The organism is Formosa algae (genome assembly GCF_001439665.1).
In the GTDB taxonomy this organism is placed as follows: domain Bacteria; phylum Bacteroidota; class Bacteroidia; order Flavobacteriales; family Flavobacteriaceae; genus Formosa; species Formosa algae.
The window spans coordinates 1-57,671 of sequence record NZ_LMAK01000019.1; the positions used below are offsets into that span (position 1 = coordinate 1).

51 protein-coding genes and 2 riboswitches are annotated in these 57,671 nt (G+C 34.3%); of the genes, 44 read left to right on the plus strand and 7 right to left on the minus strand.

The annotated features are described in order from the left end of the window. The 10 genes from AST99_RS07480 to argH all read left to right on the plus strand — a co-directional run. On the plus strand, positions 1–429 hold a 429-nt coding region (locus AST99_RS07480; protein ID WP_157486323.1), incomplete at its 5' end, for an aldehyde dehydrogenase family protein. A 361-nt stretch (positions 430–790) separates the two neighbouring features. Beyond that, a complete protein-coding gene (locus AST99_RS07485; RefSeq protein WP_057780938.1) occupies positions 791–1,399 on the plus strand; it encodes a GNAT family N-acetyltransferase in 609 nt (202 codons plus the stop codon). Positions 1,400–1,405: 6 nt separating this feature from the next. After that, positions 1,406–2,587, plus strand: coding sequence for an argininosuccinate synthase (locus tag AST99_RS07490; protein ID WP_057780941.1), 1,182 nt, complete (start codon positions 1,406–1,408; stop codon positions 2,585–2,587). Continuing rightward, positions 2,584–3,561, plus strand: coding sequence for an N-acetyl-gamma-glutamyl-phosphate reductase (gene argC / locus AST99_RS07495; RefSeq protein WP_057780944.1), 978 nt, complete (start codon positions 2,584–2,586; stop codon positions 3,559–3,561). Before AST99_RS07490 ends, argC begins: the two co-directional genes overlap by 4 nt. A gap of 12 nt (positions 3,562–3,573) precedes the next feature. Beyond that, positions 3,574–4,374 carry a pyrroline-5-carboxylate reductase gene (gene proC, locus AST99_RS07500; RefSeq protein ID WP_057780947.1) on the plus strand — a complete coding sequence of 267 codons (801 nt, stop codon included), beginning with the start codon at positions 3,574–3,576 and terminating at the stop codon, positions 4,372–4,374. Next, a complete protein-coding gene (locus AST99_RS07505) occupies positions 4,371–5,498 on the plus strand; it encodes an aspartate aminotransferase family protein (RefSeq protein ID WP_057780950.1) in 1,128 nt (375 codons plus the stop codon). The genes proC and AST99_RS07505 overlap by 4 nt, the downstream gene beginning before the upstream one ends. A gap of 1 nt (position 5,499) precedes the next feature. Then, positions 5,500–6,435, plus strand: coding sequence for an N-acetylornithine carbamoyltransferase (locus tag AST99_RS07510; RefSeq protein WP_057780954.1), 936 nt, complete (start codon positions 5,500–5,502; stop codon positions 6,433–6,435). Position 6,436: 1 nt separating this feature from the next. Continuing rightward, positions 6,437–7,213 (plus strand): acetylglutamate kinase, encoded by a 777-nt coding sequence (gene argB / locus AST99_RS07515; protein WP_057780957.1) that lies wholly within the window; start codon positions 6,437–6,439, stop codon positions 7,211–7,213. Continuing rightward, positions 7,213–8,277: a M20 family metallo-hydrolase gene (locus tag AST99_RS07520; protein WP_057780964.1), complete on the plus strand. Its 1,065-nt coding sequence runs from the start codon at positions 7,213–7,215 to the stop codon at positions 8,275–8,277. The genes argB and AST99_RS07520 overlap by 1 nt, the downstream gene beginning before the upstream one ends. Before the next feature lie 46 nt (positions 8,278–8,323). Then, entirely contained in the window at positions 8,324–9,601 is a 1,278-nt protein-coding gene (gene argH / locus AST99_RS07525) for an argininosuccinate lyase (RefSeq protein WP_057780966.1), read from the plus strand. Between the two features lie 74 nt (positions 9,602–9,675). Here the strand turns inward: argH and leuB are convergent, their stop codons facing one another. From leuB to AST99_RS07545, 4 genes are read right to left on the minus strand one after another with little or no spacing between them, the layout of a single operon-like run. Then, positions 9,676–10,794, minus strand: a complete 1,119-nt coding sequence (gene leuB / locus AST99_RS07530; RefSeq protein ID WP_057780968.1) for a 3-isopropylmalate dehydrogenase — start codon at positions 10,792–10,794, stop codon at positions 9,676–9,678. Between the two features lie 59 nt (positions 10,795–10,853). Further along, positions 10,854–11,447, minus strand: a complete 594-nt coding sequence (gene leuD, locus AST99_RS07535; protein WP_057780971.1) for a 3-isopropylmalate dehydratase small subunit — start codon at positions 11,445–11,447, stop codon at positions 10,854–10,856. Further along, positions 11,448–12,830, minus strand: coding sequence for a 3-isopropylmalate dehydratase large subunit (leuC, locus tag AST99_RS07540; protein WP_057780973.1), 1,383 nt, complete (start codon positions 12,828–12,830; stop codon positions 11,448–11,450). A gap of 55 nt (positions 12,831–12,885) precedes the next feature. After that, positions 12,886–14,061: a 2-isopropylmalate synthase gene (locus tag AST99_RS07545; protein WP_083495628.1), complete on the minus strand. Its 1,176-nt coding sequence runs from the start codon at positions 14,059–14,061 to the stop codon at positions 12,886–12,888. Between the two features lie 148 nt (positions 14,062–14,209). Between AST99_RS07545 and AST99_RS07550 the strand changes: the two genes are divergently transcribed. From AST99_RS07550 to AST99_RS07630, 17 genes are all read left to right on the plus strand, one after another. Next, a complete protein-coding gene (locus AST99_RS07550; RefSeq protein WP_057780976.1) occupies positions 14,210–15,760 on the plus strand; it encodes a hypothetical protein in 1,551 nt (516 codons plus the stop codon). A gap of 91 nt (positions 15,761–15,851) precedes the next feature. After that, a riboswitch (SAM riboswitch) is annotated at positions 15,852–15,975 on the plus strand. A gap of 122 nt (positions 15,976–16,097) precedes the next feature. Beyond that, a complete protein-coding gene (locus AST99_RS07555; RefSeq protein ID WP_057781263.1) occupies positions 16,098–17,381 on the plus strand; it encodes an O-acetylhomoserine aminocarboxypropyltransferase/cysteine synthase family protein in 1,284 nt (427 codons plus the stop codon). 52 nt (positions 17,382–17,433) lie between these two features. Continuing rightward, entirely contained in the window at positions 17,434–20,835 is a 3,402-nt protein-coding gene (gene thrA, locus AST99_RS07560) for a bifunctional aspartate kinase/homoserine dehydrogenase I (RefSeq protein ID WP_057780978.1), read from the plus strand. 4 nt (positions 20,836–20,839) lie between these two features. After that, positions 20,840–22,006 (plus strand): trans-sulfuration enzyme family protein, encoded by a 1,167-nt coding sequence (locus tag AST99_RS07565; protein WP_057780982.1) that lies wholly within the window; start codon positions 20,840–20,842, stop codon positions 22,004–22,006. A 25-nt stretch (positions 22,007–22,031) separates the two neighbouring features. Next, on the plus strand, positions 22,032–22,439 hold the full coding sequence (locus tag AST99_RS07570; RefSeq protein ID WP_057780986.1) for an RrF2 family transcriptional regulator: 408 nt from the start codon (positions 22,032–22,034) through the stop codon (positions 22,437–22,439). A gap of 107 nt (positions 22,440–22,546) precedes the next feature. Continuing rightward, entirely contained in the window at positions 22,547–23,173 is a 627-nt protein-coding gene (locus AST99_RS07575) for a phosphoadenosine phosphosulfate reductase domain-containing protein (protein WP_057780989.1), read from the plus strand. Positions 23,174–23,187: 14 nt separating this feature from the next. Continuing rightward, positions 23,188–25,296 carry a HEPN domain-containing protein gene (locus AST99_RS07580; protein ID WP_057780991.1) on the plus strand — a complete coding sequence of 703 codons (2,109 nt, stop codon included), beginning with the start codon at positions 23,188–23,190 and terminating at the stop codon, positions 25,294–25,296. Beyond that, positions 25,283–26,062 carry a uroporphyrinogen-III C-methyltransferase gene (gene cobA / locus AST99_RS07585; RefSeq protein ID WP_057780994.1) on the plus strand — a complete coding sequence of 260 codons (780 nt, stop codon included), beginning with the start codon at positions 25,283–25,285 and terminating at the stop codon, positions 26,060–26,062. The genes AST99_RS07580 and cobA overlap by 14 nt, the downstream gene beginning before the upstream one ends. 40 nt (positions 26,063–26,102) lie before the next feature. After that, complete coding sequence (locus tag AST99_RS07590) at positions 26,103–27,155, plus strand: NAD(P)/FAD-dependent oxidoreductase (RefSeq protein WP_057780997.1); 1,053 nt, start codon at positions 26,103–26,105, stop codon at positions 27,153–27,155. 91 nt (positions 27,156–27,246) lie between these two features. Beyond that, positions 27,247–28,014 (plus strand): serine O-acetyltransferase EpsC, encoded by a 768-nt coding sequence (gene epsC, locus AST99_RS07595; RefSeq protein WP_057781000.1) that lies wholly within the window; start codon positions 27,247–27,249, stop codon positions 28,012–28,014. Next, positions 28,007–28,900 carry a cysteine synthase CysM gene (gene cysM / locus AST99_RS07600; RefSeq protein ID WP_083495629.1) on the plus strand — a complete coding sequence of 298 codons (894 nt, stop codon included), beginning with the start codon at positions 28,007–28,009 and terminating at the stop codon, positions 28,898–28,900. Before epsC ends, cysM begins: the two co-directional genes overlap by 8 nt. A 77-nt stretch (positions 28,901–28,977) precedes the next feature. Next, a riboswitch (SAM riboswitch) is annotated at positions 28,978–29,095 on the plus strand. 50 nt (positions 29,096–29,145) lie between these two features. Further along, positions 29,146–30,147, plus strand: a complete 1,002-nt coding sequence (locus tag AST99_RS07605) for a homocysteine S-methyltransferase family protein (protein ID WP_057781003.1) — start codon at positions 29,146–29,148, stop codon at positions 30,145–30,147. 25 nt (positions 30,148–30,172) lie between these two features. Continuing rightward, positions 30,173–32,854, plus strand: coding sequence for a methionine synthase (gene metH, locus AST99_RS07610; RefSeq protein ID WP_057781008.1), 2,682 nt, complete (start codon positions 30,173–30,175; stop codon positions 32,852–32,854). An 11-nt stretch (positions 32,855–32,865) separates the two neighbouring features. Beyond that, positions 32,866–33,108, plus strand: coding sequence for a hypothetical protein (locus AST99_RS07615; protein ID WP_057781011.1), 243 nt, complete (start codon positions 32,866–32,868; stop codon positions 33,106–33,108). Then, entirely contained in the window at positions 33,108–34,064 is a 957-nt protein-coding gene (gene metF, locus AST99_RS07620; RefSeq protein WP_057781015.1) for a methylenetetrahydrofolate reductase [NAD(P)H], read from the plus strand. Before AST99_RS07615 ends, metF begins: the two co-directional genes overlap by 1 nt. Before the next feature lie 33 nt (positions 34,065–34,097). Continuing rightward, positions 34,098–35,189 (plus strand): acyloxyacyl hydrolase, encoded by a 1,092-nt coding sequence (locus AST99_RS07625; RefSeq protein WP_057781018.1) that lies wholly within the window; start codon positions 34,098–34,100, stop codon positions 35,187–35,189. Between the two features lie 3 nt (positions 35,190–35,192). After that, positions 35,193–35,942, plus strand: a complete 750-nt coding sequence (locus AST99_RS07630; RefSeq protein WP_057781021.1) for a head GIN domain-containing protein — start codon at positions 35,193–35,195, stop codon at positions 35,940–35,942. On the opposite strand, the gene gldA is transcribed toward AST99_RS07630, so the two are convergent. Beyond that, positions 35,943–36,839: a gliding motility-associated ABC transporter ATP-binding subunit GldA gene (gldA, locus tag AST99_RS07635; protein WP_057781024.1), complete on the minus strand. Its 897-nt coding sequence runs from the start codon at positions 36,837–36,839 to the stop codon at positions 35,943–35,945. It lies immediately after the preceding gene. A 287-nt stretch (positions 36,840–37,126) separates the two neighbouring features. Here gldA and AST99_RS07640 point away from each other — a divergent pair, with 287 nt between their 5' ends. The 4 genes from AST99_RS07640 to AST99_RS07655 are packed head-to-tail and all read left to right on the plus strand — an operon-like array spanning position 37,127 to position 41,055. Further along, positions 37,127–37,954 (plus strand): prephenate dehydratase, encoded by an 828-nt coding sequence (locus tag AST99_RS07640; RefSeq protein WP_057781026.1) that lies wholly within the window; start codon positions 37,127–37,129, stop codon positions 37,952–37,954. Further along, positions 37,951–39,099 (plus strand): pyridoxal phosphate-dependent aminotransferase, encoded by a 1,149-nt coding sequence (locus tag AST99_RS07645; RefSeq protein ID WP_198151426.1) that lies wholly within the window; start codon positions 37,951–37,953, stop codon positions 39,097–39,099. Before AST99_RS07640 ends, AST99_RS07645 begins: the two co-directional genes overlap by 4 nt. Positions 39,100–39,105: 6 nt before the next feature. Beyond that, positions 39,106–39,957, plus strand: a complete 852-nt coding sequence (locus AST99_RS07650) for a prephenate dehydrogenase (protein ID WP_057781032.1) — start codon at positions 39,106–39,108, stop codon at positions 39,955–39,957. Between the two features lie 15 nt (positions 39,958–39,972). After that, the gene (locus AST99_RS07655; protein ID WP_057781035.1) at positions 39,973–41,055 is read left to right on the plus strand and encodes a bifunctional 3-deoxy-7-phosphoheptulonate synthase/chorismate mutase type II; all 1,083 of its coding nucleotides are present in this window, start codon (positions 39,973–39,975) and stop codon (positions 41,053–41,055) included. Between the two features lie 52 nt (positions 41,056–41,107). Here AST99_RS07655 and AST99_RS07660 read toward each other — a convergent pair whose 3' ends face one another. Next, positions 41,108–41,554: a hypothetical protein gene (locus AST99_RS07660; protein WP_057781269.1), complete on the minus strand. Its 447-nt coding sequence runs from the start codon at positions 41,552–41,554 to the stop codon at positions 41,108–41,110. A 90-nt stretch (positions 41,555–41,644) separates the two neighbouring features. Between AST99_RS07660 and rsgA the strand changes: the two genes are divergently transcribed. The 13 genes from rsgA to AST99_RS07725 all read left to right on the plus strand — a co-directional run bounded on the left by rsgA (position 41,645) and on the right by AST99_RS07725 (position 55,685). Continuing rightward, positions 41,645–42,607, plus strand: a complete 963-nt coding sequence (gene rsgA / locus AST99_RS07665; protein ID WP_057781038.1) for a ribosome small subunit-dependent GTPase A — start codon at positions 41,645–41,647, stop codon at positions 42,605–42,607. Next, positions 42,607–43,059 carry a D-aminoacyl-tRNA deacylase gene (gene dtd / locus AST99_RS07670; RefSeq protein ID WP_057781041.1) on the plus strand — a complete coding sequence of 151 codons (453 nt, stop codon included), beginning with the start codon at positions 42,607–42,609 and terminating at the stop codon, positions 43,057–43,059. The genes rsgA and dtd overlap by 1 nt, the downstream gene beginning before the upstream one ends. A gap of 112 nt (positions 43,060–43,171) precedes the next feature. Continuing rightward, on the plus strand, positions 43,172–45,034 hold the full coding sequence (locus AST99_RS07675) for a DUF3857 domain-containing protein (RefSeq protein WP_232301599.1): 1,863 nt from the start codon (positions 43,172–43,174) through the stop codon (positions 45,032–45,034). Then, positions 45,034–47,073 carry a DUF3857 domain-containing protein gene (locus tag AST99_RS07680; protein ID WP_057781043.1) on the plus strand — a complete coding sequence of 680 codons (2,040 nt, stop codon included), beginning with the start codon at positions 45,034–45,036 and terminating at the stop codon, positions 47,071–47,073. The genes AST99_RS07675 and AST99_RS07680 overlap by 1 nt, the downstream gene beginning before the upstream one ends. Positions 47,074–47,199: 126 nt before the next feature. Beyond that, positions 47,200–47,526 (plus strand): nucleotide pyrophosphohydrolase, encoded by a 327-nt coding sequence (locus AST99_RS07685; RefSeq protein ID WP_057781046.1) that lies wholly within the window; start codon positions 47,200–47,202, stop codon positions 47,524–47,526. Positions 47,527–47,532: 6 nt separating this feature from the next. Beyond that, a complete protein-coding gene (locus AST99_RS07690) occupies positions 47,533–48,768 on the plus strand; it encodes a 3-phosphoshikimate 1-carboxyvinyltransferase (RefSeq protein WP_057781049.1) in 1,236 nt (411 codons plus the stop codon). Positions 48,769–48,944: 176 nt separating this feature from the next. After that, a complete protein-coding gene (gene queA / locus AST99_RS07695; RefSeq protein WP_057781052.1) occupies positions 48,945–49,994 on the plus strand; it encodes a tRNA preQ1(34) S-adenosylmethionine ribosyltransferase-isomerase QueA in 1,050 nt (349 codons plus the stop codon). Positions 49,995–50,110: 116 nt separating this feature from the next. Next, positions 50,111–51,151, plus strand: coding sequence for a dual-specificity RNA methyltransferase RlmN (gene rlmN, locus AST99_RS07700; RefSeq protein ID WP_057781054.1), 1,041 nt, complete (start codon positions 50,111–50,113; stop codon positions 51,149–51,151). A 48-nt stretch (positions 51,152–51,199) separates the two neighbouring features. After that, entirely contained in the window at positions 51,200–52,138 is a 939-nt protein-coding gene (gene mnmL, locus AST99_RS07705; protein WP_057781057.1) for a tRNA modification radical SAM protein MnmL/YtqA, read from the plus strand. A 104-nt stretch (positions 52,139–52,242) separates the two neighbouring features. Beyond that, entirely contained in the window at positions 52,243–53,220 is a 978-nt protein-coding gene (locus tag AST99_RS07710) for a polyprenyl synthetase family protein (protein ID WP_057781060.1), read from the plus strand. A 66-nt stretch (positions 53,221–53,286) separates the two neighbouring features. Continuing rightward, positions 53,287–53,850: an RNA polymerase sigma factor gene (locus AST99_RS07715; protein ID WP_057781276.1), complete on the plus strand. Its 564-nt coding sequence runs from the start codon at positions 53,287–53,289 to the stop codon at positions 53,848–53,850. Then, complete coding sequence (locus AST99_RS07720) at positions 53,816–54,535, plus strand: hypothetical protein (protein ID WP_157486325.1); 720 nt, start codon at positions 53,816–53,818, stop codon at positions 54,533–54,535. Before AST99_RS07715 ends, AST99_RS07720 begins: the two co-directional genes overlap by 35 nt. A 49-nt stretch (positions 54,536–54,584) precedes the next feature. Next, positions 54,585–55,685, plus strand: coding sequence for a porin family protein (locus AST99_RS07725; protein ID WP_057781066.1), 1,101 nt, complete (start codon positions 54,585–54,587; stop codon positions 55,683–55,685). A gap of 43 nt (positions 55,686–55,728) precedes the next feature. On the opposite strand, the gene AST99_RS07730 is transcribed toward AST99_RS07725, so the two are convergent. After that, the gene (locus AST99_RS07730; RefSeq protein ID WP_057781069.1) at positions 55,729–57,561 is read right to left on the minus strand and encodes a Xaa-Pro dipeptidyl-peptidase; all 1,833 of its coding nucleotides are present in this window, start codon (positions 57,559–57,561) and stop codon (positions 55,729–55,731) included. Positions 57,562–57,671: the final 110 nt, after the last annotated feature.

Genomic DNA, 57,671 nt, shown 5'->3' on the forward strand with positions numbered 1-57,671 from the left:
CCCGCCGTATTATATCCAGTAAATAAAGACATGCGAGTGTTTAAAGAAGAGCAGTTTGGTCCAGTAATACCAGTGTTACCATTTAAAGATATTCAAGAGCCATTGCATGATATGGCCGAGTCTAATTACGGGCAACAAGTGAGTGTGTTTGGGCAAAATGTAAAAACTTTAGCACCTTTAATAGACACTTTAGTCAATTTAGTATGTCGAGTTAATTTAAATAGTTCTTGTCAGCGTGGACCAGATGTATACCCTTTTACAGGTAGAAAAGATTCTGCTGTGGGTACGTTAAGTGTTCATGATGCGTTAAGATCCTTTTCGATTAGAACTTTTGTAGCCTCAAAGGATAATGATTATAACAATGCGATATTAAATGAATTGCTTGATACCAAGGCATCTAATTTTATAAGCACAGATTATATTTTATAAAAATTTAATAAAAAGTTAATTGATATATTGAATTAATTTGTACATTTGATTTATGATTCTAATTAAAAATAATATACGTCCATCTAGTCCCGCAATTGCATTGCGCCGACGCCGCAGTGCACACTAATCTTCTAGAGTTGTTCACCTAAATTTCACGTATTTATTTTTTTATTTTGATTACATCACTTTATACATTTTACACACAACATATAGTTATTTTAAACAATAACCATACTATGTTACGCCCTATTTTATTGCGCCGCCCGTTAGGGTGTTTTATATTTTAGGAACTTTTAGGTGTGTCCAGTTCTACTTCTAGAAATCAATACTTTTTAACTTTTTAATTTTTAAAATCAAAACAATGGAAATTGTTATTGCAGACAAGTCGCATACAGTTTATGCAGAAATTATTTGTGATACTATAGCAGATTCTGCTAGAGTAAGAGGTACCGGGATCGCTAAAAGAACACCCGAGTATGTCATTGCAAGAATAGTAAATGGAAACGCAGTTATCGCTTTAGAAGACGGTAAATTTGCTGGCTTCTGCTATATAGAAGCTTGGGGGCACGGTAAATTTGTTGCTAACTCAGGCTTAATTGTACATCCAGATTTTAGAAATAGAGGGTTAGCAAAGCAAATCAAACATAAAATTTTCAATCATTCGATTACAAAGTATCCTAAAGCTAAGGTTTTTAGTATTACAACTGGGCTACCTGTAATGAAAATGAATTCAGATTTAGGATATAAACCTGTAACATTTTCAGAGTTAACAGACGATCAAACGTTTTGGAAAGGCTGCCAAACCTGTAAGAATTATGACGTTTTACAACGTACAGAACAAAAAATGTGTTTATGTACTGGGATGTTATACGATCCAGATAAGCAACCTCCAAAAGATCAAAAACCTGTAAAATCAAAAGTATTTAATCGATTAAAAAGCATCAAGGAACATTTGTTTCTAAAAAAATAATTTAAAATGAAAAAATTAGTCATAGCATATAGCGGTGGGTTGGACACGTCTTATTGTGCAGTAAGTTTATCAAAAGAATACGACGTTCATGCAGTAAGTGTAAACACTGGAGGATTTACAAAAGAAGAAATTAAAAATATAGAATCTAATGCCTATAAAATGGGCGTGTCTACATATGTAAATATAGATGCTGTAGCCACATTTTATAATAAAGTGGTGAAATATTTAATTTTTGGTAACGTATTAAAAAATAACACATATCCGCTTTCTGTAAGTGCAGAGCGTATTATTCAGGCTATTGAAATTGTAGAATATGCAAAAAGTATAGGCGCAAAATATATTGCACACGGAAGTACAGGAGCAGGAAACGATCAAGTGCGTTTCGATATGATTTTTCAAACCCTTGCTCCAGAAATTGAAATTATTACCCCTATTAGAGATCAAAAATTAGCAAGACAAACAGAAATCGATTACTTAAAAGAAAATGGTATCGATATGTCTTGGGAAAAATCAAGATATTCTGTGAATAAAGGATTATGGGGAACAAGTGTTGGCGGTGAAGAGACATTAACTTCAGAAAAACCATTACCTAGTGAAGCGTATCCATCTCAGTTAGAAAAAACAGACGAGCAAAAAGTAACCTTAACATTTAATAAAGGTGAATTTGTTGCTCTTAATGGAACAGAAGCTGCCCCAGAAAAAAATATTGAAGCCTTAAATGAAATAGCTTCAAAATATGCCATTGGAAGAGATATTCATGTTGGAGATACTATTGTTGGAATTAAAGGGCGTGTTGGTTTTGAAGCTGCAGCGGCTTTAATCATCGTAAAAGCACACCATTTATTAGAAAAACATACGCTTACAAAATGGCAAATGCAACACAAAGATTACTTATCTAGTTTTTATGGTATGCATTTACACGAAGGTCAGTTTTTAGATCCTGTAATGCGCGACATGGAAGCCTTTTTATCAAGTAGTCAAGAAAACGTAACAGGAGATGTTGTGGTGAGTTTAAAACCATATCACTTCTCTCTAGATGGCATTGTGTCTAAACACGATTTAATGAGTTCTACGTTTGCTAGCTATGGTGAAGAGAATAAAGGATGGACTGCAGATGACGCCAAAGGATTCATAAAAATACTTGGGAATCAAAACAAGATTTACCAACTCGTAAATAACAAGTCATGATACAAGCAGGAATTGTAGGAGGAGCAGGATATACTGCAGGAGAACTGATTAGAATACTAATGTATCATCCACAAGTACAAATCGATTTTATCTTTAGTACTTCTAATGCCGGAAATCCGGTGAGTAAAGTGCACCAAGATTTAATTGGATCTACAGATTTACAATTTACAGATACTATTAATTCAGATGTAGATGTTTTGTTTTTATGTTTAGGACATGGAAATTCTACAGCATTTTTAGAGAAAAATAGTTTTTCTGATACCACTAAAATCATCGACTTAAGTAATGATTTTAGATTAGAAGCCGATGCTAATTTTAATGGTATGGAATTCATTTACGGACTTCCAGAACTTAATAAAGACGCTATTGTAAAAGCTAATTATTTAGCAAATCCTGGATGTTTTGCTACGGCCATTCAATTAGCATTATTACCATTAGCTTCAGACGGAAAATTTAATAACGATATTCATATCAACGCGGTAACTGGAGCTACAGGAGCAGGAACCTCATTATCTGCTACCACACATTTTACATGGAGAGATAATAATTTTTCATATTACAAGCCATTTACGCATCAGCATTTAGGAGAAATTAATCAATCGGTAAAGCAATTACAAAACGATTTTAATTCAGAAATTATTTTTATGCCGAATCGCGGCGATTTTTCACGAGGTATATTTGCCACGGCTTATACTAAATATGAAGGCACTTTAGAAGACGCCAAAGCACTATATAAATCCTTTTACAAGGATGCTAAATTTACGGTGGTTTCAGATGAAGATATTCATTTAAAACAAGTGGTAAATACTAATAAATGCATACTTCATTTACATAAACACAACGATAAATTATTAGTCACTAGTGTTATCGATAATTTATTAAAAGGCGCTTCAGGTCAAGCGGTTCAAAACATGAATTTAATGTTTGGATTTGAAGAAACTGAAGGTGTACAACTAAAAGCTACTTACTTTTAATCCATTCGACTTATGAAAATTGCTATCATTGGAACAGGAAATTTAGGATATTCTATCGCAAAAGGTTTAATTATCGATAATGCGTTTACTACTCTATATTTAACCAAAAGAAATTTAGAATCATTAGAAGAGTTTAATGGTTATAAAAATGTAACTATAACAAGTGATAATATTGAAGCGGTTCAGAAATCTGATATTTTAATTTTTGCAGTACAACCTGCTCATTTTGAAAAGGTATTGGAAGAAATTGCATCGCATTTAACAGAGAAACACGTTTTAATATCTACCATTACCGGATTTTTAATTCCTAGAATAGAAAGTCTTGTAGGTGATAATCAATTCATTATTCGTGCAATGCCTAATACGGCTATAGCTGTGGGTAAATCAATGACTTGTATTTGTAGTAATACACAAGGTACTAAACGAGTAAAAATAGCAGAAGCCATATTTAATCGTTTGGGGCATACTTTAATTATTCCTGAAAGTCAGATGCAAGCCGCAACTGTAGTTTGTGCAAGTGGTGTTGCGTTCTGGATGCGATTAATTCGTGCCACAACTCAAGCTGCTATTCAATTAGGTTTTGATGCCGAAGAAGCACAAGAATTATCTATGCATACCTGCGAAGGTGCAGCAAGTTTACTAATACAGACAGGCAATCATCCCGAAGAAGAAATAGATAAAGTAACCACTCCAAAAGGATGTACTATAGAAGGATTAAACGAAATGGAACACAAAGGTTTGAGTTCGTCTTTAATACAAGGTATGGTCGCGTCTTACAATAAAATTAGCAACATTAAAAAAGAGCAAATATGAGTTTGTTTCCTGTATATCCGCTTTACGATATTACTCCCGTAAAAGCGAAAGATGTTTTTGTTTACGATAACAAAGATGTAAAGTATTTAGATCTTTATGGTGGACATGCTGTAATTTCAATTGGACATGCGCATCCTACTTATGTAGATCGTATTACCAGTCAATTACATCAAATTGCTTTTTATAGTAACGCCATTCAGAATCCGTTACAAGAACAATTGGCGACAGATTTAGCAGAATTTTCTGGTTGTAAAGACTACCAATTATTTTTATGTAATTCTGGGGCAGAAGCGAACGAAAACGCATTAAAATTAGCGTCTTTCCATAACGGAAAATCTAAAATTATAGCCTTTAAAAATAGTTTTCACGGACGTACTTCTGCGGCTGTAGCAGCTACCGATAACCCTAAAATAGTGGCGCCTTTAAACGCACAACAAGAGGTAGAATTTTTTGAACTTGGCGATTTAGAAGGGGTAGAACAAGCGTTAAAAAATAACGATGTTTGTGCTGTAATTATCGAGTTTATACAAGGTGTTGGCGGTTTAGATGAAAGTACAACCGAATTTTACCAAGGTCTTGAAAAATTATGTAAAGCAAACAATACCTGTTTCATTGCAGACGAGGTGCAGTCTGGTTTTGGAAGAACAGGAGATTTCTTTGCATTCCAAAAACATAATATTACACCAGATGTTATTTCTTTAGCAAAAGGAATGGGGAATGGTTTTCCAATTGGTGGAATTTTAATTCATCCAGATATTAAAGGATCGTTTGGATTATTAGGAACCACGTTTGGCGGAAACCATTTAGCTTGTGCAGCATCTTTAGCTGTTTTAGATGTCCTTAAAACAGAAAATTTATTAGCACACACTAAAGAAATTTCAGCTTATTTTATTGAAAAAGCAGAACAATTTCCACAAATTAAAACCATTAAAGGTCGAGGTTTAATGCTAGGTTTAGAATTCGATTTTCCGATTTCAGACCTTAGAAAAAAACTTATTTTCGACCATCACATATTTACAGGAAGTGCCAAAAATCCAAATTTATTAAGAATACTTCCGCCATTAACGATTCAAAAAGCACATTTAGATATCTTTTTTGAAGCCTTAAAATCAGAATTAACATAGCATGAAAAAATACACGCAAATTTCAGATATTTCAAATCTTTCAGAAACCATTAAAGAAGCGATTCTTTTAAAAATGAATCCTTACGAACATCAACATTTAGGTAAAAATAAAACCTTAGTGATGTTGTTCTTTAATTCGAGTTTACGGACCCGGTTAAGCACAGAAAAGGCTGCGAAAAATTTAGGAATGGACGTTATGAGTTTAAACGTTAACGATGCGTGGAATTTAGAGTTTGAAGATGGTACCGTTATGGATGCTAGTACTTCAGAGCATGTAAAAGAAGCTGCTAAAGTAATTTCTCAATATGCAGATATTATTGCTGTACGTGCTTTTCCGAGTTTAAAAGACAGGGAAAAAGATGCTACAGAAATGGTAATTAAAAGTTTTGAAAAGTACGCAACGGTGCCTATTGTAAATATGGAAAGTGCCACGGCACACCCTTTACAAGCCTTGGCAGATGCTATTACAATTTCAGAATTATCTGAGAAATCACGACCAAAGGTGGTAATGTCTTGGGCGCCACATCCTAGAGCTTTGCCTCAGGCTGTGCCTAATTCTTTTGTTGAGATGATGCAGAAAATGGATGTCGATTTAACCATTACACACCCAGAAGGGTATGAGCTTAATCCGGAAATCACAAAAGATACTCCTATTAATTATAATCAGGACGAGGCCTTAAAAGATGCCGATTTTGTATATGCCAAAAACTGGAGTAGTTATACCGATTATGGAAATGTTATAAGTCGTGATAGAACGTGGATGATTACCAAAGAAAAACTTGGTCACGCTAAATTTATGCACTGTTTACCTGTAAGACGAAATGTTATTGTAGAAGATGCCGTATTAGATAGCGATCAATCTATCGTGATGCAAGAAGCGAATAACAGAACGTATGCCGCACAGATAGTTATGAAAGGAATACTAGAAAACTTGTAATATGGAAACATTAAAAGTTATAAAAATTGGGGGAAATATTATTGATGATGATAGTGCGTTATCCCATTTTCTAGAACAATTCGCAACCATTCAAGGTCCTAAATTATTAGTGCACGGCGGCGGGAAATTAGCTACTAAAATGGCTAAATCCATGAATATTGAAGTACAAATGGTAGATGGAAGACGCATTACAGATGCCGATACTCTTGATATTATTACTATGGTTTATGGCGGAAAAATCAATAAAAATATAATTGCGCAATTACAAGCTAATCATTGTAATAGTGTTGGATTTACCGGTGCAGATGGAAACGTAATTGTTTCAGAAAAACGTCCTGTAAAAACGATAGATTACGGATTTGTTGGCGATGTAAAACAAGTAAATACTAAAGTGCCTAAAGTACTATTAGAAAACGGTATTACGCCCGTGTTTTGCGCGATAACTCATGATGAAAATGGACAGTTATTAAATACAAATGCAGATACGGTAACTTCTGAACTGGCTATAGGCTTTGCAGATTTGTATCAAGTCGAGTTGTATTACTGTTTCGAAAAAGACGGGGTATTATTAGATGTGGACGATCCGAATTCTGTAATCGAAGATATCAATACCAAAAATTATGAGACTTTAAAAGCAGACGGCGTCATTACAGACGGCATGCTTCCCAAGTTAGATAACTGTTTTCATGCCATTTCTAATCATGTTTATAAAGTGTGTTTAGGGAAACCAGACATGCTATTTAATCAGAATTCAAAACATACAACCATTCAAGCCTAATGACAACACAACAATTAACTGAAGAGGCCATATTATTACTTAAGAATTTGATTGAAACCCAATCATTTTCTTCAGAAGAAGATAAAACAGCACAGCTTATAGAAGCTTGGTTTATACAGAAAAATATTCCATATACTAGAACCAAAAATAACGTTTGGGCTACAAATGCCGATTTTACAGAAGGCAAACCAACACTACTCCTAAACTCACATCACGATACTGTAAAACCCAATAATGGATATACAAAAGATCCGTTAAAAGCAATCGTAGAAGATGGTAAATTATATGGTTTAGGAAGTAATGATGCTGGAGGTTGTTTGGTGTCTTTAATAGCAACGTTTACTTATTTTTATAATAAACCAAACTTAAAATACAACTTGGTTTTAGTTGCATCTGCAGAAGAAGAAAGCAGTGGACCAAATGGTTTAAACAGTATGTTGTCTATAATTCCAAAAATTGATGTCGCTATTGTTGGCGAACCTACATTAATGAATTTGGCCATTGCAGAAAAAGGATTGGTTGTGTTTGATGCTAAAGTAAAAGGAACACCGAGCCATGCGGCACATCCAAACAATGATAATGCGATTTATAATACCATTGAAGTTCTAAATTGGTTTAAAGATTATAAGTTTGACAGACCATCAGAATCTTTAGGAGATGTTAAAATGACGGTCTCTCAGATTTCTGCAGGAAAACAACATAATGCCATTCCAGCGGAAGTCGAATTAGTCATTGATGTACGTGTAAACGATAAATATACCAATGCAGAAATTAACGATATTTTAGTGAAGGAAGCGCCGTGTACAGAAATTGTGGCACGTAGTTTACGTTTAAATTCATCGTCTATTCCTAAAGACCACGAATTGGTTAAAGCTGGTATTGAAATTGGACGTACCACTTATGGGTCGCCAACCTTATCAGATCAATCTGTTTTAAGCTGCTCGTCTCTTAAATTAGGACCAGGAGATAGTACACGATCACATTCTGCAGATGAGTTTATTTATTTAAATGAAATAGAAGAAGGGATTAAAATTTACATCCAATTATTAGAAAAAATACTATAATTATTTAAGCTGATAACTTTCAGTTTAAACTATAAAAATCTTACTTATGAAACTTTGGGACAAAGGGCTTTCAATAGATAAAAAAATTGAGCAATTTACTGTGGGAAACGACAGAGAAATTGATATTCATATTGCGAAGTATGATGTGATTGCTTCTAAAGCACACGCTAAAATGTTAGAGAGCATTAATATTATTACTGCTGAAGAATTGAAACAATTATTAGGTGGTTTAGATGTATTAGAATCTCAGATAGAAGAGGGTACGTTTGTTATTGAAGAAGATTTTGAAGATGTGCATTCAAAAATAGAATTCGAATTAACGAAAACTTTAGGCGATGTTGGAAAGAAAATACATACTGCACGTTCTAGAAATGATCAAGTTTTAGTGGCGCTTCAATTGTATTTTAAAGCAGAGTTAAAAACAATTCAGGAAAAAACTAAAACGTTTTTCGATACACTAATTGGTTTAGCAGACACGCATAAAGATTCTTTATTACCTGGCTATACGCATTTACAAGTCGCTATGCCGTCGTCTTTTGGGGTTTGGTTTTCTGCCTATGCAGAATTATTAATTGATGATGTGTATATGCTACAAGCGGCTCAAAAGGTAGCCGATCAAAATCCTTTAGGTTCTGCTGCAGGTTATGGAAGTTCATTTCCGATAGATCGTGAATTAACCACAAAAGAAATGGGGTTTTCAACCTTAAAATATAACGTGGTTGCTGCACAAATGAGTCGAGGTAAAAGTGAACGTACTATTGCTGCTTCACTAGGAAGCTTGGCAAATACACTATCGCGTTTTGCTATGGATATTTGCTTGTATAACAGTCAGAATTTTGGTTTTATAGCCTTTCCAGATGAGTTAACTACAGGAAGTAGTATTATGCCACACAAGAAGAATCCGGATGTATTTGAATTGATTCGAGGAAAATGTAATAAAATCCAAGCGCTACAAACAGAGATGGTTTTAATTACGAATAATTTACCTAGCGGATACCATCGCGACTATCAACTATTAAAAGAGAATATGATTCAGGCTCTTGAAGACACGAAAGATATTCTAGATATTTTTAATTTTTCTATCGCGCAAGTAAAAGTGAAAGATATCGATTTACACGACGATAAATATAAGTTCTTATTTACTGTAGATAATATAAATACTTTAGTGGTAGAAGGCATGTCGTTTAGAGATGCGTATAAAAAGATTGGTGGCGAAGTAGAAGCAGGTACATATGTACCAGACGATTCTAAAAAACATACCCATTTAGGAAGTATTCACAATTTAGGATTAGATAAAATAAGTGAAAAGTTTCCGAAAATTTAGAGAAGCATATCGCAACAAAAAAGCGTCTTAGTTTAATTACTAAGACGCTTTTTTATTTTATACTATATTGAAATTTAGATAATAGTAGATTGGCCTAAGTGAATGTTCGAAAAGTTATGATTCGAATCTTTAGGATTACTAATAAAATCTGCAATAAAATCACCAACCTTAGTGGTCGTAATATTATCGTATTTCGTGTTTAAATCTGGTGTTGTAATATGAAGCGCTAAAGATTTGTCTACAGCTGTTCTAATTAAATCTGCTTCATCGTTTAAATCAAAATGTTCTAATAACATAGCTGCAGATAAAATGGAAGCAATTGGATTTGCAATACCTTTGTTTGTTGCTTGTGGATATGATCCGTGAATAGGTTCAAACATAGCATATTTGTCTCCTACAGAAGCCGAAGCTAATAAACCTATAGATCCTCCAATAACACTAGCTTCGTCGCTTATAATGTCTCCAAACATGTTTTCTGTTAAAATAACGTCAAACTGTTTTGGGTTTAAAATCATTTGCATTGCAGCGTTATCAATAAATAAGAAATCTAATTCTACATCTTTATAACTTTTAGAAATCTCGGTAACCACTTTACGCCATAAACGCGATGTTTCTAAGACGTTTGCTTTATCAATTAAAGTCAGTTTTTTTCGTCTAGCTTGAGCAGCTTTAAAGGCCAAATGTGCTAAACGTTCAATCTCTACACGAGAATACTCACATAAATCTGAAGCAGAATTACCATCAGCACTTGTTTCTTTTTTTCCAAAGTAAATACCTCCAGTAAGCTCGCGGTAAATACTAATATCTGTCCCTTTAATAATATCCTTTTTTAAAGGCGATTTACTTAAAAGTGCATCGTATGCTTTTACTGGTCTTATGTTAGCAAATAACCCTAGGGCTTTTCTTAGCGCAAGTAATCCTTGTTCAGGACGTACTTTTGCAGAAGGATCATTATCATATTTAGGGTCTCCGATAGCACCAAATAGTAAAGCATCACTATTTTGACAAAGCTCTAGCGTAGCATCTGGTAAAGGGTTTCCTGTTTCATCTATGGCAATAGCACCAACAGGAGCGTATTTAAAATTAAATGAATGGTTATATTCTAAAGCTATCGCTTTAAGTACTTTTATGGATTGTGCAGTGACTTCTGGTCCGATTCCGTCTCCTGCTAATACTGCTATATTTAGTTTCATAAGAATTATGTTTTAGTAGCCCTTATAATTAGCGCCACTAATTTATAATGGTTATAGGGCTATATGTTTTCGTTCTTAGTTTCAAAAGCTAAGATCTCTTCTTTTTTGCTTAATAAATAATCAATGTCATCATAACCATTTATTAGACACGTTTTCTTGTACGGATCGATGTCGAATTGTTCAGAAAAATCAGTGCCTTGAATAGAAATGATTTGAGTCTCTAAATTTACACTAATTATTGTTTCTGGGTCACTTGTAATGTTATTAAATAATACTTTTAAGAATTCTGGTGACACCTGTATTGGTAAAATTCCATTATTAAGTGCATTTCCTTTAAAAATATCGGCAAAGAAACTAGAAACGACAACTTTAAAACCGTAATCGGCAATTGCCCATGCCGCATGCTCGCGACTAGAACCGCAACCAAAATTATCTCCAGCGACTAGAATACTTCCCATATAAGTAGTATCGTTTAAAGGGAACTCTTCGTTAATATCTCCGTTTTTATTATATCTCCAATCTCTAAATACATTATCTCCAAAACCTTTTCTATCTGTTGCTTTTAAGAAACGAGCAGGAATGATTTGATCTGTATCTATATTTTCTATGTCTAATGGAATGGCTCTAGACTGTAATGTTATAAACTTTTCCATTTAGTTTAATTGTTTTGTAATGTCAATAATTTTTCCTTCTACCGCTGTTGCCGCTGCAACTAACGGACTTGCTAAAATGGTTCTAGCACCTTGGCCTTGTCTACCTTCAAAGTTTCTGTTAGATGTAGATACGCAATATTCGTTTTGCGGAATCTTATCATCATTCATGGCTAAACAAGCAGAACATCCTGGTTGGCGCAGTTCGAAACCAGCAGCTGTAAAGATGTCTTTAAGGCCTTCTTCAATAATTTGTGTTTCCACCAATTTACTTCCAGGAACTAACCAAGCAGTAACGTTAGGTGCTTTTTGTTTGCCTTTGATGTATTGAGCAGCTACTCTAAAATCTTCAATTCTAGAGTTGGTACAGCTACCAATAAAGACAAAATTAATTGGTTTGTTTATAAGAGATTCACCTTTTTTGAAATCCATATATTTCAATGATTTTTCAAAAGAAGCATCATCAAGGGTAGGGATGTTTTCTGTTACTTTTATTCCCATACCAGGGTTAGTTCCGTAGGTAACCATAGGTTCTATATCTTCTGCATCGAAAAAATATTCTTTATCGAACTTGGCACCATTATCTGTTGGTAATGTTTTCCAGTAGGCTACTTTTTGTTTGAAATCTTCTCCTTTCGGTGCGAATTCACGACCTTCAACATAATCGAAAGTGGTTTGATCTGGCGCTATCATTCCGCCACGGGCCCCCATTTCAATACTCATATTACAAACCGTCATACGGCCTTCCATACTCATGTTTTCAAACACATCTCCGGCGTATTCACAGAAATAGCCTGTACCTGCATTGGTTCCTAATTTTGAGATGACATATAAAATAACATCTTTAGGAAGCACTCCATTTTTTAATTTACCATTTACAGAAACGCGTAAACTTTTAGGTTTAGTTAAAAGTAAACATTGACTAGCAAAAACTTGAGCAACCTGACTGGTTCCGATTCCAAAAGCAATGGTTCCAAATGCACCATGCGTAGATGTATGACTGTCTCCACACACGATTGTCATTCCAGGTTGTGTGATACCTAATTCGGGTGACATAACGTGCACTATACCATTGTATTTATGACCTAATTCAAAAAGTGTGATTCCGTTTTCGGTACAGTTCTTTGATAGTTGCTCAAGCTGATGTCTAGATAACGTATCTTGTATTGGTAAATGTTGATTTGTTGTTGGCGTATTATGATCTGCCGTTGCCACAATCTGGTTGGGTCTAAATACAGGAATATCTCTGTCTTTTAACTCGTTAAAAGCTTGCGGGCTTGTTACTTCGTGTATTAAATGCTTATCGATGTACAAAATCTGTGGTCCATTTTCTATGGCGTCCACAACGTGTGCATCCCAAACTTTATCAAATAATGTTTTTTTCATTTCATGTTATTTTTGCTATCTCAAAAGTAATTAAGACATAGACTTTACGCTTATTTTAAGCTGAAATAATTTCTTTATGTATACTACTAGATTTAATAATTTTGTGAATGTCTGAATCATCAACTTCTTTCTTAATATCTGCAAAGTCTAAGAAGCTAGCATACACTACATCTAATTGTAATTTTGTTAATTCGTAGCCTACGTTTTTGGCCCTGTATGCTAAAGCTGCTCTACCGCTTCTTGCTGTTAACACAATAGCAGATTCTGTAACTCCAACATCTTTAGGGTCTATAATTTCGTAAGTTTCACGATTTTTAATTACACCATCTTGATGTATTCCAGAACTGTGAGCAAAAGCATTTGCACCAACAATGGCTTTGTTTGGTTGCGTGTAAATACCCATGTGTTCTGAAACCATTTGGCTTGTACTATATAATAAAGATGTATTTATATTTGTATCTAAATTTAATGTAGGGTGCTGCTTTAAAATCATAACAACTTCTTCTAAAGCTGTGTTTCCAGCACGTTCTCCAATACCATTAATAGTACACTCAATTTGTCTTGCACCGTTAATAACACCTTCAATAGAATTTGCAGTTGCTAATCCTAAATCGTTATGACAGTGACAAGATAAAATGGCTTTTTCAATACCTTTTACATTCTCTTTCAAGTACTTTATTTTAGCACCATATTCATTAGGTAAACAGTATCCTGTTGTATCTGGAATGTTTAAAACCGTTGCTCCGGCTGCAATAACAGCTTCGCAAACTCTTGCTAAATAATCGTTATCTGTACGTCCTGCATCTTCTGCATAAAACTCTACATCTTCAGTAAATGTTTTAGCATAACGAACCGCTCTTACAGCACGTTCGATGATGGCATCGCGATTGGAATTAAATTTAAATTTTATATGAGAATCTGATGTTCCAATCCCTGTATGAATTCTTGATTTTTTTGCAAAACGCAAAGCTTCACCAGCAACTTTAATATCATTTTCTACAGATCTTGTTAGACCACAAACAGTAGCATTCTTTACGATTTTTGAAATGGCTTCAACCGAAGCGAAATCTCCAGGACTTGACACAGGAAATCCTGCTTCGATAACGTCAACTCCTAGTAGATCAAGTCTTTCAGCAATAATTAGTTTTTGCTCTTTGTTTAACTTGCAACCTGGGACTTGTTCGCCATCGCGTAACGTTGTGTCAAATATTTGAATGTTAGAATGTGACATTTATATGAATTTATTTTCTTATTGTTCTACGAATTTATATTTTGCTTTTGTGAAAGCAATACCTCATTGTTGTACTTTTACGATGTTTAAAAGTATTTAAACATGATTAAATATCTGTAAATCAGAATTTTATAACACTTTTTATTTGATGATAAAAGACCAAAAAGATAATTTGTTTTTGTTAGTAAAGTCATTAACCAAGTCTGAAAAACGACAGTTTAAACTGTATGTGGGGAGATTAGGGGTTAATAACGATTCTAAATTTTTAAATTTATTTAATATTTTAGACAAATTAGCTAGTTATGACGAAGAATTTATTTTAAAAAACGGAGACGTTAAGAAGCAGCAATTAGCAAATGTTAAGGCGCACTTGTATAAACAAATTTTAATTAGTTTAAAATTAAACCCTTCACATCAAAACATTAGGTCGCAAGTAAGAGAACAGTTAGATTTTGCTTCCATTTTATACCACAAAGGTTTGTACAAACAAAGCTTGAAGATTTTAGATAAATCTAAAGAATTGGCCATACAAAGCGAAGAAAAAAATTTAGCTTACGAAATTGTAGAGTTCGAAAAATTAATCGAATCGCAATATATTACCCGTAGTATTGGCGGTCGTGCAGACGAGCTTACAATTCAGGCCAAAGAATTAAGTGCTTTAAATGTTATAGCGAGTAAACTTTCTAATTTATCCTTACAGTTATATGGCATTTTTCTTAAAACGGGATACGTTAAAAACGAAGAAGAAGGACAACAAGTTGCAGAGTATTTTAATAACAGATTGCCTAAATACAACATTAAAAAACTAGGCTTTAGGGAAAAATTATGGTTGTACAATGCCTATTTATGGTACAGTTTTTTAACACAAGATTTTAAGAATTGTTACCGTTATGCTTCTAAATGGGTGGACTTGTTTTATGAAAACCCAACCATGATTAATTTAAATCCAGTGTTCTTTTTAAAAGGAAAAAACTACTTGCTAGAAGCACTATTTTTTGTGAGAAGCAAAAATAAATTTGAAGAAGCTTTATTGCGATTAGAAACCATTGTGAATGATAAAAAGTTCTTAAGAGATGAAAATGTAGAGTCTTTAGCATTTCTGTATTACAACCTTAATAAAGTGAATTTACATTTTATAGATGGCTCTTTTGAGGACGGTTTGAGTTTAATTCCAAAAATAGAAAACGACCTTAAAAAATTCACAAATAGAATAGACGAACACCATACCATGATTTTCTATTACAAATTCGCAAGTATGTATTTTGGTGCTGGAGATAATAAACAATGTATCGCGTATTTAGATAAAATTATTTCAAATAAAAGTTTGTCTATGCGCGAAGATTTATTGTGTTTCTCTAGAGTGTTAAATTTGGTTGCACATTATGAAGCAGGATTAGATTACCATATCGATACTTTATTGCGTAGTACCTATAAGTTTTTGATTAAAATGAATGATTTACACGAGGTACAAAAAGAAATGATAAAGTTTATAAAAGGCTTACAAGATGTATATCCGCAAGACATTAAGCAAGCTTTTATAAGGTTAAGAGATACTTTAAAAACGTACGAAGATCATCCTTACGAAAAGCGTGCATTCTTGTATTTAGATATTATTTCGTGGTTGGAAAGTAAAATAGAGAATAAGCCTGTAGGACAGATTATTAAGGATAAATATATAGCGAGAAGTCAAGCTTTGTAAAATGTTTTTTTATAAAAATGTCTTAAATAATTTGGAAAATCGACTTTTCTAACTGAATATTTGTGCTCACAAAGTTCAATAACGTATTGAAATGTTATCAAGAAAGGTGGAGGGATTAGACCCGCTGAAACCTTAGCAACCCTTTAACTTATAAAGAAGGTGCTACATTCTACTTAAAAACCGATTCATTTATCGGCGATTTAGATAGATAACTAAAGGAAATTACTTTCAGGGTAATTTGTATTATTTTCTTTTTAACATTTTTCTATTAAGTACGCCTTATAAAAGGGTGCATTTGACTTTTAGTTTTAATTTATTAACTCAAAAAGAAAGAAAAATGAGTACACAAAAATTCGCAACTCAAGCGTTGCATGCAGGACACGATGTTACAAAAAATGGAGGAACACGTGCCGTACCAATTTACCAAACATCATCTTACGTTTTTAACGATTCAGATCATGCTGCAAATTTATTCGCCTTAGCAGAACCAGGTTACATTTATACCCGTTTAAATAATCCAACTAACGATGTATTGGAACAACGTTTAGCGGCTATAGAAGGTGGTATTGCCGCTGTAGTTACGGCTTCTGGAACAGCAGCTATTTCTACTACATTGTTAACACTTTTAAAAGCAGGAGACCATATTGTAGCATCAAGTAGTTTGTATGGGGGGACCTATAATTTATTGGCCGTTACCTTACCAAGACACGGCATTACAACCACGTTTGTAGACCCTTCAGATGCAGCAAATTTTCAGGCTGCAGTTCAAGATAATACACGAGCTGTGTTTATTGAATCTTTAGGAAATCCGAAGTTAGATGTTTTAGATATTGAAGCGATTGCTAATGTATCTAAAGCCAACGATATTCCTTTAATTGTCGATAATACAGTAGCTTCTCCAGCCTTATTAAATCCTATTCAATACGGAGCTAATCTTGTGATTCACTCGCTAACAAAATACATTAACGGAAACGGAACCAGTTTAGGTGGGGTTATTGTGGATGCTGGAACATTTAATTGGGCAAACGGAAAATTCCCTGAATTTACAGAACCATCCGCAGGATATCACGGTTTAATATATAGTGACGTTTTAAAAGAAGCGGCGTTTATTGCTAAAGTTAGAATTGAAGGTTTAAGAGATTATGGTAGTGCGTTAAGTCCGTTTAATGCGTTTCAAATCATTCAAGGTTTAGAAACTTTAGAACTACGTATTAAAAAACACAGTGAAAATGCTTTAGCTCTAGCACAATGGTTAGAGACTCAAGACGAAATTGCTTGGGTAAATTATCCTGGTTTAGAAAGTAGTAAGTATAAAACTTTAGCAGATAAATACCTTCCTAAAGGACAAAGCGGAATGGTTACTTTTGGACATAAAGGTGGTTTTGATGCTGCAAAAATTATAGCCGATAAAACTCAAATATTTTCACTTTTAGCCAATATTGGAGACACTAAATCTTTAATCATTCATCCATCAAGTACAACCCACCAACAGTTAGATGAAGCCGCGCAAGCCGCATCTGGTGTAACGACCGATTTGGTACGTTTGTCTGTTGGAATTGAAGATCTTGAAGATTTGAAATCTGATTTAAAACAAGCCTTTGAAGCTGTTAAAAACGCCTAACAGTTTATAGTAAATCAAGCCCTTTTAATTCGAAGCTTTTATATATTGCGACATGAAAAATTTACAAATTATCCATTTAGATGCTTACAAAACCATTAGTGGTGTAGAGTTACCTATACAACTATCTTACGAAGTGTTCGGGCAACCTTTGCATCAAGCTCCAATTGTTTTAGTAAATCATGCTTTAACTGGTAACAGTAATGTTGCTGGAGAAGATGGTTGGTGGAGTGATCTTATTGGTGATAATAAAATTATAGATACTAAGAAATTTACTGTAATATCTTTTAATATTCCTGGAAATGGATATGATGGTTTTATTATTGAAAATTATAAAGATTTTGTGTCTCGAGATATAGCAAATATCTTTTTAAAAGGGCTTGAACTATTAAAAATAGATTCTGTATTTGCCATGATTGGAGGCTCTTTAGGTGGAGGTATTGCTTGGGAAATGGCTGTAATGCATCCTACGCTTGCCGAAAATTTAATTGTAGTAGCCACAGACTGGAAATCGACAGATTGGTTAATAGCTAATTGTCAAATTCAGGAACAATTTTTAATGAATTCTAATAACCCAGTTCATGATGCGCGTATGCACGCGATGTTGTGTTATAGAACACCAAAATCGTTTAAAGAACGTTTTCATAGAAGTAAAAATGAGGATTTAGAAATATTTAATGTCGAAAGTTGGCTATTGCATCACGGCAATAAATTACAAGAACGTTTCCAGCTTTCAGCCTATAAATTAATGAATCAATTGTTACGTACTATTGATGTCACTAAAGGCCGCCCAGAAGATGTAAATGTGTTAGATGTAATTAAGTCTAATATCGCCATTGTTGGCGTAGATTCTGATTTGTTTTTTACGGCAGAAGAAAATCGTGAAACTCAGAAAAAGTTAGCACTTACACATCCGAACGTAACGTATAACGAAATTCATTCAGATCATGGTCACGATGCTTTTTTAATTGAGTTTGAGCAACTAGAAACTATAGTTGAAGGGATTTTTAAACCAGAACTAAAGAACAAACGCATGAAAGTGCTAAAGTTTGGAGGGAAATCTCTAGCTAATGGTGTAGGTTTAGAAACGGTACTCAATATCATAGAAAATAAGGTTAAAAACGACGAAAAAATATCAGTTGTGCTTTCGGCTAGAGGACCGTCTACAGACGAGTTAGAACTGATGCTCCAAAAAGCTAAAAACGACGAGTCTTATAAAAAAGACTTAGAAGCGTTTAAGGCTTACCAGATTGAACCTTGTCCGGATATCGATTTTTCAGAAGAATTTTCAGTCATAGATAAAGTCTTAAGTGGTGTGAAACTTTTAGGCGATTATAGTAATAAAATTAAAGATGAGGTTTTAGCGCAAGGCGAATTACTTTCAGTAAAATTAGTCGCACATTTACTTCAAGATCGTGGGATAAAAGCACATGCAACCGATTCTAGATTACTCATAAAAACCGATGATACATTTGGTAACGCACAACCAAATACCAAAGTCTCAAAAGAAAATGTATTAAAACATTTTAAAACATATAATGGAAATACGGTTAATATTGTAACCGGTTTTATCGCTTCAAATAAAGATAACAAAACAACAACTTTAGGTAGAAACGGGAGTAATTATTCAGCAGCATTATTAGCGAATTTCCTAGATGCCGAAGAATTACAAAATTACACTCATGTAAACGGAATTTATACGGCGAATCCAGATTTGGTTCCAGATGCCAAAAAGATTGAAGAATTGTCGTTTGCAGAAGCGAATGAATTAGCCAATTTCGGAGCAACCGTTTTACATGCTAAAACCATAATTCCGTTACTAGAAAAAAATATTTCGCTTCGTATTTTAAATACGTTTAATAGCGGAGATCAAGGTACTTTAATCACCGCAAAAACGGCTTCTAAAGGCATTCGTTCATTATCCGTTTTAGATAATGTGGCGTTAATTAACCTGGAAGGTCGTGGTTTGTTAGGAAAAGTGGGTGTCGATGCACGTGTGTTTAAAACCTTAAGTGCAAACGATATTAGTGTGAGTATTATCTCGCAAGGCTCGTCTGAACGTGGTTTAGGTCTGGTTGTCGATGCCAATAAAGCATCGCAAGCTGTGATTGCTTTAGAGCGCGAGTTTGAAACCGATTTCTATATGCAAGATGTCAATAGAATTGGGATTATAGATGATGTTGCAGTCATTTCAATAGTAGGGCAAGATTTAAGCACCTTCCACAAACCATTTAATGCATTAATCAAAAATCAGATTGTTCCGTTGCTTTTTAATAATACCATTACGGGTGAAAATGTGAGTTTGGTGGTTAGAAAATCACAACTTCATAAAGCCTTAAATGTTATTCATGGAGAGATTTTTGGAATATCTAAAAAAATAAACTTGGCCATTTTTGGTCATGGTTTAGTTGGAGGTACTTTAATCGATCAGATTATTGCCTCGGCTAGCGATATTGAAAAACGTAAGGGCATTAAATTAAATATTTTTGCTATTGCGAATTCTAAAAAAGTCCTTTTAAATAGAAAGGGGATCGATAAGAATTGGAAAGCGGCTTTACAAGAAAACGGTAAGGAATATACGTTTGATAGTTTAGTGGCTTACACTAAAAAGCATCATTTAGAAAATTTAATTGCAATTGATAATACAGCAAGTGCGGCTTTTGTATCTAATTACATTCCGTTAGTAGAACATGGTTTCGACTTGGTGTCTTCAAACAAAATAGCGAATACTATCGATTTTAAATTCTACAGTGAATTACGACGCGTATTGGCTAAAAATCAGAAAAACTATCTGTATGAAACTAATGTAGGTGCAGGTTTACCGTTAATAGACACGATTAAGCTTTTACATTTATCTGGTGAAAATATCACCAAAATTAGAGGTGTGTTTTCAGGGTCTTTAAGTTATTTGTTTAATAATTATTCGCTTAAAAACGAGCCGTTTTCTAAAGTGCTACAAGAAGCTGTAGATAAAGGATTTACGGAGCCTGATCCAAGAGAAGATTTATGTGGGAACGATGTTGCTAGAAAATTGTTAATTTTGGCAAGAGAACTCGATTTACATAATGAAATTACAGATGTTGATATTCAGAATTTAATTCCTGAAGATCTAAGAAGTATAGATGCAGAACGCTTTTTGCAGTCTTTTGGAAGTATGGACGATTTATATCAAGGCATTAAAGACAAGCAAGAACAAGGGCATGTATTGCGCTATATTGGCGATTTACATGGCGATTTAGCTCATGAAAATGGTGCTAAGTTAGAGGTGAAATTAGTATCGGTTCCAGAAAGTTCACCTTTAGGATCTTTAAAAGGGTCCGATTCAATTTTCGAAATTTATACCGAATCTTACGGCGATCAACCCGTAGTGATTCAAGGTGCTGGAGCAGGAGCAGCAGTTACAGCCCGTGGTGTATTTGGAGATATTTTAAGATTAACAGAGAAAAACACGTATTAAAAAGATGAAAGATAGTCACTTCGAAACAGAAGCCATTCGCACACAAACAGAACGTTCACAGTTTTTAGAGCATTCTACACCATTATATTTAAGTTCAAGTTTTGTTTTTGAAGATGCAGAAGATATGCGTGCCTCATTTACAGAAGAAAAGGAACGTAATATTTATAGTCGTTTTACAAATCCAAACACGTCTGAGTTTATAGATAAAGTATGTAAAATGGAAGGTGCAGAGAGTGGTTATGCGTTTGCTACAGGAATGTCTGCGGTGTTTTCAACCTTTGCAGGGCTTTTAAGTAGTGGCGATCATATTGTGTCTGCAAGTTCTGTATTTGGATCTACACATGCGTTATTTACTAAATTTCTTCCGAAGTGGAATATTGAAACATCTTACTTTAATATTAATGATGTAGATAAAATAGAAAGCTTAATCCAGTCCAATACAAAAATTTTATATGCAGAGAGTCCTACAAATCCGGCTGTAGATATTATAGACTTGGAATTGTTAGGTGAAATTGCAAAGAAGCATAATATTTTATTGGTTATCGATAACTGTTTCGCAACACCTTATTTACAAAACCCTATTAAGTTTGGAGCAGATATCGTTATTCACTCGGCTACAAAACTTATGGATGGTCAAGGTCGTGTGTTAGGAGGCGTTGCTGTAGGTCGTGCCGATTTAATTCGTGAAATTTATTTGTTCTCTAGAAATACAGGTCCAGCGTTATCGCCGTTTAACGCTTGGGTGTTATCTAAAAGTTTAGAAACATTAGCTGTTCGTGTAGATAAGCATTGTGAAAATGCTGTAAAAGTAGCGACGTTTTTAGAAGGACATGATAATGTGTCGTTAGTAAAATATCCATTTTTAAAATCACATCCACAGTACGAGATCGCCAAAAAACAAATGAAACTTGGAGGTAATATTATTGCTTTTGAAGTGAAAGGTGGTGTAGAAGGCGGACGTGCGTTTTTAAATAAAATAAAAGTACTATCGTTATCAGCTAACCTTGGAGATACCCGAACTATTGTTACACATCCAGCCTCTACAACGCACAGTAAATTAAGTAGAGAAGATAGATTGGAAACAGGAATTACAGATGGGTTAGTCCGTATTTCTGTAGGTTTAGAACATACAGACGACATTATTAACGATTTAAATCAGGCTTTAAATTAATTCTTAAAAAGCGTATATTTGCGGCATGCTTTCAAAGAAAACCAAATACGGCTTAAAAGCGCTATTGTTCTTAGCGCGACAAGAAAATAATGCTCCTGTGCAGATTAGTGTAATCTCTAAGAGCGAAAATATTTCACAAAAATTTTTAGAAAGTATATTACTAACACTCCGTAAAATAGGAGTGTTAGGCTCTAAAAAGGGTAAGAATGGAGGGTATTATTTATTAAAAGCTCCAGAAGATATAAAAATGTCTTTAGTTATGAGAACCCTTGAAGGCCCCATTGCCATGGTGCCTTGTGTGAGTTTAAATTTTTACGAAAAATGTGATGATTGCCCAGACGAAGCACTTTGTGGTGTACATACATTAATGGCAGAAGTCCGCGATAAAACACTTGATATCTTCAATCACAAGTCGTTAGCAGATTTAGTTTAACTATATTTTTTGATTTAAAGTTTGCATATATTAAATACATCATATACATTTGTCAAATAACCTACTAACCCGATAGGGGAATAGAAGTAGAGGTAAAAAGAAGGCATATGTTGGATAGTACAATAGATATTTCATATTGGAATAAAGAATTAAGAAATAAAACGCCTCAAGAAATTATTTCTTGGGCTTTGAGTTTAACAGATAAGAAAATAGTAACGACTAGTTTTGGAGTATATTCTGCAGTGCTTTTAAGTACCATTTCAAAACAAGCTCAAGATATTAAAGTTGTTTGGTGCGATACATTATACAATACGCCAGAAACCTACAGTCACGCTAATAATTTAATCAATACATTCAATTTAAACGTTGAAAAATATGAGCCTTTGTTGAGTAAGTCGGTAATTGATGCAACAATAGGAATCCCGGAAGTAACCAGTCCAAAACATGCCGAGTTTACAGAAGTTGTAAAGCTGGAGCCTTTTAGAAGGGCTCTAGCGGAGCAATCTCCAGAGCTTTGGTTTACTAATATTCGTGTTAGACAAACAGAGTACAGAAAATCTAAAGATATTTTAAGTTGGAGTAAGGACGATGTATTAAAAGTTAGTCCTTTTTATTATTGGTCAGACGAAGATTTAGATGCCTATATCGCAGAACAAAATCTTCCTAAGAATCAATTTTATTTCGACCCAACAAAAGCCTTACAAAATAGAGAGTGCGGAATTCACTTTCAATAAAACGAGAAACAATCATGCAAAGTTTTAGATCAGAAATAGAAAATCCAGTTGTAGAGAAAGATATCATCGAATTAGAGAAGAAAATTCGATTATTTAATGAAGGAAGCTTAACAGACGAGAGTTTTAGAAGTCTACGTTTAGCTCGTGGTATTTATGGGCAGCGTCAACCAGGCGTGCAAATGATTCGTATTAAATTACCATATGGTAAAGTAACGTCTAATCAGTTATTGAGAATTTCTGACGTTTCAGATCGTTTTTCTACAGGAAGATTACATATAACTACACGTCAGGATATTCAAATTCACTACGTTAGTATAGATGATACTCCAGAATTATGGTCGCAATTAGAGCAAGACGATATTACGTTGCGTGAAGCTTGTGGTAATACAGTAAGAAATGTTACGGGTAGTGAAACTGCGGGGATCGATGTTAACGAACCTTTTGATGTGACACCTTATGCACATGCTGTATTTCAATTTTTCTTACGTAACCCAATCTGTCAAGAAATGGGACGTAAATTTAAAATGTCTTTTTCATCATCAGATGCCGATACAGCTTTAAGTTATATGCATGATTTAGGGTTTATTCCTAAAATTAAAGATGGTGAACGCGGATTTAGAGTTATGCTTGGAGGAGGTTTAGGATCTCAGCCAAGAAGTGCAGATTTAATTTACGAATTTTTGCCAACATATAAAATCATCCCTTTAATAGAGAGTGTATTACGAATTTTTGATCGTCATGGCGAACGTGCTAGACGTATGAAAGCCCGTATGAAATTCTTAATAAAAGAATATGGTGTAGAGAAATTTTTAGAATTAGTAGAAGCTGAACAAAAGGCATTATCTAATCAGGAAGTGCATATTGAAGCCCATGATGAAACTATTAAAATTGCAGATGTTGCAGTACCTCAAGTTGTAATTGAAAACGAGAATGCATACAACGGTTGGAGAGCTTTAAATGTAATTCCTCAGAAACAAGAGGGCTTATTTGCAATTGGAATTAAAATTAAATTAGGTGATTTTTATACTGATAAAGCAAGAAAATTAGCGGACTTAATAAAAAATTATGCGGCTGATGAATTGCGTTTTTCTTTAAGACAAAACATTTTAATTCGTCACGTAAAAGCAGAATTATTGCCGTTTTTCTATCAAGAATTAAAAGCATTAGATTTTGTAGAAGCAGGTTACAATGCGACTACAGATATTACGGCTTGTCCAGGTACAGATACATGTAATTTAGGTATTGCAAGTAGTACAGGAATGGCAGACGAGTTGGAGCGCGTGTTGTATTCGGAATATCCACAATACATCAATAATCAAGATATCACGATTAAAATTAGTGGGTGTATGAATGCGTGCGGACAACACAATATGGCACAAATTGGTTTTCAAGGGATGTCTATTCGTACAAAAGATAAGCTGGTAGCTCCTGCAGTACAAGTGCTGTTAGGAGGAGGTGTATTAGGAAATGGGGAAGGGCGTTTTTCAGATAAAGTTATCAAATTACCATCTAAAAGAGGACCTCAAGCTCTGCGTTTAATTTTAGACGATTTTGAAGCTAACGGAAATCCAGGTGAATCATTTTTAGATTATTATGATCGTCGAGACGGTCAAAAATATTTTTATAATTTCTTAGTGACTTTATCAGATACAGAAAACTTAGAACCAAGCGATTTTATAGATTGGGGAACAAGTGAAGAATATAAGCAAGAAGTAGGTGTTGGAGAATGTGCCGGTGTTATTATCGATTTAGTGGCTACTTTATTATTAGAGGCTAAAGAGAAATTAGAAAAAGCCGAAGAGGTTTTTGAGTCTACAGACAAATGGGCAGATGCTATCTATTTAGCATATACTGCCAATGTCAATGCAGCGAAGGCTTTATTACTATCTGAAGATGTAAAAACCAACTCTCAAGCAACTATTATTAGTTTATTCGATGATACGTTTATAGAAACCAATAAACTTACGTTAGATACTAAAACTAGTTTTTCAGATTTCGTTTACGAGATAAATAAAAACGAACCTACAAAAACATTTGCAACCACATATATTAACCAAACCAAAGCTTTCTTTAACACCATAGACGTTTTTAGAGCACAAGAATTAGTCAATGCAAACAACTAACAACATACCAAAATTAACGGTAGTAGGTGCCGGTCCAGGAGATCCAGATTTAATATCGCTTAAAGCAATTAAAGCCATACAATCTGCAGATGTTGTCCTGTACGACGCACTTATAAATGTTGACTTACTTAAATACGCTTCATCCGCACAAGAAGTGATTTTCGTTGGGAAACGCAAAGGGTGTTATGCATATCAACAAGAACAAATTAATGAGCTTATTGTACAACGTGCAAAAAGCTTTGGTCATGTGGTTCGTCTTAAAGGCGGAGACCCTTTTGTTTTTGGAAGAGGTGCAGAAGAAATCGATTATGCAAAATCAAAAAATTTAAGAGTAGATGTTGTCCCTGGCATGTCGTCTGCATTATCTGTACCAACACACCAAGGTATTCCGTTAACCAAACGGGGTATTTCCGAAAGTTTTTGGGTTATTACAGGAACAACAAAAAATCATGACATTTCTAGCGATATCGAGTTAGCAGCAAAATCTACTGCAACTATCGTAATTTTAATGGGAATGAGTAAACTGTCGGAAATTGTACAATTATTTTCAGCCGAAAATAAACAAGATTTACCTATAGCCATCATTCAAAATGGCACATATGCTAACGAAAATATAGGTGTTGGAACCATAGCTTCAATACAAGATATAGTTGAAGAAAAAGAATTAAGTTCACCGGCAATTATTGTCATAGGAGAAGTTGTAAGTCAACGCGCAACCTTAGATAGAATACAAACAGAAGTACGCGAGTTAGAAACCTCGTTTTAGAAATATAATCAAAACACGCATTTCAGTAAAATTATTTAAAATGATACAAACAGATATACTAATAATAGGAGCAGGGCCAACAGGATTATTTACTGTGTTTGAAGCAGGGTTATTAAAATTAAAATGTCATTTAATTGATGCTTTGCCGCAACCAGGTGGGCAATGTTCAGAGCTTTATCCTAAAAAACCAATTTACGATATTCCAGGATTTCCAGAGGTTTTAGCAGGAGATTTAACGAGTAACTTATTAGAGCAAGGGAAGCAGTTCGAGCCTGGATTTACTTTAGGAGAGCGTGCAGAAACTATTGAGAAACAAGAAGACGGATCATTTATTGTAACTACAAATAAAGGAACTCAACACCAAGCACCAGTTGTGGCTATCGCAGGTGGATTGGGATCTTTTGAGCCTAGAAAACCATTGATTGAAAATATAGCAAATTACGAAGATCACGGTGTAGATTACTTTATTAAAGACCCAGAAAAATATAGAGGGAAGCGTGTCGTAATTTCTGGAGGAGGGGATTCTGCTTTAGACTGGAGTATCTTTCTAGCAGACATAGCTTCAGAAGTAACGCTTATTCATAGACGTAACGAGTTTCGTGGTGCATTAGATTCAGTAGAAAAAGTTCAAGAATTAAAACTTTTAGGAAAAATTAATTTAGTTACACCTGCAGAAGTTGTTGGCGTTTCAGGACAAAACCATATTGAAGGTGTTACTGTTAAAAAAGGCGATGAAGAATTCCAACTTGATACAGATTTCTTTATTCCGTTATTTGGATTATCTCCAAAATTAGGACCAATCGGAAACTGGGGATTAGAGATCGAAAAGAATGCCATTAAGGTAGATAATGCGTTAGATTACCAAACTAATATTCCTGGAATTTACGCTATTGGAGATGTAAATACCTATCCAGGTAAATTAAAATTAATTCTTTGTGGATTCCACGAAGCAACATTAATGTGTCAATCGGCTTATAAAATCATAAATCCAGGGAAAAAGTATGTGCTTAAGTACACCACTGTAAGTGGTATAGATGGTTTTGATGGTACACGTAAAGAAGCGCCTAAAGCGGTAGTACAAGCGATTGTATAAATATCTTATTTTAAAATTAGTCGTTTTGTAAAATAGACTGTAAATTAGTTGAAATTATTCCGACTCTTATTTAAATCTTAAGACGTTTTTTATGGTTGAAGACACAAAATTACAGAACAAATTAGTTTCAAAAATATATAATGTCAGACTAAAAGAATCGATAGCAACATTTACTAAAAATTTATTTTATGTAATGTTCGACGACGAGCCTGCAACAGAATTACAGCATCTAGAAAACCTATTCATTGAAATGAGTAGTAAGCTAGAGATTGAAGATGCTTTTAAAATTTGGGAAACCTTCAAATTTAATTTACCGAGTATAAGACGTCGTCTAGATCTAGATGCCATTGCTATAGAGCAACATGATCCTGCAGCCAAAAGCTTAGAAGAGGTTTACCTAGCTTATCCTGGATTTTACGCCATTGCTATTTATAGATTAAGTCATGCCTTAGTGGAATTAAATGTGCCTATTATTCCAAGAATGATGAGTGAATATGCGCATGGTATTACCGGTACAGACATTCATCCAGGGGCAGAGATTGGAGATTCTTTTTTTATAGATCATGCTACAGGAATTGTAATAGGAGAAACGTCTGTAATTAAAGATAATGTGAAGATTTATCAAGGGGTTACTTTGGGAGGTGTTCAGGTTAAAAAGAGTTTATCTGCAACTAAGCGTCACCCAACTATAGAAAATAATGTTATTATTTATGCCAATGCAACCATTTTAGGTGGCGATGTGGTAATAGGAGCAAATAGTATTATAGGAGCGAATGTGTGTGTTACGGTTTCCGTTCCAGAACATTCAATCTTAACATATCAAAAAGAGTTTAAAATAAGATCTCGAAATAATGATTAAATCAGAAAGTATTTTAGATCAGATAGGGCATACACCTTTGGTCGAAGTCACACATTTACACAACAATGAAAACGTTAAGTTGTTTCTGAAGTTAGAAGGAAATAATCCTGGCGGAAGTGTTAAAGATCGCGCTGCATTTAATATGATTAATGAAGCTTTAAAACGTGGCGACATTAAGAAAGGAGATACTTTGGTTGAAGCAACTAGTGGTAATACCGGAATTGCTTTAGCCTTTATTGCGCCTTTATTAGGGGTGAATATGGTAATTATTATGCCAGAAAACTCTACAGAAGAACGTATTAAAACTATGCGTGCTTATGGCGCCGAATTAATATTAACGTCTAAAGATGTGGGTATTGAAGGGGCTCGTGATTATGCAATAAAATTACGAGATGAAAAGGGTTACTTTATGTTAAATCAATTCTCGAACGCAGATAATTGGAAAGCACATTATAAAACCACAGGTCCAGAAATTTGGGAGGCTACAGAAGGTGAAATAACTCATTTTGTATCTGCTATGGGAACTACAGGCACCATAATGGGCGTATCGACCTATTTAAAAGAAAAAAATAAAGACATTACTATTGTTGGCGCTCAACCTAAAGATGGAGCGAAAATACCAGGTATTCGTAAATGGCCAGAAGCGTATTTGCCTGAAATTTTTGATAAAACTAAAGTCGACCAAGTGGTTGATGTTAGCGAAGAAGATGCCAAAAGAATAACGCAACGCTTAGCTAAAGAGGAAGGTGTGTTTGCAGGTATGAGCAGTGGAGGTTCTGTAGCAAGTGCCTTAAAAATTATAGAAAACTTAGAATCTGGCGTTGTCGTAGCTATAATTTGCGACCGCGGAGATCGTTATTTATCGTCTCCATTATTCGATAATTAGCATAATAATTGCTGTAAATATGAGGGAATTATAAAATTATTACCTTTATTTGCAGCATAGTTCATAAACATAATAATTCGTTATCACGAAAGGCAGAGGGGATAGACCCGGTGAAGCCTTAGCAACCCTTTACCACACTTAAAGAAGGTGCTACATTCTACTCAATGAAACCATTTTCAAAGGGGCAGATAACCCAAGAGAAATCCCTTTCTTTCCTGATGACATACTGATATAAAACATCAAAAATGTCAAATATTTATCAAGCCATACAACAACGTATTTTAGTGCTAGACGGCGCTATGGGTACCATGTTGCAACGTTATAATTTTTCTGAAGACGATTTTAGAGGCGAACGCTTCAAAGATTACCCGTCTTCTTTAAAAGGAAATAATGATTTATTGTCGTTAACCCAGCCTCAAGCTATTGCAGATGTTCATCGTAAATATTTTGAAGCTGGAGCAGATATTGTAGAAACCAATACCTTCTCTGGGACAACCATTGCTATGGCTGATTATGATATGGAAGATTTGGTTTACGAACTTAATTTTGAATCGGCTAGAATTGCAAAGCAAGTGGCTGAAGAGATGACGAAAGAAAATCCTGATAAACCAAGATTTGTAGCAGGTAGTATTGGTCCGACTAACCGTACGGCGAGTTTGTCTCCAGATGTAGAACGTCCAGAATATCGCGCGGTAACTTTTGAAGAATTAAGAAAGGCTTACCATCAGCAAACTGAAGCATTATTGGATGGTGGTGTAGATATGCTTTTAGTTGAAACTATTTTCGATACATTAAACGCTAAAGCGGCGTTGTTTGCTATAGATCAAGTTCAGGAAGAACGTGGTATTAAAATTCCGATCATGGTGTCTGGAACGATTACCGATGCATCGGGACGAACATTGTCGGGACAAACAGTAGAGGCTTTTTTATTGTCAATTTCTCATATTCCGTTATTAAGTGTCGGATTTAATTGTGCTCTTGGAGCCGATCAATTACAGCCTTACTTGAGCCGTTTATCTAACGAAACAGAATTTTACACGTCGGCGCACCCTAATGCTGGATTGCCAAATGCTTTTGGTGAATACGACCAAACGGCAGAACAAATGCAGGTGTTAATCGAGAGTTATTTAAAAGAAAACATTGTTAATATTATTGGTGGCTGCTGTGGAACAACGCCTGAGCATATTAAATTAATTGCAGAAGTTGCTGCAAAATATAAACCAAGACAAGTCGTTGTTAGCGCTTAATTGAGGATTGAAAAGAAAAAACAGCATGTCAAAAAATATCAAACCTAAATATTTAAGTCTTTCTGGATTAGAGCCTTTAATTGTGACTCCGGAAAGTAATTTTATAAATGTAGGAGAACGAACCAATGTTACCGGTTCTAGAAAGTTTTTACGATTAATTAAAGAAGAAAAATTCGATGAAGCATTAGACGTTGCCCGCGATCAAGTAGAAGGTGGCGCGCAAATCATCGATGTGAATATGGACGAAGGGATGTTAGATGGTGCAGAAGCCATGGTAAAGTTCCTGAATTTAATTGCTTCAGAGCCAGATATCGCACGTGTACCTATCATGATTGATAGTTCTAAATGGGATATTATAGAAGCTGGTCTTCAAGTGGTGCAAGGAAAATCAGTAGTAAATTCTATCAGTTTAAAAGAAGGAGAAGAGGCGTTTATTCATCATGCAAAATTGGTGAAACGTTATGGAGCTGCTATGGTTGTTATGGCATTCGATGAAGATGGACAAGCCGATAATTACCAGCGTAGAATAGATATTTGTAAGCGTTCTTACGATATTTTAGTCGATAAAGTAGGATTTCCACCTCAAGATATTATTTTCGATCCAAACATTTTTCCAGTCGCAACCGGAATGGAAGAGCATCGCTTAAATGCCCTAGATTTCTTTAATGCAACAAAGTGGATTCGTGAGAATTTGCCTTATGCAAATGTGTCTGGAGGCGTAAGTAATGTGTCGTTTTCATTTAGAGGAAACACCGTTGTTCGAGAAGCAATAAACTCAGCATTCTTATATCACGCCATTAAACACGGATTAAATATTGGGATTGTTAATCCAACGATGTTGGAAGTTTACGACGAAATTCCGAAAGACCTTTTACAACATGTAGAAGATGTATTATTCAATCGTAGTGACGATGCTACAGAGCGTTTATTAGACTTTGCTGAAACCGTAAAAGGAGATAAAAAAGTTGATGAAGCCAAAGTTTTAGAATGGCGTAGTCATGAGTTACAAGATAGAATTACCCATGCGTTAGTAAAAGGAATTGATGCTTTTATTATTGAAGATGTAGAACAAGCGAGACAAGAATCTGCTAAACCTATTCAAGTAATCGAAGGGCATTTAATGATTGGCATGAATGTGGTTGGAGATTTATTTGGAAGCGGAAAAATGTTTTTACCACAAGTAGTGAAGTCTGCTCGTGTCATGAAAAAAGCCGTAGCTTATCTACAGCCATATATTGAAGCTGAAAAAGACGGAAAACAAGAGTTCGCAGGTAAAATTTTAATGGCTACCGTAAAAGGTGATGTTCACGATATTGGTAAAAATATTGTAAGTGTAGTACTAGGTTGTAATAACTACGAGATTGTAGATCTTGGTGTTATGGTACCGCCAGAAAAAATTATTGAAGCTGCTAAAACTCAAAATGTAGATGCTATTGGATTAAGCGGATTAATAACACCATCACTAGATGAAATGGTATATCTGTCTAAGGAAATGGAACGTCAGAAGTTTACCATTCCTTTACTTATTGGAGGCGCAACAACATCTAGAGCACATTCTGCAGTGAAAATTGCACCAAATTATACGCACGCTGTAGTCCATGTAAATGATGCTTCGAGAGCGGTTACTGTAGTTGGTAATTTATTGAATGCAGATAATAAAGTGTATAAAGAACAGATTCGTGAGGAGTATGAAAAATTCCGCGAGCAGTTCTTAAAACGAGGTAAGAAAAAGAATTTTGTTACCATTGAAGATGCTAGAAGACGCAAATTTAAAATCGATTGGAATACGTCTGAGATCGTAAAACCAAATCAATTGGGGATTCAAGTCATTCAAGATTTTGATCTTAAAAAGTTAGAAGAGTTTATCGATTGGAGTCCGTTTTTTAGAAGCTGGGATTTACATGGAAAATATCCAGATATTTTAACCGATGAGGTTGTAGGAGAACAAGCAACAGAATTATTTGCAGATGCTAAAGAGTTATTAAAACGTGTTTTAGATGAGAAATTATTAGGCGCCAAAGCGATTTTTGGATTGTTTCCAGCAAATACGGTTAACGACGATGATATTGAGATCTATGATGAAAACGGAAAAGCTAAAGTAACTTTTTTAACCTTACGTCAGCAACTAGATAAACGTGCTGGTGTACCTAACTTTGCCTTGTCAGATTTTATCGCCCCTAAAGATACTGGTGTTCAGGATTACATGGGATGTTTTTGTGTAAGTACAGGTTTCGGAACTGCTGAATTGGCAAAACAATTTGAAGCGAATCATGACGATTATAATTCAATCATGATTAAAGCCATAGCCGATCGTTTAGCAGAAGCCTTTGCAGAATACCTTCATAAAGAAATCAGAATCAATTATTGGGGTTACGATTCTAATGAAACGCTTTCAAACGAAGATTTAATAAAAGAAACTTATAAAGGAATACGTCCAGCTCCAGGTTATCCTGCATGTCCAGATCACCTTGAAAAGAAAACCATTTGGAAACTTTTAAAAGTGAAGGAAGAGATTGGAGTAGAAATCACCGACAGTTTAGCCATGTGGCCAGCTGCAAGTGTAAGCGGATATTACTTTGCAAATAAAGAAGCTAAGTATTTTGGTTTAGGAAAAATCACCAACGATCAGTTAGTAGATTATGCGAAGCGTCGTGGTATTAGTAACGAAGAAGCAGAGAAGTGGTTAAGTCCAACTTTAGCCGATTAAATACTATATATATGAGTAAGAAATTTATAGAATTGGAATTAGGAAGTCATATAATAGTTCATGGTTTCGATGCTCAAAATAAAGAAATAAGTGAACGTGTAGAAGCAGAAGGTTTTACTAAAAAAATAGTTGCTATGTCACGAATTAAATCGATTAGTGAAAACTATATACTCACAGATTATACAGCAGGTCGCATTGTATATTGGGAATATAAAGCAGATTATGAATCGATTAAAAAGGAATTAATTAAATAATGAAAGTTACAGATCACATAAAGCAAGCCAACGGAAAAACATTATTCTCTTTTGAAGTTATTCCGCCTCAGAAAGGTAAAAATATTCAAGATTTATATAATAATATAGATCCGCTAATGGAGTTTAAACCTCCGTTTATAGATGTTACCACATCTCGCGAAGAATATATTTATGTAGATAAAGGCAACGGACTTCTAGATAAACGCATAACACGTATGCGTCCAGGAACTGTTGGTATTTGCGCGTCGATCATGCATAAATATCAGGTAGATGCTATTCCGCATTTACTTTGTGGAGGGTTCACTAAAGAGGAAACCGAATATGTTTTAGTAGACTGTCATTATTTAGGTATTGATAACGTGGTGGCCTTAAGAGGAGATGCACGAAAAGACGAATCGTATTTTAAAGCCACTGAAGGCGGAAATCGTTTTGCCAGCGAATTGGTAAAACAAATATCAAATCTAAATCAAGGAAAATATCTTCACGACGATATTCAAGTAGAACATAACTATGATTTTTGTGTAGGTGTTGCTGGCTATCCAGAAAAACATATGGAAGCTCCGTCTTTAAACACAGATTTAAAACGTTTAAAAGAAAAGGTTGATGCTGGCGCAGATTATGTAGTGACGCAAATGTTTTTCGATAATAAAAAGTATTTCGACTTTGTAGATAAAGCTCGAGCTATTGGTATTAATGTACCCATTATTCCAGGGATAAAACCTTTAGCGGTTAAAAGACATTTACAAATTCTACCTCAGGTCTTTAAAATAGATCTTCCAGAAGACCTAATTGATGCTGTAGAGGCTTGTAAAGACAACAAGGCGGTAAGAGAAGTCGGAATTGAATTCGCTATTCAGCAATCTAAAGAATTAAAAGCTGCAGGTGTACCATTTTTACACTATTACTCTATGGGTAAAAGTGATAATATAAAAGCCATTGCATCGGCTATATTTTAAGAATTCTGTTACTTTTGCGGCTTACCTTACGTCATGAAGCAACTATTCCTTTTATTATGTTTTGCAGTATCTTCTTTAGTGTATGCACAAGACATGCTAAATTTATCTTATGTAGATGTTAATTATTTTCGGGGCAATATAGCGCTTCATAATAATTACATTTTACATCTTATTAAAGGACATCCAGAGGGTGCAATTATAAGTTGGAACAAGAAGACATTTGGTACAAAAGATTGGCAAGAACGTTACAATTACCCAGATTATGGGGTGTCTTTTTCTTATCAGAATTTAAAAAATGAAACTCTAGGGAACAATTATGCACTGTACGCACACTATAATTTTTACTTCTTAAAACGAAATTTAATGTTGCGTATTGGTCAAGGTTTAGCTTACAATACTAATCCGTACGATAAATACGATAATTATAAAAATACAGCCTTCGGTTCAACCATCTTAAGTGGAACCTATTTAATGCTAAATTATAAACGGGAACGCATTTTTAATCGTTTTGGTGTGCAAGCGGGCCTTTCGTTACTTCATTATTCTAATGCCAATGTAAAAGCACCTAATTCAAGTATAAATACAGTAGCGTTGAATGTTGGAGTCACTTATAATTTAGATGCAGAAGATCCAGAATATATTCATACAGACCAAAAAGAAAGATTTACGCAACCCATAAAATATAATATTGCGTTTCGTAGTGGTGTTAATGAAAGTGATGTTATCGGGATGGGGCAATCTGCCTTTTATGTGCTTTCTGCTTATGCAGATAAGCGGTTATCTAGAAAAAGTGCCATACAGCTTGGTACAGATGTGTTCTTTTCAAATTTCTTAAAAGATTTAATTGCTTATAATGCTGTTGCTTTTCCAGAAGAAAATATAGATGCAGACACAGATTATAAACGTGTTGGTGTTTTTGCTGGGCACGAGTTGTTTATAAATAAATTATCTGTAGAAACTCAGGTGGGATACTACGTGTATTATCCATATGATTTTGAAGGACGTACATATTTACGTATTGGTTTAAAACGCTATTTTGGAGAGAAATGGTTTGGAGCAGTTACCTTAAAGTCTCATGGAGCAAAAGCAGAATGTGTAGAATTTGGAGTAGGAATACGATTGTAAGACATGAAAAAAATAATAATCATATTAGTAGTGTGTGTGTTGAGTGCTTGCAACAGCGAAAATGCTAGCGACTGTTTTCAAACTTCAGGTAGCACGGTGTCTAAAACTATTGCTGTTGATGCTTTTGAAGATATTTTGGTGAATAGAAACATCGAGTTAACCATTAAACAAGGCGATGATTACGAAGTATATATTGAAACCGGAGAGAACTTAATTAATGATGTAGAGGTTGAGGTTACAGACGGTGTTTTGGAACTCACAGACAATAATACTTGTAATTTGTTTAGAGATTACGATCCTACAAAAATTACAATTACTACCCCTACTTTAGCGCAAATAAGAAGCTCTACACAATTTGATATTACATCTGATGGCGTATTAACTTTTGATAGCATTGAATTACTCTCTGAAGATTTTAATGATTCGGAAAGTTTTAATGTGGGCGATTTTAAATTAGAATTAGACGTAACAGTATTAAATGTAGTATCTAATAATATTTCAGTGTTTTATCTGTCTGGAACAACAGAATCTTTAAATGTTGGTTTTTATGCTGGTGCAGGTCGTTTTGAAGGTGCCGATTTAATAGCAAATACAGTAGATATTTACCATAGAGGAAGCAACGATATTATTGTTAATCCGCAAGAATCACTAACAGGCGAGTTGGTAAGTACTGGCGATTTAATATCTAAAAATACACCCGAAATTATCGAGATAGAAGAAAAGTTTACTGGAAAACTGTATTTCGAAGATTAATTAATCTCGAGTTAACGTTCTAAACAATTCTTCTAAACTTTCGTTTTTCTGATTCAATTGAAGAATTTTTAATTCATTATCATGGGCGAAATCAAAGACTTTTGGTCGCATATCTTCAGAGGTAGAAAAGGTAATCTCGTATACAAAATCGTAAGTGTTCTTAACTTCAGAAACATGTGGCAAACGTAAAAGAAAAGCATCTTCTACGCGGTAATCAAATTCTACAACTACAATTTGTGCTTTACCAGCCTGTAATTCTTTTAATTTTTTATCGGCAACAATTTGTCCTTTATTAATAATAATAACACGATCACACATGGCTTCTACTTCTTGCATAATGTGAGTAGACAAGAACACCGTTTTAATTTTTCCGATGGTTCTAATTAATTCGCGAATAGATACCAATTGATTCGGGTCAAGTCCTGTTGTAGGCTCGTCTAAAATTAAAACCTCAGGATCGTGAAGTAAGGCATTCGCTAAACCAACACGCTGACGATATCCTTTAGATAACTGTCCAATTTTTTTATGAGCTTCGGGTGTTAAGCCCGTAAGTTCAATAACTTCTGCAATACGTTGCTTGGAAACCTTATAAATATCAGCATTAAAGCTTAAATATTCTTTTATATACATGTCTAAATACAACGGATTGTGCTCAGGAAGATACCCTACACTCTGTTGTACTTGATTAGATTCTCCGTGAACATTAAACCCATTCACTTCAGCTTCACCAGAAGAGGCATCAATAAAAGTGGTTAAAATTTTCATCATTGTAGATTTTCCTGCACCGTTAGGCCCTAGAAAACCAACTATTTCCGGTTTTCCTACAGAAAAAGAGACACCATCCAGTGCTTTCTGTGTACCATACACTTTACTTAGCTGTTCTACCTTTATAGACATTTTATAATAGTTTGTTCAAAAGTAAACATTATATAATTTATTTTGCGAAATACGTTAATATCTTTAAAACTATTGGGCGAAAATAAAAAAAATATATTTTTAGTTTTGTAATGTAAAATTATTAATTACTTTAGTCCCAACGAAAAGCAATACATGCAAAATACAAATTTCACATATTTTAACTTTTTCTATTTCTTTTTCAGCAGAAGAAACGAGGCATTGTATGTGTAATTTATAAACATAAATTTAATATAAAGTCTCGATGTAAATCGGGACTTTTTTTTTATATGATAAAAACAGTTTCAATCCAAGGGATAAAGGGGTCATTCCATCACATTGTTGCCAAAACATATTTTGATGACAGTGTTGAAATTGATGAGTGCATGTCTTTCGATAAGTTAGTAGATAACCTTATTAGTAAAAAGAGTGATGTAGCGGTTATGGCATTAGAGAATTCTATAGCGGGTTCAATTTTACCTAATTATGCTTTAATAGATAAATTTAATCTGCATATAATTGGAGAACACTATTTAGATATTCAGCATAATTTAATGGCTTATCCAGGTCAGACTATTGCAGATATTAAAGAAGTTTATTCTCATCCTATGGCATTATTACAATGTAAGGAGTTCTTTAAAAAACACCCGCATATTAAACTTATAGAAGATAAAGATACTGCCGAAACTGCAGAGCGTATCAATATAAATAAGTTAAAAGGTGTTGCTGCTGTTGCAAGTAAAATTGCTGCTGAGATTTTTGATTTAGATATTTTAGCTGCAAGTATACAGACGATTAAAGACAATGAAACCCGTTTTGTAATTGTAAAAACACAAAATTCTGTAATAGATGAAAGTGAGATTACAAAAGCATCTTTAAGGTTTGAATTAGAACACAAGCGCGGAAGTTTAGCAAGCGTGCTAAATGTATTAAGCGATTGCAGAATGAGTTTAACAAAAATTCAATCTTTACCAAAAATTGAAACACCTTGGAAATATGCTTTTTTTGTAGATGTTACCTTTGTAAAGTATACAAATTTTAAAAAAGCAAAAGCCATTTTAGATATCATGGCCAAAGAATTTAAAGTACTTGGCGAATATAAAAACGCAAAATTATGATTACTGTAGCAAACAGGTTACAAACGGTTGAAGAATATTACTTTTCTAAAAAATTAAGAGAGGTAAATGCTTTAAAAGTTAGTGGTAAACCTATAATTAATCTAGGCATAGGAAGTCCAGATTTAATGCCACCACAAACGGTAGTAGATGCTATTACCGAAAGCTTTAAATACCCTAATGTACACCAATATCAGAGCTATCAAGGTTTGCCAGAATTGCGTGAAGCGATGTGTAGTTTTTATAAAACACAATTTCATGTAGATGCAAATCCTGCTTCAGAAATTTTGCCTTTAATGGGAAGTAAAGAAGGTATTCTTCATATTTCTATGGCATTTTTAAATCCAGGAGATGAGGTGTTAATTCCAAATCCGGGTTACCCAACATATGCTTCTGTAACCAAGTTAGTTGAAGCGAAAGCGGTGACTTACGATTTAGATGAGGCTAATGGATGGTTACCAGATTTAAAAGCTTTAGAACAAACAGATCTAAGTAAAGTAAAAGTAATGTGGGTAAATTATCCACATATGCCAACGGGTGCAAATGCTACAGAAACCTTGTATGAGGAGTTGGTTGCTTTTGCAAAACGCAATCATATATTAATTGTAAACGACAATCCGTATAGCTTTGTATTAAACGATAACCCGAGAAGTATTTTAAGTGTTCCTGGGGCTAAAGATGTGTGTGTAGAACTTAATTCGTTAAGTAAAACGTTTAACATGGCAGGTTGGCGTGTAGGCATGGTTTTAGGAAATGCCACGCATATTAGTGCGATTTTAAAAGTTAAAAGTAACATGGATTCTGGAATGTTTTACGGCATTCAGAAAGGAGCTATTGAAGCTTTAAAAAGTACAGATCAATGGTTTAAGAACTTAAATGCAGCTTACCAAAAGCGTCGCGATTTGGTTTGGAAACTCGCAGATTTATTAGGATGTACTTACGATAAGACCACTTCTGGATTATTTGTTTGGTCTAAGTTACCCGAAGGTGTAGATGCAGAAGCTTTTATAGATAAAATATTATACGATAACTCAATATTTATCACACCAGGAATTATTTTTGGAACACAAGGGAAAGGGTATATTCGTTTTTCACTGTGTGCTTCAGAAGCAGAGTTACAAGAATCAATTAACCGTATTAAAAACTAAATACTTATGAATAATATAGTAGTTATAGGTATTGGTTTAATTGGCGGAAGTATGGTGAAGGACCTTAAAAAGGCTCATCCAGACACAAAAATTATTGGGGTCGATAAAAATGTAGATCATCTTAATCAGGCTTTAGTTAGTGGGTTAATAGATGAAAAATCAGATCTAAATGCTGTTAAAACTGCAGATTTAGTTATTTTATCTATACCTGTAGATGCCTCGGTGTCTTTGCTTCCAGAGATCTTAGATTTAGTATCTGAAGATACGCTGGTAATAGATGTTGGCTCTACGAAATTAGATGCTTGCCAAAAGGTTGAACACCATGTAAACAGAAGAAATTATTTGGCTTGTCACCCTATTGCAGGAACAGAATTTTCTGGCCCACAAGCAGCAATTTATGATTTGTTTAAAAACAAAACAAACATTATTTGCGAGGTAGAAAAAACGGCTTTTAAATTGCAAGAACGTGCTTTGCAAGTGTTTTCAGATTTAGGAATGCGTATTCGATATATGAATCCGGAATCTCATGATAAACATATTGCTTATGTGTCACATTTATCGCATATTAGCTCCTTTATGTTAGGGAAAACCGTAATAGATAAAGAACGTAACGAACGCGATATTTTTGATATGGCTGGCAGTGGATTTGCATCGACAGTGCGTTTGGCAAAAAGTTCGCCAAATATGTGGACACCTATTTTTAAACAAAACAAAACTAACGTCATAGAGACATTAGATGAATATATAAATAACCTCAATCAATTTAAAATTTTATTAGAACGAGATGACTTTGAAGCTATTTTTGATGAGATGAAAAACACAAATCGTATTAAAGATATTTTAAAAGGAATTGCTTAAACAGTTAGTAACATTATGGAAAACAAGAAAGAATTAAGAACCTGGTTAGATGATTTAGCATTAAATCACCCTTTAGTAATTGCAGGTCCTTGTAGTGCAGAAACGGAAGAACAAGTATTAAAAATAGCACACGAGTTAAAAGATACAGATGTAAGTTATTTTAGAGCAGGAATCTGGAAACCAAGAACTAGACCTGGAATGTTTGAAGGTGTTGGCGCATTAGGTTTAAAATGGTTACAACGTGTTAAAGCTGAAACTGGTATGAAAACGGCTACTGAGGTTGCCAATGCAGCTCACGTAAAATTAGCTTTAGAACACGATGTAGATTTATTATGGATTGGAGCACGTTCTACAGTAAGCCCTTTTATTGTACAAGAAATTGCAGATGCTTTAGAAGGTACAGATAAAATTGTATTGGTTAAAAACCCAGTAAACCCAGATTTAGCGCTTTGGTTAGGTGCTATCGAGCGTTTAGCTACAGCTAACATTAAAAACTTAGGAGTTATTCATAGAGGATTTTCAACGTACGAAAAAACAAAATATAGAAATACTCCAGAATGGCAATTAGCGATTGAATTACAATCTAAATTCCCTGATTTGCCAATAATTAACGATCCTTCGCATATTACTGGTAAGCGTGATATGATTTTTGATGTATCTCAAACAGCTTTAGATTTAAACTTTGACGGATTAATGATTGAAACACATTACGATCCTGAAAATGCATGGAGTGATGCTGCACAGCAAGTAACACCTTCTACTTTGGTTCAAATCATGAAAGATCTTAAAATAAGAAAAGAGACAGATCCAGAAGCAGATTATAACGATGCATTAAACAACCTAAGAGCTAAAATAGATGTTATCGATAATCAAATTATCGAACTTTTAGGAAAGCGTATGGTTGTTGCCGATGGTATTGGAACTTTAAAACGTCAGAAAAACGTATCTGTATTACAGAGTAAACGTTGGAACGAAATTTTAGGAAAAATGGTTCTAGAAGGTCAAGAGCATGGTTTAAGTGAAGAGTTTATCTTAAAAATGTTTAAAGCTATTCACCAAGAATCAATTAATCATCAAGAAAAAATTATTAAAAAATAATTCTAGTATAGATATAAAAAGGCTCATAATATATGAGCCTTTTTTATGCTATTTATTTTGTGCGTTTAAAGATATATCGGGTTATAAATATGCCTTGTCCGTCTTCCGTTCCAGAGTCACTTTCTACAGCGCTGGTAACAAAAGCTAATTCCCAGCCGGCTTCGGTCATGGTATTTATTTTAGAACTCACTAAAACATCGTTTGATGCGATGTTCTGAAAACGAATACCTCCAATATTATAAAAATTTAAAAGTTTGGTTTCTTCATAGTTCTTAACACGTAAATCACTTCTTTTAGATTTGTTTCTATTGTTATCTTCTTCTGTTTGGGCTGTAGTATAATTTTCAAAGTCTCTTTCTTCATCAGAAGAAATTAATCTTGATCGCCCTAAACCATTGGGAACAATAGATTCTATAGAGGTAATTATTTTGTATTCTACTTGTGCATTAATAGCATTCAAGCCAATGAAAAATAGTAAGATAAAAAGTAGTTTTTTAATCATTTTTTATGGGTTTTAATATGAAAAAGATAAGATAACTATTTTGGTTTGAGCTAAATTTATTTTTTTTACTTTACTTTTGACAATAATATGACAGGAATAGTATACAAATCAACAGGAAGCTGGTACACCGTAAAAACACCATCAGGTGAAACTTACGATTGCAGAATAAAAGGTAAATTTAGACTTAAAGGGATTAAAAGTACCAATCCAATTGCTGTTGGAGATGAGGTTGATTTTGAGGTAGAAACTTTAGATAATGTCACTACAGGTGTCATTCATCATATTCACTACAGAAAAAATTATATTGTTCGTAAATCGGTAAATCTTTCTAAGCAAACACATATTATTGCGTCTAATATAGACCAAGTGTTTTTGTTAATTACCATTAATAATCCGCCTACACTAACAAGTTTTATAGATCGGTTTTTAGTCACTGCCGAGGCGTATGCCATTAAAACGGTTTTATTGTTTAATAAAATTGATGTGTACGATGAAGAGACCATTTTAGAAGTGCGCTATTTGGCTTCTATTTACAGGGCCATTGGTTATGAATGTATTGGAATTTCTGCAGAAACTGGTAAGAATGTAGATAAAGTTAAAGCATTAATGCTTGGTAAAGTGAGTATGTTTGCCGGACATTCGGGTGTGGGAAAATCAACTTTAGTAAATGCCATAGAACCAACCTTAGATTTAAAAACTAAGGCTATTTCTAGTCAGCATATGCAAGGGCAGCACACTACGACTTTTGCAGAAATGTTCGACTTAAGTTTCGATGCCAGAATTATAGATACGCCAGGGATAAAAGGTTTTGGAGTAGTCGATATGGAGAAGGTAGAAATAGGCGATTATTTTCCGGAATTTTTTGCTTTAAAACAAGATTGCAAGTTTAATAATTGTCTGCATGTAGAGGAGCCTAAATGCGCTGTAAAAGCGGCATTAGATCGCGATGAAATTGCGTTCTCACGTTACAGAAGTTACCTGCAGATTTTAGAAGGTGAAGACGAACATTACCGTACAGATATTTGGGATAAAGAACAAGACGGATTCTAATGAAAGCAGTAATTCAACGTGTATCAAAAGCCAGTGTAACTATTGAAAATGAAACGGTTGCTAGTATATCTCAAGGGCTTTTAGTTTTACTTGGTATAGTAACAGACGATACCCAAGAGGATATTTTATGGTTGTCTAAAAAGATAGCGAATCTTCGCATTTTTGAAGATGAATATGGCGTAATGAACACCTCTTTAATTAATATAAAAGGCGATGCTATTGTGGTTAGTCAATTTACACTTCATGCGGCTACAAAAAAAGGAAATAGACCAAGTTACATTAAGGCGGCTAAACCGGATATTTCTATCCCTTTATACGAAGCTTTTGTGAGTCAATTAGAAGCAGATTTAGAACGAAAAGTCCAAACTGGCAAGTTCGGTGCAGACATGAAAGTTGAGCTCTTAAACGACGGCCCTGTAACTATAATCATCGATACCAAGAATAAGGAGTAAAAGTTTCGTTTTTAGTTTTGTTTAACATAAAATAATGTTAAATTTATAAAACAAACTTAACCTATTTATGTGTTTAAAATCTTTTTTAGGCATCTTCATGCTATGCCTAACTTTGAACGTTTCTGCCCAAACAGATTTTAGTTCAAATATTCTCGAAAAAGCTACTATTGGTAAGAATGCTAATGCGTTAGTGAAGATTAACGATGTGCAGATTCACATTCAAGCTTACAATAAAATGCTTGTAAAATCCCATCGGACGGTAACCATTTATAATGAGTCGGGCGACTATAAAGGTCAGGCTTACGAGTTTTATGATGAGACTACCAAAATCAAAACTTTAGAAGCTACAGTCTACAATGCTAATGGCGAAAAAATTAAACGTTTTAAAGAAAAAGACTTCACCGATATTGCTGCCGCAGATGGAATTTCTATATATAACGACAATCGTGTTAAGTATTTAAAATACGCAGCGGTAAGTTATCCTTACACTATAGATTATATTTCAGAAGTAGAGCATAAAATGACTGCTTTTATTCCTAGTTGGTCGCCTTTAGAGGAGCATTACACTGGTGTAGTGAAATCGTCTTACCAAATTTTTAATGAAACAGATGTGCCGCTGGCTATTAAAGAAGAACATTTAGAAGATTTTGGTATTACTAAAGTTGGAGATTACCATTATGTAGCAGAAAATCTACTAGCCATTAAACCGGAAAGTGTAAGTCCAGAATTTCACACCTATGCACCACGTGTAAAAGTAGCCATGCAAACTTTCGATATGAAAGGTGTAAAAGGAATTAATACCAACTGGCAAGATTTCGGGAAATGGATGTACGATAGTTTACTTATGGATACGAGATCCCTTCCAGAATCTGTAAAAAATGAAGTTAGAGCGCTCACCAAAGATGCTACTACAGATATAGAAAAGGCTAAGATTGTTTACGAATATCTTCAACAAAAAACACGATACATTAGTGTGCAAGTAGGTATAGGTGGTTGGAAACCCATGCTGGCAGAAGATGTAGATAAACTGAGTTATGGCGATTGTAAAGGGCTTTCTAATTATACAAAAGCTTTGCTAGATGCTGTTGGTGTACCCTCTTATTATGCGGTAATATACGGTGGGAAAAATATTAGAAACTTCGATAGTGAATTTTCAGCTACAGAAGGAAATCATGCGGTGCTTACCATACCCAATGGCGACGATTACATTTGGTTAGAGTGTACTAGTCAGAAAACGCCATTCGGTCACGTGGCAAACTTTACAGACGATAGAGATGCTTTAATAATTACCCCAGAAGGCGGAAAGATTGTGCATACTCGTGTGTACGATGCTAAAGAAAGTGTATTGCATACCACTGCTGAAGTCAATTTAAATCTTAATGGAGGTTTTAATAGTCAAGTGCAAATTAAATCTTATGGATCTCAATATCGAGGCGATGAAGGTTTAGAAGACGAATTGGAAAAAGATCAGAAATTACGGTATAAAGATCTTTGGGATAATGTAAACGACTTAAATATTGAGTCGTTTCAATTTACAAATAATAAAGAAGAAGTTGTCTTTACTGAAGACGTTAAAGTATCTGCAAAAACCTATGCTTCTAAAACTGGAAATCGATTAATAGTGGTGCCCAATGTATTTAATAAACTGTCTCATATCCCGCCGCGATATTCTAAGCGTACTATGCCTGTAGAAATTGATAGAGGGTTTTTAGATAAAGATGAATATCTAATACATTTAGAAGAAGGCTTGGAAGTAGAAGCATTACAAGCTCCTGTAACTATAGAAAATAAATTTGGTACATATACTATGTCTATTGAAGATTTAGGAGATGGAACATTAAAATATAAACGTAAACTACAAATAGATAAAGGGCTCTATCCTAAAGAAGACTATAATACCTACAGAGACTTCTGGAGTTCTATTTCTAAGTATGATAATTCTAAAATAGTACTATTAATCAAAAACCCAAATTAATGAAAAATGTATTCAGCCTACTATGTCTACTAATAGTCTCCTACATCCATGCACAAGACTATAGATTCGGTAAAATTTCAAAAGAAGAACTCTCAGAAACCTCAAATGCTAAAGCTCCAGAAGCACATGCCACCATTTTGTATGTAAACGAAGAGGTGTTTTTTCAATACACAGAAAATGAAGGTTTTACTGTGGTTAAAGAAGTGCAGAAACGAATAAAAATTTACGATAAAGAAGGCGTAGATTGGGCAACAGAACATGTTCCTTTTTATGATAATGGTAGTTCTAATGTAGAAAATTTATCAGAATTAAAAGGCTATACCTATTACTTAAAAGATGGTAAAGTTGAAAAAGATAAACTAGATAAAGACAATGTATTTAGAGAGCAAACCAACCAATATTGGGGACAACTTAAATTCACAATGCCTAATATTACAGATGGCTGTATTGTAGAGTTTAAATACAGAAAAGAATCTCCTTTTATAGCGTTAGACGACGTAGATTTTCAGTACGATATCCCTGTGAAAAAACTAGAGTTTAATGCACGTATTCCTGAGTATTTTTACTTTAATAAGTATTTAAATCCTAAAGCAAAATATGTTGCTAAAATAACAGAAAGTCAGAGAAATAGAGTCGAAAATGTGAATTCAAAACAACGCTCTGGAGGTGCCGGTTTCTCGAATACACAAACAAGCTTTGATAGTTCTAAATGGGAATTTAAAGAAACCGAGTATATGGCAGACTTAGAAGATATTCCTGCACTTGTAGAAGAGCCATTTGTAGATAATATGGATATGTATCGTGCCACTGCAAAATGGGAATATGCCATGTATAAAGGTCCAGATAATTCTATTAAAAACTATTCTACAGATTGGGAAAGTGTGATTAAAACCATTTACGATCATAGTAGTTTTGGCGGACAATTATCTAAATCTAATTATTTTGAAAAAGATCTAGATGCTCTACTAGCTAACGTTACCAGTAATACAGAACGTATTTCTTTAATTTACAATTTTGTAAAATCTAAAGTTGCCTGGAACGAGTTTTATGGAGATTATGCAGAGAACGGTGTTAAAAAAGCTTATAAGGATGGTACCGGAAATGTGGGCGATATTAATTTAATGCTAACGGCTATGTTGCGGTATGCTGGTTTAAATGCAAATCCAGTACTAATAAGTACAAAAAGTAATGGAATTCCATTGTATCCAACCCGAAACGGATTCAACTATATTATTTCAGCAATAGAAGTTCCTAACGATGTCATACTTTTAGATGCTACAGATCGCTATGCCTTACCAAATGTATTGCCTTCTAGAGCCATAAACTGGCAAGGTCGTATTGTTCGTGAACAAGGGAGTTCTGCTTGGGTAGATTTATTACACCCTGTTTCTGAAGATGAAAAAACGACTTTACAGTATAAAATAAATCCCGATTTAAGTGCAGAAGGTCGTGTGTATGTAAAATTATCCAATTCAGCAGCCATGAAATTTCGATCTAAATACGATAATATGGGCGACGATGAACGCTTACGCGATTTAGAAGAAGATAAAGGTGAAATAGAAATTTCTAATTATAAGATAAAAAATGAAGACGATCTTAATAGTCCAACTGTTGACTATTCTTATACGTATGTTTTAAAAAATGCAGTAGAATCTATAGGCGATAAATTGTATGTCTCTCCGATGTTGTTTTATGCCACAACAGAGAATATTTTTAAACAAGAAAAACGTAATTATTCTTTAGAATTTACATATCCGAAGGACTATCATTATACAGTCTCAATCATGTTGCCAGAAGGTTATACTGTAGAGTCTATGCCTGAAAGTACAAAAGTACAGTTTAATGGAAATGAAGGCACGTTTTCCTTTTTAGTATCTCAATCTGCTAATATGGTGCTTATAAAATCGAGTTTTCAAATTAATAGCACCTTTGTTTTACCTAGCGATTACGACCAATTCAAGCAATTTTTTGGTATGCTAGTAGAAAAAGAAACAGAGAAAATGGTCTTAGTGAAGAGCGAATTAAAGGGAACCGAATAAGTTTTTGTTTTTTTAAGTTTAAAAAAAATAAAATAGTAATTTTACAATATCAAGTTAATAAGTCGTCAAGTCTTTATGCTTAGTTAAAGCCTAAAAACTTGACGATTTTATATAAAGTAGTTACACATGAATATTGAAGATGCACAATTAGCCGTAGATTCTTGGATTAAAGAACATGGCGTTCGCTATTTTAACGAGCTTACCAATATGGCACAACTTACAGAAGAAGTAGGCGAAGTGGCTAGAATTATTGCTAGACGTTATGGTGAGCAAAGTGAAAAAGAAAGTGATAAAAATAAAGATTTAGGAGAAGAATTAGCCGATGTTGTTTTTGTTGTTTTATGTTTGGCAAACCAAACCGGAATAAACCTGCAAGAAGCGTTCGATAAGAAAATGGATATTAAAACCAAACGCGATCACGACAGACATCACAATAATAAAAAATTAAAATAATACACAATGAATATCACTTTAGAACAATCTGAAATTATTCAAAAACCCTTACATGTTACCATTACAGGGTCTAAAAGCGAATCGAATCGGTTATTAGTCTTACAAGCGTTATTTCCAAATATCGCTTTAGAAAATGTGTCGAATTCTGATGATTCTGATGTGATGCAAATGGCTTTAAAATCTGAAGAAACACTTATCGATATTCATCATGCAGGCACAACCATGCGTTTTCTTACGGCTTATTTTTCTAGCCGCGAGGGGAAATCTGTAACCTTAACAGGTTCTAAACGTATGAAAGAACGTCCGATAAAAATTTTAGTCGATGCGTTGCGCGATTTGGGAGCAGATATTTCATATGTAGAAAACGAAGGGTTTCCTCCAATAAAAATTTCAGGTAAAGCAATTACTAAAAACGAAGTCACACTTAAAGCTAATGTAAGTAGTCAGTATATTTCAGCATTGCTTTTAATAGGTTCGTCTTTAAAACATGGTTTAAAACTGACACTAGATGGAGAAATTACGTCTGTGCCTTATATAAAAATGACATTAAATTTATTACATCAATTGCATATTGATGCCGAATTTAAAGGTCAAACCATTACTGTACAACCAAAAACAGAAGCTGTTGCACAACAGACCTTAACCGTAGAGAGCGATTGGTCTTCTGCATCGTATTTTTATAGTATTGTGGCTTTAAGTCCAGTTGGCACTGTAATAACATTGTCTTCATATAAAGAAACATCGTTACAAGGCGATTCAGTTTTAGCCAAAATTTACAAACAATTTGGTGTAGAAACTACGTTTAAAGACAACGCTATTACACTTCAAAAAGTAAGTGATGTTTCAAAAGACACGCTTATTATTCTAGATTTAATACACGCGCCAGATATTGCTCAAACCATAGCGGTTAGTTGTTTTGGTTTAGGATTAGGTTGTGATTTATCTGGTTTGCATACATTAAAAATTAAAGAAACCGATAGACTAGAAGCACTTAAAACAGAGCTTGGTAAGTTAGGAGGTGAGGTTATTGTGACCGATAAAACTTTAAAATTATTACCTTCTACTCAAATTCATGAAAATGTAGCTATCGATACATATAACGATCATAGAATGGCTATGGCATTTGCGCCTTTAGCTTTATGTACTAAATTACGTGTAAATGATGCAGAAGTCGTATCTAAATCTTATCCAGAATTTTGGAGTGATTTGGAACAAATAGGATTCAAAGTTAAGAAAGTCTAAATTTTAAGGTAAAAAAAGCGTTATTTCAGGGGTAATTATCAATTAAGTCAATAATAAATAGCGATTTACTTGACAAGGCCTATGTTCAGATTGTATATTTGCGGTTCCTTTTAATAATATTGAGGCATAGAGCATTCTATTTTTTCTCAATATTTCAAAAATAAAAATATCAGAACATGAAATTATCACATTTTAATTTTAAACTACCAGACGAATTATTAGCAGAAGACCCTTGTGAAAACAGAGACGAGTCACGCCTAATGGTTTTGGATAGAAAAAATCAAACTATAGAGCATAAACAGTTTAAAGACATCATTAATTATTTTGATGAGGATGATGTGATGATTCTTAATGATACTAAAGTATTTCCTGCACGTTTATTTGGAAACAAAGAAAAAACTGGAGCGCGTATTGAAGTATTCTTATTAAGAGAATTAAATGAAGAACAACGCCTTTGGGATGTGTTGGTAGATCCGGCTCGTAAAATTAGAATTGGAAACAAATTATATTTTGGAGACGACGATACCTTAGTGGCAGAAGTTATAGATAATACAACATCTAGAGGGAGAACGTTACGTTTCTTATATGATGGATCTTATACAGAATTTAGAAACAAACTTAAAATATTAGGAGAAACACCACTTCCAAAATATATTAAGCGTGAAGTAAAACCAGAAGACGAAGAGCGTTACCAAACCATTTATGCAAAGCATGAAGGTGCAGTTGCTGCTCCAACAGCAGGTTTACACTTCTCCAAACATTTACTAAAACGTTTAGAAATTAAAGGTGTTAAATTTGCAGATGTTACTTTACATGTTGGTTTAGGTACTTTTAATCCTGTAGAAGTTGAAGATTTGTCTAAACATAAAATGGATAGTGAAGAGGTAATTATCGAAGAAAAAGCGGTTAATACTATCAATACAGGAATTAAAGAAAAGCGTCGTGTATGTGCTGTAGGTACAACATCTATGCGTGCTATAGAAAGTTCAGTATCATCTCACGGAACATTAAATGAATTTGACGGTTGGACAAATAAATTTATTTTTCCTCCTTACGATTTTAGTATTGCGAATTGTATGATTACAAATTTCCATACACCAAAATCTACACTTTTAATGATGGTTTCTGCTTTTGCTGGTCACGATTTTATTAAACGTGCTTATGAAGAAGCCGTAAAAGAAGAATACAAGTTTTACAGCTATGGCGATGCCATGTTAATTATATAAGTTTAAAACTTACTAGATACATTAAAAAGCCTTGTTCGTCAAGGCTTTTTTTATAGCTTTAAAAAGCTTAGAGAAGCAGAATTCGCTAATCACAAATTAATTACTTTTGCAGTATTATGGCAAACAAGAAAAAGGACGTACGGGCATTAACTAAAGAACAACTTCGAGATTTTTTTGAAACTCAAGGCGATAAAGCATTTCGCGGAAATCAGGTTTACGAATGGTTATGGAGCAAAGGTGCACATCATTTTGAAGACATGACTAATCTCTCTAAAGAGACGCGACACATGTTGGAAGAGCACTTTGTAATTAACCATATAAAAGTCGATACCATGCAACGTAGTAGTGACGGTACGGTAAAAAATGCTGTGCAATTACATGATGGTTTGGTTGTCGAGTCTGTTTTAATTCCTACAAAAACAAGAACCACAGCCTGTGTATCTAGTCAAGTAGGCTGTAGCTTAGATTGTCGTTTTTGTGCTACGTCTCGTTTAAAACGCATGCGTAATTTAAACCCTGACGAAATTTACGATCAGGTTGTTGCTATAGATAACCAAAGTCGTTTGTACCAAGATAGACCATTAAGTAATATTGTGTTTATGGGTATGGGAGAACCACTTATGAACTATAATAATGTGGTTAAAGCCATCGATAAAATTACAGATGTAGAAGGTTTAGCGATGTCTCCAAGACGTATTACCGTATCTACTTCTGGTGTGCCAAAAATGATACGAAAAATGGCAGACGATGAGGTTAAATTTAAACTCGCGGTTTCATTGCATTCTGCAATCGATGAGGTTAGAACGTCTATTATGCCATTCAACGAAACTTTCCCTTTAGCCGATTTAAGAAGTGCTTTAGAATATTGGTTTGCTAAGACAAAAAGTAGAATTACTTACGAATATGTTATTTGGAAAGGTATTAATGATAAACGTAAAGATGTAGACGCTTTGGTGCAGTTCTGTAAATTTGCGCCTAGTAAAGTAAATCTAATTGAATACAATCCTATTGATGATGGCGAATTTCAACAGGCGCAAGACGAAGCTATAAATATGTATGTAAAAATTTTAGAGGCTAATAATATAACGGTTACTATTAGACGCTCAAGAGGTAAAGATATCGATGCAGCTTGTGGTCAGCTTGCCAATAAAGGGTAGTGCATCTTGTGTAATAAAAATAAAATTTGGCTTTAAAATCAAATCATCATGATATATGCTTGGGGACACGAAAAACGGTATAACGATTACAGTTCGTATATCAAACACACCTTTAAAGAGCGTGTTCAAAAAGTATCTGTAGATGCTGGGTTTTCTTGTCCTAATAGAGACGGAAGCAAAGGCTATGGTGGCTGTACATTTTGTAATAACTCTACCTTTAATCCTTCATATTGTAGTGAAGATAATTCTATAAGCAGTCAGATTAATACTGGAATTGGTTTTTTTGCAGAGAAGTATAAAACACAGAAGTACTTAGCTTATTTTCAAGCTTACAGTAATACGTACGACAGTTTAGATAGTCTTAAAAAACGCTACGAAGAAGCATTATCTCTCCCTAAAATAATAGGTTTAGTTATTGGTACGCGTCCAGATTGTATTAGTGATGAACTTTTAGAGTATTTGGCGACTTTAAGTCAGCAATATTATGTCACTATAGAGTACGGAATTGAATCTACAAACAATACAACATTGAAAGAGATTAATCGCGGACACGATTATCAGACAAGTATAGAGACTATCAAAAAAACGCATGAGGCTGGCATTCATGTGGGGGCGCATTTAATTTTGGGGCTACCTGGAGAAACAAGAAAAGATATTTTACAACATGCGCAAGAAATGTCTAAATTACCATTAGATTTTCTAAAACTACACCAATTGCAATTGGTAAAAGGCTCTATTATGGGCGAACGCTATTTAAAAGGTTTAGATGAAATAGATTTATACACAGCAGAGGCGTATATAGATTTAGTTATAGATTTTATAGAACTACTTCATCCTAAAATTGTTTTAGAGCGATTTGTGAGTCAATCTCCTAAAGAGTTTTTAATTGCACCCAAATGGAACTTAAAGAATTTTGAATTTGTAGATAAAGTGAACAAACGATTACAAGAACGAAATACATGGCAAGGCAAATTACATACTGTATAATAACAGCTTCAAGTTATAGTTTTTTATTTCAGACCACTTTAAAAATAGTTTATAACGCACTTTTTTATTAGGTTTGTATAGCTAATAATCCCTAAAAATTCTAGTTGAAAATAGTAGAGCAAATAAAGCAACCCATTGCTTACGAAATGGAACTTTTCGAACAAAAGTTCTTACTTTCCATGTCTTCTAAAGTGGCTTTACTTAATAGAATTACCCACTATATTGTAAATAGAAAAGGAAAACAGATGCGACCTATGTTTGTGTTTTTGGTTTCTAAAATGGTCTCTAATGGTGAGGTTAGCGAGCGTACTTATAGAGGAGCTTCTGTTATAGAATTAATACATACGGCCACCTTAGTACACGACGATGTGGTAGATGATAGTAATAGACGTCGCGGTTTTTTCTCTATTAATGCCCTTTGGAAAAATAAAATTGCTGTGCTTGTTGGCGATTATTTACTGTCTAAAGGTTTGTTGTTATCAATAGATAATAATGACTTCGATTTACTTAAAATAATTTCAATTGCTGTACGCGAAATGAGTGAAGGTGAGTTGCTTCAAATTGAAAAAGCACGTCAGTTAGATATTACCGAAGCGGTATATTATGAAATTATTCGTCAGAAAACAGCAACTTTAATTGCGGCCTGTTGTAGTTTAGGTGCAGCGTCTGTAAAACCAGAATCTACCCATGTAGAAACTATGCGTAAATTTGGTGAGCTTATAGGTATGGCGTTTCAAATTAAAGATGATTTATTCGATTACGGCCAAGAAAAAATTGGTAAACCTACCGGAATCGATATTAAAGAACAGAAAATGACACTTCCACTCATATATGTTCTTAATACCGTATCTAAAAAAGATAATAAGTGGTTAATAAATTCTATTAAAAACCATAACAAAGATGCCAAGCGCGTTAAAGAGGTTATTGCTTTTGTAAAAGTACATGGCGGATTAGATTATGCCGTGACAAAAATGAAAGCATTTCAAGAAGAAGCTTTAAAAATGTTGGAGCCTTACCCAGAATCTGCATACAAATCATCGTTAATTTTAATGGTGAATTATGTTATCGACAGAAAAAAATAAAATCTTCAGGCAACCTTTCATATCGTTTTTGCGTCTTTATAAATAGAAGACCAAATGAAACCGTTTTTGAAAGTTATACAATTACATAAAAACCAAGATCTGCTTATAAAAAAAGCGTGTCAAAACAATCGCGAAGCACAGCAAGCCTTGTTCGATACGCATGCACCTAAAATGCTAAGTGTTTGCAGATACTATATTAAAGACATGCAGCATGCAGAAGAAGCGATGCTAAATGGGTTTTTAAAAGTATTTACACAATTAAAATCTTTCGAAAACAAAGGGGCGTTTGAAGGCTGGATTCGTAGAATCATGGTCCGCGAGTCTATTTCATTTTTAAGACAGAAAAAGCAAATTATTTTTGTTGAAGTTGAAGACGATACAACAGAAGCTTCTCCACTTTGTAGTGAAGGGCATTTAGCGGTAGACGATATTCAAAATCTAATCGATAATTTGCCCGAAGGTTATAGAATGGTATTTGTAATGTATGCTATAGAAGGATACAAACATCATGAAATAGCCACCTTACTTAAAATTTCTGAAGGGACTTCTAAATCGCAATTGTATAAAGCAAAACAATTGCTACAACAGCAGTTACATGCACTTAATTCTAATGGTTATGGCACAAAATAATATTGAAACCGATATAAAAAAAAGTCTAGAGCAGCGAAGATTGCAGCCATCTGCCCAAGCTTGGACTAAATTACAATCTCAATTAGATGGTCAAGACCAAAAACGATCTACGAATCGCTATTGGTATATAGGGATTGCAGCGGGTTTTATCGGAATTTTATTAATAGGAACATGGATGTTTAAAACGAATTCTTCAACACATATTAATGTTGTAGATGTTGAATCTCCTGTTGAAAATATTGAAAAAGTAACCGAATCTTTTAATACCAATTCAGAAGAAGTTGTGGCATCTTCATCTAACAAAGCAGATAGTGTAGAACCATTAAAAAAAGATGTTAGTCCTAAAACTAAAATTACTCCAACAAGTACAGCAAAGCAATCAACCGTTATAGCTGAGGTTTTAGAAGAAGAACATCTAATTCCTAAAGATACATTGTCTAATACCTTAATAGCACAAGAAAGTATAGCTGTTAACGACGATTATATTGAAGCTTTATTGCAACAAGCCGAACAACAAATTAGTACAGAAAAAACTTTAATAAATGCACAACACACCGTAGATGCAGATGCACTCTTGGAAAGTGTAGAAAATGATATAGAACACAGTTTTAGAGAAAAAGTTTTCGATGCCGTAAAATCAGGTTTCGTAAAAGTTAAAACTGCAGTTGTAGATCGCAACGATTAACACATTTCATCATTATAAATCAATCATCATCAATCAAAAAACGAACATTATGAACACGATTACTAAATTAACTATTGCGCTCACTTTAGCATTAGCATCTCAAATTAGCGTTGCTCAAGACACAGAAGTCATAGTAAAAAACGATTCTTTAAACGTTAAAGAAATTGAAGTTTTAAAAACACAGAAGGAAACGGTACGTGCCGAAGAAAAAGAATTATTAAGACAAGAAGTAGAAGCTATAAACGATAAAGTTGATGCTGGTTATATTACCGCTGAAGAAGGCGAAATTCTTAAACAAGAAATTGCTAAAAAGCGGGCTTTAAATATTGAAAACCGGATTGCTATTCTAGACAATAAAATAGATTTATTGGGACGTAATACAGAGTCTTATACGTTTGGAGAAGACGGACAAATTGTAATACGTATTGGAAAGGATTACGATAGCGACAGATCTAGCGAGCAAACATCTATTTATATAGGTCCTAAAAAACAACACATACCAACTTACGATAAACGTACCACTAGCGATTTAGTATTTGCCATCGGATTTAATAATGCGCTAATTGAAGGTGAAAGTTTAAACGATTCACCTTATAAACTCGGTGGTTCTGGATTTGTAGAATTGGGTTGGGCTTGGAAAACACGAGTTTTTGAAAACTCTAATGCATTACGATTAAAGTATGGATTCTCATTTCAATGGAATAAATTAGATATTAAAGACAATATGTATTTTAGAGAAGAAGGCGATCAAGTGGTGTTTGAAGAATATCCATACGACGTGAGAAAATCAAAATTTAGAACTACTAATTTAGTGTTTCCGGTTCATTTTGAATTCGGGCCTTCTAAAAAAACTGTAAACGATGATTATTTCAGATATTCAACACACAAAAAATTTAAATTCGGAATTGGAGGATACGGAGGATTCAATATCTCATCACTTCAGAAAGTCAAGTATAAAGAGGATGGAAACAATCAGAAAAAGAAATACAAAGATTATGATGCTGTAAATAGCTTTGTATACGGCGTTAGTAGTTATGTGTCTTTAGGCAGTGTTGGTCTGTATTTTAAATATGATTTATCTCCGATATTTAAAAATCAAACCTTCGATCAAAATAACATTTCACTAGGCTTGCGCTTCGATATGGATTAGATATAAAAAAAGGCTTCAATTTATTTTGAAGCCTTTTTTGTTATTAGTGTATTGCTGCTTTAAATTGATTTTCGCCACCTACTATAGGTAACTCTAACAATGTGCCATTTAAATCTATGGTTAATTCGGTTCCTGCTTTAGGTAGTAAGGTGAAATTGTTATCGCTAGAAAAAATCATAAGTCCAATCTGTTGTCCTTTTTTTATGATTTGATCGTCTGGTTGTAAATCGAATGTTAGATTATAGAATTGTCCAGGTTTTAAAGCCTCACTAGTCTCTATAGATTTATAGTTCTGAGGATCTGCCCAACCGCGCGTAATAATATTATCTGTGATTGGTGCATTGATATCTGCATTCCATGGTAAAGCCACGAGCCAAACCGATAGGTTTGCTGCCGGTTTATTACTTGCCAATTTAATATGTAGTGTCGCTAATCCAGAAACATGTAAGTCTTTAGTTAAAGTAGGCGTCACATATAATAAACGGTGGTTAGATTCTGCTAAATTAGCTAGAGAGTCACCCGAAAAAGAAGCATCATCTACAAGTGTTTCTTGTGTAGTTGTGGTCGGTTTAGACAGGGTTAGTTCTCCTGCTTTTTGCCCGCCCGCTGTTATATGTAAGCTAACTGGTTTGGCATCAGGATTCGGGTAATCTGCGTAAGAAGTAGGTTCGTTCGGACTATCATTTTCTCTAACAATCCACGCTTTTGCATCCTGCTCTACGCCATTATCTACCCCGTGTAAGTAATGTGTAAACCAACGATTCATCATTGTCATTGGTGGTGGACCACCGTGTCCGTTTTGGTGATAATACATTTGAACAGGAAGTCCTTTATCTTTTGCTGCCTTGTAAATGCGGTAACTGTGTTCAGGCATAACATTCCAATCGTTAAACCCATGAGACATTAAAAGGGCTGCTTTCATAGGCTTCATATCGTTTAAATAATCACGACCTGCCCAAAATGCATTATAATCTCCAGTTTCTCGATCCATACCGTTTTTCATTTCTGTATCGCGAATAGTCTTATTACTATATGCCCGTTTAGATTCGTCTCCGCTATGAATAAAATCATATAACACATCAATATCTTCACCTAAATAACCACTAGGAGAACGTACTAAACCGTTAGATCTGTAATAGTGATAATAAGAGGTGTTTGGCGCAACAGGTATTATCGCTTCCAAACCATCTACTCCGGTTGTTGCGGCTGCTAAAGGAATGGTTCCGTTATATGAGGTTCCTGTCATTCCTACTTTTCCTGTAGACCAGAAAGCGCTTACCGTTTCAGTCCCATCAGGAGTTGTATATCCTTTTGCACGGCCGTTTAACCAATCGATAACGGCTTTAGGAGCCAAAGATTCATTATCGCCTCCAACCGTTGGAGAGCCTTGAGATAATCCTGTTCCTGGTGAAGAAGAATGCACGACAATATAACCACGTGGTACCCATTTTTTTACTTGAGAATTAGAAATCACAGGACGTTTTCCCACACGAATAACTTCGGGATGTACACGTTCTGCGGCAGGCTCACCCAATTCATGATTAACATTCCAAAATAAACCAGGGACATCACTAGCAACTCCAGCATAATACGGGCTAGATTCGTAAACAATAGGAAGTTTTAACCCTTCAGTTTCTGTCTGATCCGGTCTGGTAACATCTACATGCATACGATCTAATTTTCCATCGCCATCGGTATCAAATTCAGTTTCTACCCATAAATCGTGTCTAATCCAATGTTCAGGATCATTAAATGCTTTTACAATTTGAGCTTCACCATCTTTAAAAACAGGAACGGCTTTTTGTTGTGCAAAACTAAGATTTATTGAGATACAGAGACATAGAATACAGAAGTAGCGTGCGGTGTTGTTTTTCATACTTTAAGTTTAAAAATAATGTTTGATAAGAAGCTAAGTTAAGCATTTGGTATTTACTATGATGAGAAAATATTAGTGCCAACTCAGAGATTATGTGAATAAATGCCGTT

What these genes read in the sequence shown, in the direction of transcription:
- AST99_RS07485 (WP_057780938.1), top strand. Translation starts at nt 791, where the DNA reads ATGGAAATTGTTATTGCAGACAAGTCGCATACAGTTTATGCAGAAATT.
- AST99_RS07490 (WP_057780941.1), top strand. Translation starts at nt 1,406, where the DNA reads ATGAAAAAATTAGTCATAGCATATAGCGGTGGGTTGGACACGTCTTAT.
- argC (WP_057780944.1), top strand. Translation starts at nt 2,584, where the DNA reads ATGATACAAGCAGGAATTGTAGGAGGAGCAGGATATACTGCAGGAGAA.
- proC (WP_057780947.1), top strand. Translation starts at nt 3,574, where the DNA reads ATGAAAATTGCTATCATTGGAACAGGAAATTTAGGATATTCTATCGCA.
- AST99_RS07505 (WP_057780950.1), top strand. Translation starts at nt 4,371, where the DNA reads ATGAGTTTGTTTCCTGTATATCCGCTTTACGATATTACTCCCGTAAAA.
- AST99_RS07510 (WP_057780954.1), top strand. Translation starts at nt 5,500, where the DNA reads ATGAAAAAATACACGCAAATTTCAGATATTTCAAATCTTTCAGAAACC.
- argB (WP_057780957.1), top strand. Translation starts at nt 6,437, where the DNA reads ATGGAAACATTAAAAGTTATAAAAATTGGGGGAAATATTATTGATGAT.
- AST99_RS07520 (WP_057780964.1), top strand. Translation starts at nt 7,213, where the DNA reads ATGACAACACAACAATTAACTGAAGAGGCCATATTATTACTTAAGAAT.
- argH (WP_057780966.1), top strand. Translation starts at nt 8,324, where the DNA reads ATGAAACTTTGGGACAAAGGGCTTTCAATAGATAAAAAAATTGAGCAA.
- leuB (WP_057780968.1), bottom strand. Translation starts at nt 10,794, where the DNA reads ATGAAACTAAATATAGCAGTATTAGCAGGAGACGGAATCGGACCAGAA.
- leuD (WP_057780971.1), bottom strand. Translation starts at nt 11,447, where the DNA reads ATGGAAAAGTTTATAACATTACAGTCTAGAGCCATTCCATTAGACATA.
- leuC (WP_057780973.1), bottom strand. Translation starts at nt 12,830, where the DNA reads ATGAAAAAAACATTATTTGATAAAGTTTGGGATGCACACGTTGTGGAC.
- AST99_RS07545 (WP_083495628.1), bottom strand. Translation starts at nt 14,061, where the DNA reads ATGTCACATTCTAACATTCAAATATTTGACACAACGTTACGCGATGGC.
- AST99_RS07550 (WP_057780976.1), top strand. Translation starts at nt 14,210, where the DNA reads ATGATAAAAGACCAAAAAGATAATTTGTTTTTGTTAGTAAAGTCATTA.
- AST99_RS07555 (WP_057781263.1), top strand. Translation starts at nt 16,098, where the DNA reads ATGAGTACACAAAAATTCGCAACTCAAGCGTTGCATGCAGGACACGAT.
- thrA (WP_057780978.1), top strand. Translation starts at nt 17,434, where the DNA reads ATGAAAAATTTACAAATTATCCATTTAGATGCTTACAAAACCATTAGT.
- AST99_RS07565 (WP_057780982.1), top strand. Translation starts at nt 20,840, where the DNA reads ATGAAAGATAGTCACTTCGAAACAGAAGCCATTCGCACACAAACAGAA.
- AST99_RS07570 (WP_057780986.1), top strand. Translation starts at nt 22,032, where the DNA reads ATGCTTTCAAAGAAAACCAAATACGGCTTAAAAGCGCTATTGTTCTTA.
- AST99_RS07575 (WP_057780989.1), top strand. Translation starts at nt 22,547, where the DNA reads ATGTTGGATAGTACAATAGATATTTCATATTGGAATAAAGAATTAAGA.
- AST99_RS07580 (WP_057780991.1), top strand. Translation starts at nt 23,188, where the DNA reads ATGCAAAGTTTTAGATCAGAAATAGAAAATCCAGTTGTAGAGAAAGAT.
- cobA (WP_057780994.1), top strand. Translation starts at nt 25,283, where the DNA reads ATGCAAACAACTAACAACATACCAAAATTAACGGTAGTAGGTGCCGGT.
- AST99_RS07590 (WP_057780997.1), top strand. Translation starts at nt 26,103, where the DNA reads ATGATACAAACAGATATACTAATAATAGGAGCAGGGCCAACAGGATTA.
- epsC (WP_057781000.1), top strand. Translation starts at nt 27,247, where the DNA reads ATGGTTGAAGACACAAAATTACAGAACAAATTAGTTTCAAAAATATAT.
- cysM (WP_083495629.1), top strand. Translation starts at nt 28,007, where the DNA reads ATGATTAAATCAGAAAGTATTTTAGATCAGATAGGGCATACACCTTTG.
- AST99_RS07605 (WP_057781003.1), top strand. Translation starts at nt 29,146, where the DNA reads ATGTCAAATATTTATCAAGCCATACAACAACGTATTTTAGTGCTAGAC.
- metH (WP_057781008.1), top strand. Translation starts at nt 30,173, where the DNA reads ATGTCAAAAAATATCAAACCTAAATATTTAAGTCTTTCTGGATTAGAG.
- AST99_RS07615 (WP_057781011.1), top strand. Translation starts at nt 32,866, where the DNA reads ATGAGTAAGAAATTTATAGAATTGGAATTAGGAAGTCATATAATAGTT.
- metF (WP_057781015.1), top strand. Translation starts at nt 33,108, where the DNA reads ATGAAAGTTACAGATCACATAAAGCAAGCCAACGGAAAAACATTATTC.
- AST99_RS07625 (WP_057781018.1), top strand. Translation starts at nt 34,098, where the DNA reads ATGAAGCAACTATTCCTTTTATTATGTTTTGCAGTATCTTCTTTAGTG.
- AST99_RS07630 (WP_057781021.1), top strand. Translation starts at nt 35,193, where the DNA reads ATGAAAAAAATAATAATCATATTAGTAGTGTGTGTGTTGAGTGCTTGC.
- gldA (WP_057781024.1), bottom strand. Translation starts at nt 36,839, where the DNA reads ATGTCTATAAAGGTAGAACAGCTAAGTAAAGTGTATGGTACACAGAAA.
- AST99_RS07640 (WP_057781026.1), top strand. Translation starts at nt 37,127, where the DNA reads ATGATAAAAACAGTTTCAATCCAAGGGATAAAGGGGTCATTCCATCAC.
- AST99_RS07645 (WP_198151426.1), top strand. Translation starts at nt 37,951, where the DNA reads ATGATTACTGTAGCAAACAGGTTACAAACGGTTGAAGAATATTACTTT.
- AST99_RS07650 (WP_057781032.1), top strand. Translation starts at nt 39,106, where the DNA reads ATGAATAATATAGTAGTTATAGGTATTGGTTTAATTGGCGGAAGTATG.
- AST99_RS07655 (WP_057781035.1), top strand. Translation starts at nt 39,973, where the DNA reads ATGGAAAACAAGAAAGAATTAAGAACCTGGTTAGATGATTTAGCATTA.
- rsgA (WP_057781038.1), top strand. Translation starts at nt 41,645, where the DNA reads ATGACAGGAATAGTATACAAATCAACAGGAAGCTGGTACACCGTAAAA.
- dtd (WP_057781041.1), top strand. Translation starts at nt 42,607, where the DNA reads ATGAAAGCAGTAATTCAACGTGTATCAAAAGCCAGTGTAACTATTGAA.
- AST99_RS07680 (WP_057781043.1), top strand. Translation starts at nt 45,034, where the DNA reads ATGAAAAATGTATTCAGCCTACTATGTCTACTAATAGTCTCCTACATC.
- AST99_RS07685 (WP_057781046.1), top strand. Translation starts at nt 47,200, where the DNA reads ATGAATATTGAAGATGCACAATTAGCCGTAGATTCTTGGATTAAAGAA.
- AST99_RS07690 (WP_057781049.1), top strand. Translation starts at nt 47,533, where the DNA reads ATGAATATCACTTTAGAACAATCTGAAATTATTCAAAAACCCTTACAT.
- queA (WP_057781052.1), top strand. Translation starts at nt 48,945, where the DNA reads ATGAAATTATCACATTTTAATTTTAAACTACCAGACGAATTATTAGCA.
- rlmN (WP_057781054.1), top strand. Translation starts at nt 50,111, where the DNA reads ATGGCAAACAAGAAAAAGGACGTACGGGCATTAACTAAAGAACAACTT.
- mnmL (WP_057781057.1), top strand. Translation starts at nt 51,200, where the DNA reads ATGATATATGCTTGGGGACACGAAAAACGGTATAACGATTACAGTTCG.
- AST99_RS07720 (WP_157486325.1), top strand. Translation starts at nt 53,816, where the DNA reads ATGCACTTAATTCTAATGGTTATGGCACAAAATAATATTGAAACCGAT.
- AST99_RS07725 (WP_057781066.1), top strand. Translation starts at nt 54,585, where the DNA reads ATGAACACGATTACTAAATTAACTATTGCGCTCACTTTAGCATTAGCA.
- AST99_RS07730 (WP_057781069.1), bottom strand. Translation starts at nt 57,561, where the DNA reads ATGAAAAACAACACCGCACGCTACTTCTGTATTCTATGTCTCTGTATC.